Here is a 44,899-nt window from a genome sequence, read left to right as displayed (position 1 = left end):
CCCCGAATTCAATAAACGTCTGCCCGAATTCAATAAACGACACCCCGAATTCAATAAACGTCTGCCCGAATTCAATAAACGACACCCCGAATTCAATGAACATACCTTTGACATTTGGGCTTCTGCCTTAACTTGACACCAATGGCGTCTCGCCCGTCTGGTGCGGGCTAGAAGCCCACACTACAAGAAAATTTATTGCAACATTTTAGCTGTGTCACGCCACTAGTATTAATTAAAACGCTGACAGTGGTCTAAAAGCTTTTATCAATATAAGCACTCAAAAACACCAGTTGGTTTACCATCTCCTCAGCCGAACAAGTAGCAACCAATTTGAGCAACCCTTGTAACTTTTGTCCTACTGAATAGCGTTGTTGCTGCAATAAGATAATGCCGGCATGATTTCTCTCTGTGGCTAAAAACTCGTTATGTAAGCAGCAGAAGTCTCTTCGTTGTAGCTATAGATGGTACGCCCTTGCTCTGTTGCCCAAATTAACTGCTCGTTATCAGAATAGCTCTGCCTGCTCACATCGACCACTGTCACAACATCCAAGTTTGCATTACAGAAAGCTTTGATTAAGGACTTCTCAACGCTGTCTTCATCTAAATACAAACGAATTTGGCTCACTGTCTCTTCGCGGTATATTCAGCTTCCAAACGGTCGTATTCTTCAATTTCTGCGGCAATCTCCGTGTCAATTACTTCTTTGTTAGCATAGTAGTAAGCTAGCGCTGGATAAACTTGTGCCAACATTAGCTGTGGTCTTTGGACAACTATCTCTTCCGGTTTCATGCCTGCGTTGAAGTCGATCGCAATGTTGTGTACCGTAATCCGGTGTCCCACAATCTGAGGGCGACCACCACAGGTTCCCGGTGTGCTGACAATTAGCGTGCCAATGTCGGTAATGGTTTGCATAGCTTGGTTACTAAATTTTGCTCCCATAAGCAAGTGAGCAATTTAAAACTTCTTCTAATCTAGAAATATAAATGTCCAGTTATTTATTTAGCTGCCCACAGCAAATAAAACATTTATCCCTAATAATTAGGAGTCTAGCACTAATCCAAGAATATCAAACATCCTGCCTAGATTTGAGACGATAGACTTTTTATAAGAGTAATTTTTGCAAAAACTCGAATTTCCCAACAATTCAAAGCAGGTATGGGGCAATGGTGCGATTAAAACTGTGGCAGTGGGCAGTCTTAGCAATCCCGATCGCGTTTATCATCATTTTCTTACTGGTGTCCGCCGGTTTACAAATTCATGCGTGGGGTATTAATTGGATTTGGGGTGTATTCACCGTTTTATTTGTTGGTTGGCGTTGGCTGCTAGTCAAATGGACTCAACCAGCTGTTAACCAAGTAGAAGCTGTATTAACTCAAGTCCGTGAAGAACTGGAATCGACAGCAGAGGATACAGTAGGGCTACCTGTGGGAAGTGACACCACAAAACTTGCAGAAGCCGCCCTTCAAGAAATTCTCCAAGCAGCACAAAGCGATCGCCCGATTTGGGAAGACTGGCAAACTTTTTGGACGCGATGCCAGGATTTAGTGGTGGCGATCGCTCATATCTACAATCCTCAAATTCAATATCCTCTGCTGAATATTTACGTCCCCCAAGCTTACGGGCTGATTCGCGGAACGGTGGATGATATGGATCAGTGGATGCAAAAGTTATCCCCGATCCTCAATCAAGTAACGGTTGGACAAGCATACCAAGGATATGAGGTCTATCGGAAGTTGGAACCATCGGCTCGGAAATTCTGGAAAGTTTGGAACTGGGCACAGTGGATCTTAAATCCGGTGGCGGCGGTGGCAAAACAAGCCAGTCAGGGTTTCAGTAACCAAGCAACTCAGCAATTATTGGGGAATTTGAGCCAGTTATTCCGGGAAGCTGCCCTGAGAAACTTATGCCGACAAGCGATCGCACTTTACGGACGTAGCCCAGTTCCAGCAACTGTAGTATCTACACCAACTTTACCCAAGGCAAAAACCCAAACACTCCGAGAAATCTTGACTCAAGCTGAACCAGCCGAGGCAGTTGAGCAAAAACCCGTGAATATTCTGCTGGTAGGGCGCACGGGATCGGGAAAAAGTAGCCTGATTAACACGCTATTTCAGGCGGATCTCGCAGCCGTTGATGTTTTACCCAGTACCGATCGCATTCAGAATTATCAATGGCAGACTCAAACTGGGGAAACCCTAACGCTTTTGGACACACCTGGTTACGAACAAGTCAACCGTGCCGAGCTACGAAATTTGGTGCTTGATTATGCTAATAATGCAGATTTACTACTGTTAGCTACCCCTGCCCTCGATCCTGCCTTGCAAATGGATGTGGACTTTTTGCAAGACATCAAAGCAGAAGTTGCAGATTTACCCGCAATCGCGATTGTCACCCAGGTAGATCGGCTGCGTCCGATCCGCGAATGGCAACCACCTTATGATTGGGAATGGGGCGATCGCGCCAAAGAAATTGCGATTCGCGAAGCCACTGAATATCGTGCTAAACTGCTAGGAAACTTCTGTAATCTAGTTTTACCCGTGGTTACAGGTGACAGCAAAACGGGTCGAGTTGCCTGGGGAGTGGAGGCGCTATCTTTGGGATTAGTGGATGCGATCGCACCTACCAAGCAACTCCGTCTCGCCCGCTTTTTGCGTAATCTAGAAGCCCGCATCGTCGCTGCTGCCAAAATCATCGACCACTATACCTTCCAGATGACGACAACACAAGGATTAACGGCATTGCTCAAAAGTCCCGTCCTCCAGTTTGTTTCTACGCTTTCAACCGGATCTCCAGCTTTAGCATATATGCTGGCGGAGCAAATTCCCGTGGAACAGTTGCCGATTGTGATTGGCAAACTGCAAATGGGATATGAGCTTTTCTCGCTCTTGAACCCCAACTCGCTCAACTTTGAATTGCTATCCCTTTGGCCGCTATTGCTGGAAAACTCTGCTGCACCCGATCGCAACGCTTGGGCATTTGGTCACGCCCTAGTGGAGTACTGGACTCAAAATCTAACGGTTAAACAACTCGGGCAGCGATTTGAGTATTATCTGTCGATCGCCAAATAATTTGCCTGCGATCGGCAATGTTTACGAAAGATTGTGACCATAAAGAAAAAGGTACAAGCTCCTAAATTTATTTATGGAAAAAGAAAAAATGTATTTTGAGACGCATAGCGCAAGAAATACTACGTCTATACTTCAAGCCCCTAAATTTATTTTGGTGGTTCTTACTTTTGACTTTTGACTTTTGACTTCCCCAAAGGGGCTGACGCATCTTCGATTCTCTTGCAAATACTACGTCTAAATAAGGAGTTTAAGCTGCTACGTAATTCACGTAGATTAAACACTAAAAGTTTGCATTAGTAAATCAAAGTAAATTACGAATATTTACTTACCACTTTTCAAGAATTTCATACTATATAAGGAATAGTAAAAATGCAGTAACAGATTGTAATCTCAATATCAAAGTTAAGATTACGATTAAGAATAGGTGTCTGCTGAACCTACCCGCTTTAGCTAAGTTTTTATACAGATATCCTTATGTTCGGAGTTCTTTATGAAAAATATACTACAAACCTCCATCTCTCAAGAACAGAATTTAGATCAAAGCGATAGCATTTCGTCTTACAACAGGGTGCTTTCGGTCGTGAAGGATTTGGCTTGTGTACGGACTATTGAGGAAATTATTGAGATTGTGCGTTTGGCTGCTCGCGATCTCACAAATGCTGATGGAGTAACTTTTGTATTGCGGGATGGTGAATGTTGCCACTATGTCGATGAAAACGCCATCGGGCCACTTTGGAAAGGTATGCGTTTTCCGCTCAAGTCTTGCATCTCCGGTTGGGCAATGCTCAATAAAAAAGCAGCCGTAATTGAGGATATTTACCAAGATGCACGAATTCCTATTGATGCATACAAGGTGACTTTTGTCAAAAGTTTAGTCATGGTTCCGATTCGGGTTTCCGATCCATTGGGTGCGATCGGAGCTTACTGGAGTACACACCACCTAGCCACACCCCAAGAGATCGGAATGCTAGAGATTTTGACCGATACTACAGCAGTTGCGATCGCTAACGTGCAACTTTTTCAGAAACTGACGAACCAAAACGCCCTGAAAGACAAATTTATTGCCATGCTGGCTCACGAACTGAGGAATCCTGTTGCCCCCATCTCCAACGGCGTTCAGCTACTCAAGTTGAAGCTAGGCGAGACAGGCGCAGTTGGGGAAACAGTTTTAATGATGCAACACCAGATTAAGCACCTCTCGAAATTGATCGATGAGTTACTTGACGTATCGTCCATCACTTATGGAAAGATTTCATTAAACCTTGAGAAGGTTAATCTGGTGGAATTGGTTCGCCAAAGTCTCAACGATCATGTACAAGCAACAAAGAGATGGAATCTTAACGTAGTACAAGACCTGCCAAACACGCCTGTATGGGCTTATGTTGACTCCACTCGCTTCTTCCAAATCTTTGGAAACCTTCTTGATAACGCCTTAAAATTTTCCCAGCCAGATGGGACAATCTGGGTGGATTTCTCAGTTATTCCAGGTGAAAATGGCTCAGGCAGTGTAGCGGTCTTATCTGTAAGAGACTTAGGCATCGGCATAGACCCGACAATATTACCAGAACTTTTCGAGCCGTTTACCCAGGCCGATCGCAGTTTAGATCGTTCGAGAGGCGGGCTAGGTTTGGGACTTTCGGTAGTAAAAAGTCTTGTGGAACTTCATGGTGGTAATGTTGAAGCCTCAAGTAGAGGGATTAATTTGGGAGCAGAATTCAAAGTTACTCTCCCTATATGCGAAGAGATTACAACCTTGGACAACGACCTAGAAATTACAGAGGCGGCGAAAAAATCGTTGAAGATTTTAGTCATCGAAGATAACGAGGATTCAGCCTTATCATTACAAGCAGTACTTGAGCACTTTGGGCATGAAGTTTCCATTGCCAACAATGGAATTTTAGGGGTAGAAACTGCAAATAAGCTTGAGCCTCAAGTGATTATTTGTGACATCGGACTTCCCGAAATGGATGGATTCGCCGTTGCACAGGAACTAAGTAAAGACTCCAAATTTACTCGCTCAATTATGATTGCGCTTACCGGCTACGGTAGTCAGGAGGATCGGCAGCTTGCGCTTAAGTCTGGTTTTAAATGCCACTTGACTAAGCCAGTAGACTTTGAAATACTTACGGCAGAAATTGATCGATACTTTGATGGAGTATTATCAAGCTGACAAATTTGGCTACTTGTGAATTTTGATTGAGGAGTGTCAATTCATTAAATCATCTGTGGTAAACTCACCTGGATAAAAGCAGAGCGCTCAGAATTACCTCAAAAAGATATAAACATTGGTTGGGAAAAGTTGAAAGTGGCAAATTTGTCTCACCTGATGCTAAATTCCTAGCATTTTCATGATGATTCCTGGAGTGCTTCTTCAAGGTAAGGCTTCAGGCTAGGATTTTCGTTCAGCAACTTGAGATGTTAGCTTTTGATATTACTAATAAATTGACACTCAACATGATGTTAATTTAGCTAAAATTCTTGAAAAGCTTTAAGAAACCTTTTTGAAAGCTAGCCAATTATTGTATTTTCTGATTTTGGATCTTTAGAGGATGTTCAAATGCCAGAAAATAAAGTTGGAGATATTAGCATTTATTACGAGGTTAAAGGCAGTGGTTATCCCCTACTCATGATTATGGGTTTAAGCTTCAGCCTTTTGGACTGGGGGGATGTATTTCTTGATGAACTAGCAAAACATTACCAAGTCATTGTGTTTGATAACCGCGATTCTGGACGTACAAAAAGTCAGTCAATAGACAACTACACGACTGCTGATATGGCAAATGATGTAGCAGGATTGCTTAATGCTCTAGGAATAGCATAAGCTCATGTTCTTGGAGGCAGCATGGGTGGTATGATTGCTCAACAGTTTGCCTTGAGACATCCTACCAAGCTCAATAAATTGATATTGTCCTATACAATGGCAGGTGGAGATTGCAGCATTTTTGACCCAAATAATCAAGGAGATTTATTGGATCTACTTTTCCCAGTATCATACTTAGCTATCCCTAATAACCGGGAAAAAGCAGAAGATTTTTTTAAAAAAACCTCACTTTATCATAGCCAGCAAGATGGTATTATGAGATTATTACAGGCGCACAATACTCACGATAACTGTAATTTACTGCAAGGTATTAAAGCGCCTACCTTAATCATTACTGGAGATAGCGATTACGTAATTACTTCTGAAAATAGTATTATTTTGAATAACAGAATTCCTGGTTCAGAAATCAAAATCATTAAACAAGGCGGACATGGAATTCTTTATAGCCATACTGCTGAATTTGCAAAAATTTTGATTGATTTTTTATTGTAATTCAATTATCAATAGAATTCTCCTTTACTCTCACAATGATTATCATTCTTCTTCGGTAAAACTTAATTTTTTTAAAGTCCCATCTGATATAGCGTTTCCTAAGCAACTGAGGTACACCGAGATATTTCCAAATATTTTTTAACAAGCTTAGTAGCTTTGAAAACGTACCTCACCAGGTCGGGAACCGCTATAAAGTGTTGGAAAATTCTATCTTGATCGTTAATCTTCAATATTTAGATGCGTTTGTCCTGGTAAATTGGGTATTTTCTCTTAAGTTTACACACATAAAAGATATGTGCTTCGACTGTTAATTCTGTTTTGCTAAAAAGCTTGAAATCTAATAGCTAAAAAGTCACTACACTGCGAATTGATTCACCTTTATGCATCAACTCAAAAGCATCATTAATTTGCTCAATGGGCATCACATGGGTAATCAAATCATCAATATTTATTTTACCTTCCATATACCAATCAACAATTTTTGGCACATCTGTACGGCCTCTAGCGCCACCGAATGCTGAACCTTTCCAAACGCGCCCAGTTACTAGTTGAAAAGGACGAGTACTGATTTCCTGTCCAGCACCAGCAACACCAATAATCACGCTGACACCCCAACCTTTGTGGCAGCATTCTAATGCTTGACGCATAACTTTGACATTACCAATACATTCAAAGCTGTAATCAGCACCGCCTTTTGTTAAATCAACTAGATAGGGAACTAAATCACCCTCTACTTCTTGAGGATTAACAAAGTGTGTCATGCCAAACTTTTGTGCCAAGGCGCGTTTGTTGGGATTAATATCCACCCCGACAATCATATTTGCCCCTACCATCCGCGCCCCTTGGATGACATTTAAGCCTATACCACCCAAACCAAAAACCACAACATTTGCTCCAGGTTCCACCTTAGCAGTATTGATGACTGCACCAATACCAGTAGTCACACCGCAGCCAATGTAACAAACCTTATCAAAGGGGGCGTCTTCCCGAATTTTTGCCAAAGCGATTTCCGGCAGTACTGTATAGTTGGCAAAAGTGGATGTACCCATATAATGATGAATCATCTGTCCATCGATACTAAAGCGACTGGTGCCATCGGGCATAACACCGCGTCCTTGAGTTAGGCGAATGGCTTGACAGAGATTAGTTTTGAAACTCAAACAATATTCGCACTGACGACATTCGGGAGTGTAGAGGGGAATTACACGATCCCCTGGTTTGAGACTGGTGACACCAGCGCCTACTTCTACTACCACACCAGCACCTTCATGTCCCAAAATAGCCGGAAATAAACCTTCGGGATCATCACCAGATAAGGTAAAAGCGTCGGTATGACAAACTCCGCTTGCTTTCACCTCAACTAACACTTCGCCGACTTGTGGCCCCGATAGTTGAACGGTTTCAATCGTCAACGGCTTACCTGCGCTGTAAGCGACTGCTGCTTTAACTTCCAATGTCAGCGCTCCTGTATAGTTTTGTCATTTGTCATTTGTCATTTGTCATTTGTCATTGGGCATAGAGAAGAGATGAGGGAGACAAGGAAGAGGGGGGAGATAAGGGAGAGATTTATTCAATAATTCCCCCATGTCTCCCTTATCCCCCTTATCCCCCTCATCTCCCTCATCTCCCCACTCCCCACTCCCCTCATAAATATTGAACGCATGATAAACTTTTGTATTACTTCATCATATTTACTAAGCACGATCGCCACTACAACGATAAATATCACTTTGTCAAAATATCATTCTCTAGCTAGATTGGTTAAAGGCGGCAACAGCTGTTTTGACAACGATGTAAACTGGATGTCAGCAGCAACCCCCAAATAATTTGTCCACCCCTCAATTAATACATTTTGTCACAGCTTATGAACCCTGCCCTAACTCAAATTGGCGCTCAAATGTCCAACCTGACTGGCGTCAGAGCAATCATGAAGGATATTATCGAGACGTTACGAGCGGGTGCAGGGCAGCAGTTTATTAATTTGAGTGCTGGTAATCCGTTGATTTTGCCAGAAGTAGAGCAATTATGGCGAGATTGTACTGCACAACTTTTAGCTAGCCCAGAATATGGCGAGGTAGTTTGTCGTTATGGCTCAAGTCAGGGCTATGCACCATTTGTTGAAGCGATCGCCAACGACTTCAACAAACGCTATGGGTTAAAATTAACCGAACGCAATATCCTGATTACCCCCGGTAGTCAAACCCTCTACTTCTACGCTGCTAATACTTTCGGTGGCTACACCCCTAGCGGCGAGTTAAAACAAATCGTTTTACCCCTTAGCCCTGACTATACAGGTTACGGCGGTATCTGCTTAGTTCCAAAAGCCCTAATCGCCTACAAACCAACTCTTGATATTGATGCAACTGCCCACCGATTTAAATATCGCCCTGACTTCAGCCAACTGTCGATTACAGAAAATACTGGTTGTATCCTCTTCTCTCGCCCCTGTAATCCTACTGGTAACGTCCTCAGCGATGATGAGGTGAAAAAGATTGCCGCCTTGGCTGCGCCTTACAATCTACCCGTGTTAATTGACTCAGCTTATGCGCCTCCTTTCCCAGCATTAAACTTTACCGAAATGACACCAGTGTTTGGTGATAATATTCTCCACTGTATGAGTTTATCGAAAGCCGGATTACCAGGAGAAAGAATTGGTATTGCTATTGGAGATGAAAAGTGGATTGAAGTGCTGGAGTGTTTTCAGGCAAATATGAGTCTCCATTCTTCACGTTACGGCCAAGCGATCGCAGCTCTTGCAATTAATTCTGGCGCTTTAGTGGAAATTTCTTATACTGTCATCCGTCCCTTTTATCAAAATAAGTTTACCGTTTTAGAAACCAGCTTAGAACAAGCGATGCCCAAGAATTTACCTTGGTTCTTGCATCGCGGTGAAGGAGCAATTTTTGCTTGGTTATGGTTACAGGATTTACCCATCAGTGATTGGGAATTTTATCAGCAAGTTAAGCAAGTAGGTGTGATTATTGTCCCTGGAAGCACTTTCTTTCCCGGTTTAGACCAAGAGTGGGCGCACAAGCACCAATGTTTCCGTATCAGCCTCACCGGCAGCGATGAGGAGATTGCCACTGCTATGCAACGTTTAGCAAAAGTGGCTGAAGAAGTTTATAAGCGTGCGGCTGTGACTGCGTGATTAGGGAAAGTTAGGAGTTATAAGTTAGGAGTTATAAGTTAGGAGTTAAAAGTTAGGAGTTAAGAGTTAGGAGTTATAAGAATTTTTTCTCCAATGACAAATAACAAATGACAAATGACAAATCAGATAATTGGCTAGAAATCGGTAAAATTGTTGCCCCTCAAGGATTGTCTGGAGAATTACGGGTTTATCCTGTATCAGACTTTCCCGAAAGATTTGAAGTGCCGGGAAAACGTTGGTTGTTGCGTCCTGGTGATATGGAACCACAACCAATCGAATTATTAACAGGACGTTATATCAGTAACAAAAACTTGTATGCGATCAAATTAGCTGGTGTGGAAAATTGCAATCAAGCAGAGGCGCTGCGCGGTTGTAAGTTAATGGTGCCAGCAAGCGCTCGCCCCCAATTAGGCGAAGATGAATATCATGTCCTCGATTTGATTGGCTTGGAAGTTTTCATGCAAGCATCTGGTGAACTCGTGGGTACGGTGGTAGATATCATCCCCGCCGGCAATGATTTGTTAGAAGTCAAGTTGCATGAATCCTTTGCGAATGACAAAGGACAAATGACAAATGACAAAAAACAAAAGACTGTTTTGATTCCATTTGTGAAAGCGATCGCACCAGTAGTAGACTTGAAATCTAATCGCATTGAAATTACACCGCCGCCTGGGTTATTGGAAATTAATAATTAGGTTATTAATTGAATGGGAATTTTTAATTTTTAATTCAAAGCGTTCGTGTAGCGTCTCGTAGAGAAGCGACCTGACTCAAGCTTTACCAAAAATCTTAATAAGGTAAAGTTTAGACATACTTACAAAAATCTTTCAATGATGATTTCGTCTATATATGTCCTGTTGATTTTCGCCTGTCTTTTGGCTGTACCAATAATGTAAAAGCCTTGGTTGAGGTAAGTAGCTAGCGCTGCCATATTATCTGCACGGATAAAAGTGAATAGTTTCTCATATCCTCGGTGACGGGCAACCTCAAACGTAGCATTAAATAAACTTGTAGCAACTTTTTGTCGTCGATGTGACAGAGCTACATAAGTTCCTAGCACTCCCACATGATCAAAAGCATGGGTGTAAGTAGCAAATGGTTCCATACTTTGAAATCCCACAATCTTTTGCTCATAACCGCAGATAGCTACGTGGAATACCCCACGCGCTGGAAAGTGTAAAATGTATTCGCGTTCAGCTTCTACAGTGAATGGAGTATCAAATACTGTATATACTCCAGCTTCAATGATTGGGTTCAAAATGCTGACAATAGCTTCAGCATCGTTAAGTTCAACTTCCCGAACCGATAAATCCACGTTCGATTACCTCTTAACACTAAGGAATATTTTATCTTTAGCTTCTTCATCATTCAAAATTTAAAATTCCAAATTCCAAAGCGATTAAATGTTGGTTTTTTGTCGATTTTCAATAGTAGTTTTATTTACCCCGTGCTGTACTAGATAATTATGATCGAGCAAATGCAGATTTATAATGTTAATCAATAGTGTAGGTAAGCTTGTAGTAGACATCACTTTCCATTTTGTGCCAAGAAAAAAGGAATTTAGTCACAAAGGCTGAAAAAATTCATCATGGGTTAGATGGCCATCATCAGGAAAACAAGTACAATCACTTACTGGTGAATCCGTCCAAATCCTTTTGTAATGGAGTGTCGAAATGACATTAGCCAGTCCTCCACAAACAAAGCCTTTAACAGATGAAGAATTACATAAGATAAACGCTTACTGGCGTGCAGCTAACTATCTTTCGGTTGGGCAGATATATTTACTCGACAATCCGCTACTAAGAGAACCGCTAAGGCTGGAACACATCAAACCCAGGCTTTTGGGTCACTGGGGAACTACACCAGGGCTAAACTTTATCTATGTTCACCTGAATCGGGTCATTAAAAAATATGACCTAAACACGATCTATATTGCTGGGCCTGGTCATGGAGGCCCTGGACTGGTAGCCAACACCTATTTAGAAGGCACTTATACTGAGTACTACCATAACATCTCCCAGGATGCTGAGGGAATCCAGAAACTCTTCAAACAGTTCTCTTTCCCCGGTGGTATTCCCAGCCACGTTGCACCGGAAACTCCTGGTTCGATCCACGAAGGCGGGGAATTAGGTTATGCCCTCGTCCACGCTTATGGTGCTGCTTTTGATAACCCTGATTTGATTGTTGCTGCTGTTGTCGGTGATGGCGAAGCTGAAACAGGTGCTTTAGCGACTAGCTGGCATTCCAACAAGTTTCTCAACCCCGTGCATGATGGGGCTGTACTGCCGATCCTGCACTTGAATGGATATAAAATTGCTAATCCAACAGTACTGGCACGGATCAGCCGTGAGGAATTAGAAAGCTTATTTGTAGGTTACGGCTACAAGCCATACTTTGTTGAAGGTGACGATCCCGCAGATGTCCACCAGCAGATGGCGGCGACTCTAGATATAGCGATCGCCGAAATTCAAAGCATCCAAAGGGAAGCCCGCGTACATGGTTTCACTGAACGCCCTCAGTGGCCGATGATTGTGATGAGAACCCCCAAAGGTTGGACAGGGCCCAAGGAAGTTGATGGTAAAAAAACCGAAGGTTATTGGCGATCGCACCAAGTTCCTTTTGGGAACATAGCCAAACAGCCAGAACACCTGAAACTCCTAGAAGATTGGATGAAGAGTTACAAACCAGAAGAACTCTTCGACAGCAACGGTAAGCTGATTTCCGAACTAAGAGAACTGGCTCCTAAAGGGCATCGACGTATGGGTGACAATCCCCACGCTAACGGCGGTATCTTACTGTGCGACCTGAAGATGCCCAACTTTCAAGACTATGCCGTAGATGTTCTCAAACCAGGGCAAGCGATCGCTGAAGCTACCCAAGTTGCCGGAACTTTTCTCCGGGATATCATGCAACTTAACCAAGAAAGGCGCAACTTCCGCATCCTCGGCCCAGACGAAACAGTATCGAATCGCTTAAGCTCTGTGTTAGAAGTCACAGACCGGGATTGGGTAGCCCAGATCCTCCCCGAAGATGACCACCTTTCCCCCGACGGTCGGGTGATGGAAATTCTCAGTGAAACTTGTTGTCAAGGATGGTTAGAAGGCTACCTCCTCACTGGACGCCACGGGTTTTTCTCTTGCTACGAGGCTTTCATCCACATCATTGACTCAATGTTCAATCAGCACGCCAAATGGCTGAAAACGACCAGACATATACCCTGGCGTAAACCAATTGCTTCCCTCAATTACTTACTCACCTCTCACGTTTGGCGGCAAGACCACAACGGCTTCTCCCACCAAGACCCTGGTTTTATTGACCATGTAGTTAATAAAAAAGCAGAAATTGTTCGCGTGTATTTGCCGCCTGATGCCAACACTTTGCTATCAGTAACCGATCACTGCCTGAGAAGCCGCAACTATGTCAACGTCATCGTTGCTGGAAAGCAACCAGCATTGCAATACCTCGATATGGATGCTGCTATCAAGCACTGTAGCAAAGGCATCGGCATTTGGGAATGGGCAAGCAACGACCAAGACGGCAACCCAGATGTAGTAATGGCTTGTGCTGGGGATATTCCTACCTTAGAAACCTTGGCGGCTGTGGATATTCTGCGCCAGCACTTCCCAGATTTAAAGGTGCGGGTGGTGAACGTAGTCGATTTAATGACACTACAGCCAAAAAGCGAACATCCCCACGGTTTGAGCGAAAAAGACTTTGACACGATTTTCACCACCGATAAACACATTATCTTTGCCTTTCATGGCTATCCCTGGTTGATTCATCGCTTAACCTATCGCCACACTAACCACGATCAGCTGCATGTGCGTGGCTACAAAGAAGAGGGAACTACCACCACCCCCTTTGATATGGTTGTTCTTAACGAACTTGATCGCTTCCATTTAGTGATGGACGTAATTGAGCGCGTACCAAAACTAGGATATAGGGCAGCTTATGTCAAGCAGCATTTGCAAGATAAGCTGATCGAACACAAGCAATATATTGATAAGTACGGCGACGATATGCCGGAAATTCGCGATTGGAAGTGGCCCTATTAATAAGAGGACTTACGCAAACAATAACCGAAACCCTTATTTTCAGGTGGTAGCGTGTCAAGGTTAAAATAGTGCAATAGAAAATGTTCGTAGTTGCGCTTTAGCGCTAAACAAAGCTAAAATCTATCGCAACATTTAAGACTTGCCACGCCAGTAGGGGCAATTCATGAATTGCACCTACAATGTGTAGTTTTGCGTAAGTCCTAAAAAAGAGGCAGAGAAGAAACTCTTCTGCCTGCTTTTTCCTTTTTTAGGACTTACGAGACTACCAAAAAAGTAAACGACCAGAAAAAATAAATTATGTAAGCGATCGCTTAAACAAGAGGAACATTTTCTTCTGTGCGTCTTTGTGGCAATACAAAAGTGTATTATTATACTAACTTTTTTAAATTAAGCAACAAATCCAAACCCAGAAACCTAGATGACATCTGAGTTTCTTAATTCCGTAGCTTGCTTCTCGCAAAGCGAGTATTTCGAGTTGGTATTACATCATCAACCAGCCAGAAAAACATGAGATAATTTCTCAATAAACTTGAGAATAAACTTAATTAACTAAAATAAAATGGCAAAAGTTTATACAAATGCCCAATGGTCTGAAATCTACGAAGAAGGCTTACAAACTGGAAAGATTGCCTACCATTCTGATGAGATTGAAAGCGTTGAGATTTGGCAGCATCCACTCATAAAAGGTCAATTTAGTAACACTCCACTTTGTCTGGGACTGCGAGCAGAAATTTCTAACTTGGAGTTACCAAAGACTTTTGGTTGGGATTTTGTGGATGGTGATACCTACGTGACTCTGGTTTTTCGTAGTGCAGGGGTACTCAAAGAGGAAATTGAAGATATTTGCGAACAACCTGGAGAAAGCTATTTATTCTACAGCTTAGGAGAAGTCAGAGAGATTGAAAAATTGATGGCAGGACAAAATGTCGATGTTAGAGTCCGTTTGGAACCGCATCTGCTGAGATTATTGAGTATGGGTCAGGAAGCATATTTACCCTCCCGACTCAAACCATTCTTAGAAACAGATACACCCCCTTCTTTTCATCAATCACTTGGCAAAATGACCCCGGCAATGCAATTAGCATTACATCAACTGCTTCATTGTCCGTTTCAAGGAATCATGCGACGTACTTATTTAGAAGTTAAGACACTGGAACTGATCACCTTACAATTTGCTCAACTGTTTAATGATGGTACACCCTCCTACCAGTTGGTTAATTTGAAGAGAAACGATGTTGAGCGCATCTATCAAGCCAGAGATATTTTGATCAAAGATATTACCAACCCACCCTCATTAATTGAGTTAGCAAAACAAGTGGAATTAAGCGATCGCAAACTCAAGCAAGGATTTCGTCAAATTTTCGGTACGACAGTGTTTGGATATCTGCATGATTATCGTTTAGAAAAAGCTTGTCAATTCCTTATGGAAGGACGGATGAATGTAGCTCAGGTGTCTTACGCTGTGGGATTTGCCAATAGAGGTTACTTTGCTGCTGCATTCCGTAAAAAGTTTGGTATAAATCCCAGCGATTATCAAGCACAGTGGCGAAAACAATCCGGCTAGCGATCGCTTTTGACCCTGTAGAGATCACCTGAAATCAGAAAATGCCCTATTGTACCTAAAAGTTATTGAAATTTAGTTGCAACTGTTCTGGGAGTGCTGCGATCGTGGTGTGTGGAGCAATGGGTCAAAAATCTTATATTCTTTTCGTAGTGGGTGTAATCTCAATTTTGACGATGCAACCTGCTCAAGCAGATTCAGAAATTTCTCGCCTTCAGGATGTTATTCATCCTCTTAGAAGTGCTGCACTGCTGGCTCAAGACTCTAGTGTAACGGTAGTACAGGTGACGGGAGTAAAAGCCAATCCCACGAATCAAGGCGTGGAGATAATTTTACAGACAATTCTTGGGCAACAGTTGCAAGTTATAAATCGCAGTGCTGGTAATAGCTTTGTTGCTGATATTCCTAATGCTCAACTGCGTTTACCGTCGGGTGAAGCCTTTACATTCCGCTCTACTAAACCAATTGCAGGTATTACTGAAATAACAGTCACTAACTTTGATGCCAATACTATTCGGGTGACAGTTATCGGTGGAGGAAGTGTACCAACAGTTGAGTTATCTGACAGTCCAGACGAGGGTTTGATCTTCTCAGTTGCAAGTGCTGCATCTAGAGCGCAAAATCCCACCCCGCCTGCACCAGGGTCACAACAAACCCAGCCAGAGCAACCAACAGCCCAGGATGATCAGTCGATTGAATTGGTAGTTACGGGTGAGCAGGACACAGGATATAATGCACCAGATGCGTCAACTGCTACCAAAACAGATGCGCCCCTCCGGGACATTCCCGCTTCAATTCAGGTAATTCCCCAAGAGGTGATCCGCGATCAGGGTGCAATTAGCGTCAGAGAAGCAGTGCGTAATGTCAGCGGTGTTACTTATGCCAGTTCATCTGGCAATCGTGGAGAAGGTTTTACTGTTCGGGGATTTAGTGCCGAAACCTTCCTGAATGGATTTCGCGGTGAGGGCTTCTCGCGAACTCAAGAGGAGAGTGCAAACATTGATCGCATCGAAATCTTGAAGGGCCCTGCATCCATTCTGTATGGACGGGTAGACCCATCGGGAATCATCAATCGGGTTACTAAGAAACCGCTATTTGATCCTTTCTACGAATTGAATTTTACAGCCGGAAGCTATAGTTTCTACCGTCCAACCTTAGACTTTGCCGGTCCACTCAACGACGAGAAAACATTAGCGTATCGCTTGAACATTGCCTACGAGGACGCAGGGAGTTTTCGCGATCGCGTGCAGACTGAGCGATTCTTCTTTGCACCATCTTTTACCTATCGGCTAGGCGAAAATACGACTTTAAACTTAGATGTGTCCTATCTGCGGGACGCACGACCGATTGATCGGGGACTGGTGGTACTGAGTGACAATAAAGTTCCCAATATTCCACTGGGTCGCTATCTGGGCGACCCGACCAGGCAGGAAAAATTCACCCAAACCCTAGCAGCCCTCTACCTCGACCATCGTTTTAATTCCAATCTCTCGCTCCGGTCTTTGTTTCGCTATACCGCAAGTACGGAAAGTGGCCCCGGTGCAACTCTACAAATCTTCGGTGATACAAAAGACGATCGCACCTTTGAACTGGGTAATTCTATTGGCGATCAATACTATGAAACCTACTCTTGGCAAAATGACCTGACTGCCAAAGTCAAAACGGGATCAATTCAGCATACGGTATTGTTGGGCTTTGAACTTACACGACAGAAGAACTTATTCTCTGCTAGAGATCGCTCGGCTGGATTCATTGATGTTTTTAACCCTAGCTACAACTTTACTTTTGGTGAGTTTGATCCCTTGAGAACTGGTAATTATGTCACCGAGACTTTTGGTATCTACCTGCAAGATCAAATTACCTTGCTGGATAACCTCAAACTGCTGGTAGGTGGAAGATTTGATACCTATCGCTATGAATCCACGAGTAACGATGTTCCAGATCCGCCCGACAACGCAGAGGCATTTACCCCACGTGTAGGCATTGTATATCAACCGATTCAAGAAGTGTCACTTTACACCAGCTACAGCCAGTCTTTTACCCCTAACAGCGGTAGAAGTCGGAGCGATCAACCCTTTGATCCCCAACGTGGCACAGGCTATGAAGTTGGAGTCAAAACAGAATTGCTCAATGGTCGGTTATCTTCAACGCTAGCGTACTACAATACGACGCTGAAAAATGTCCTCACCGACGATCTAGGTAATCCTCCTGGCTATTCGCTTCAAGTCGGTGAACAGCGCAGCCGAGGTATAGAGTTTGATATTGCGGGTGAAATTCTTTCGGGTTGGAAGGTGATTGCATCCTACGCTAACACCGATGCAAAAGTTACCGAAGACAACATATTGCAGGTCGGCAATCGGCTCAATAATGTGCCGCGCAATAGTGGCAGTTTATGGACAACCTACACCTTGCAAACAGGCAGTTTTAAAGGATTAGGCGTTGGGTTTGGGGCATTTTTTGTCGGTGAGCGGGCAGGAGATTTAGCTAATTCCTTTGTGGTTCCCGGCTATACTCGCCTGGATGCAGCGCTGTACTACCAAAAAGAGAATTTCCGAATTGGACTCAATTTCAAGAACCTCTCGGATATTCGCTATTTTGAGGGATCACAAGGTAGAAATCAGGTTATTCCAGGCGCACCCTTTATTGTACAAGGTACGATTTCATATTCATTTTGATTGGTACAGTAGGAGTATTGACTATGACATCTAAAACGGTATACAAAGTTATCTTTGGTTTACATCGCTACATCGGGTTAGCTGTCGGACTGATTGCGATTATTGTTGGTTTAACTGGTAGCTTGTTAGTTTATCATGCAGAAATCAGTGATTTTCAACGACATCACCAGATTGGAACGATTACGCCTCAAGGGCAAATGCTGCCGATAGAGGTCGTTCTGAATACGGTAAAAAACAGCTATGCCAGCCAGCCTGATGCCAAGCTCAAGCGAGTTTATGTGCCGACAAAACCAGATGCACCATTTAATGTCATCTATGCAACTAAGGAAAATGATTGGATTGAAAATTACGTTCATCCTTATACAGGAGCAGTTCTCGGTAATAATCTCAATCCCAGCCCTTTAGAGCACTTTTACAAGGTTATTTATGAACTCCACTACAGTCTGTTAGTTGGCGACATTGGATACAAAATTGTTGGCACTGTTGGTTTACTGGTGTGCATTCTGACGATGACAGGAATATTTCTCTGGCCTGGTTGGAGGAAGTTACTGACAGGCTTCAAAATTAAGTGGAATGCTCATCCTAAGCGAGTGAACTTTGATATTCACAAAGTTGCTGGTGCGATCGCAGCGGTGTTTCTTGTTTTCACATTTTTCACAGGTTTTTGCTGGAATTTTAATGAGTTTAGTGAGCCTCTGATTCGGGCAATCACCTTTAGTTTCAAGCAAGAAGCTGTTTCTCAACCTATCTCCGGTCAGTCTCCACTGAAGCTTGCCGAGCAACTGAAGACGGCTCAAGCTCAATTACCCAGTGCAGAACTCAGAAGCGTTTATTTTCCTGAAAAACCAGACAGCGCTTTGATGATTCGCTACAAGGAACCTCAAGAAATAGATGACTTTGGAAGCAGCTATGTCTACCTCGACCAGTATAGCGGCAAGGTCTTGCGGGTGGATAATGCACTGAAGCCATCGTTAGGCGATCGCATCCTCAACTCCTTCACTCCTCTACACTACGGCACATTTGGCGGCTTGCCTACTCGCATTCTCTATGTGTTTGTAGGACTTGCACCGTTAATTTTATTTATTACTGGCTTCGTAATGTGGCAGTATCGCAAAAAACCTACGATTAATTTACCTACAAAAGCGATGCCTACAATAATCCCAAGTGGGAAGATCCTAAAGTAGAAACGCTCCCACTAGACATTTTTGAAAATTAACTCCTAACTGCCCACTCCCTACTCTCTCCTAGCAATTTTGAATTAGTCGAGTACTAGTAGTCTGGCAAGGTAACTTTGCATGGTGTAACAGGTTTTTGGTAAGCTAATTGAAGTATGGCTGCGGTTAGCATTATGGCAAAAAAATATACAGTAAGTTTGAGTAATGAAGAAGTAGAAAAACTGCGATCGCTAATCAAAACAGGCTTGAGTAAAGCAAGGAGTTTGACTCGCGCCCATATACTGTTGATGGCATGGGAGGGAGAAATTGACAAAGCGATCGCAGAATGTCTAAGAGTACACGTTTCAACCGTAGAGCGTACCCGTGCCAGATACGTAGAGGGAGGAATTGAATTAGCTGTACAAGACCGCCCTCATCCACCAAAAGAACGGAAATTAGACGGACAACAAGAAGCATTTCTGATTGCGACAGCTTGTTCTACTGCACCAGAAGGAAGAAATCGTTGGACGATGAAACTATTAGCAGAGCGGATGGTGAGTTTAAACATCGTAGATTCAGTTTCTAAAGAAACTGTTCGCTCCTATTTAAAAAAAACGAAATTAAACCTTGGTTAAAAGAACAATGGTGCATTCCCAAGGTAGATGCCGAGTATGTTTTACGGATGGAAGATTTATTAGATTTATACGAGCGTTCCATATGACCCAAAATATCCAGTAATTTGTTTCGATGAACGTCCATATCCTTTGTTAGAGGATGTTAGAGAACCATTACCACCAGAACCAGAGCAACCTCTTCGTTATGACTATGAGTACAAACGTAATGGAAGTGTCAATTTATTTGCAATTTTTGAACCTCATAAAAGTTGGCGACATATTGAGGTTACACAACAGAGAACGAAAAAAGATTTTGCTTTACAAATGAAGAACTTAGTAGACATTCATTGCTCACAAGCCGAGTTGATTCGTCTGGTAGTTGATAATCTCAACACACATAATCCATCTGCTTTGTACGAAGTATTTCCACCAGAAGAAGCACGTCGGATTGTCCAAAAATTAGAATTCCACTACACTCCCAAACATGCTTCTTGGCTCAACCAAGTTGAGATTGAGTTATCAGTTTTATCTCGTCAATGTTTAGAAAGACGAATTGCTGACGTTCAAAAATTATCTGAAGAAATTGCTTCTTGGCAGAGCGATCGCAATTCTAGTAAGGCAAGTGTAAATTGGCACTTTAAAATTACGTATGTACGTAATAAAATGGGACGGTTATATCCGGATGTCTCACCAAGCAAAGTTGACTTGCCAGACCACTAGTTTCATCTGATGCATGTTTTTGCTAGTTTTTCGGCTAACCATGTATCGCCTTCGGCAGCTGCGCGATCGCTAAGTGCAGATAAAAATGGCACAGAGCCAGATTCCGCCAACTGAAACCCCGCAAGGATGTTGGGGCGGGTTTTAGAATCACGAATTTGAGCAGCAGAGTAATAGGCAAAGACACTTGAACCAGCTAGATGCAGAAGGTTAGTCAAGAAGTTCATCAGAAATTCCCGCTGACAATTGGAAGGTTACAATTCTTATAGGACTTACGCAAAACATAACGAAAGTAGCGGTAATTCATGAATTACCGCTACGCAATAATCAGGTTTTCAGGCACATCTTGCGTAAGTCCTGTCTTATACTAATCCGTATTTTCTATTCAGTTGCCAGGAGGTAGGGGGCAGGGGGCAGGGGGGAATTTTGGAAGTTGTTAAATAATTTCGCTTTCTCTGCAACGCCCCATTGTGGATTTTGAATTGCCTGTGGCAGTATGTCAACGATTAACAAATATATCTTTGCATTTTGCTAATATCATCCCACAGAGGTAATGCAGGTAAGTTTGGATGGATAAATTAACTAAACCAGTGCGATTTTGGCTTTGTGCAACTATCATAATTTTGGGTTTGATGGGCTGCGATCGCTTTATCGGTAATTCTGGAGAACCAGTTGAGCGAGTTAGTGATGGCGATACTTTAGTAGTAAAAGATACCGCCGGCAAAAATTTTACTGTGCGCTTTGCTTGTGTAGATGCGCCAGAAATAGCTCATACTAACAAAGAAAAACAGAGTAGACGCATTAGCGATCGCAATCAATTTACTTGGGGTGTGAAAGCCCAAGAACGGGTACAACAACTGGTGCAACAAGGAGGCGATCGCGTGACTTTGAATATCACTGATAGCGATCGCTACGGGCGTAAAATTGCCGAAGTCCGTTTAAAAAATGGCACTTTTGTACAACAGGTATTGTTGCAAGAAGGTTTAGCAAAAGTATATCGTCCCTATTTAAATAAGTGTCCTAGTAAAAACTTAGTTCAACAAGCCGAAACTGAGGCGAAGGAACAACGGCTCGGTGTTTGGAGCGATACTAAATTTGTAAATCCTTGGGAATATCGCAGCCTATATAAGAAGTAAAAACTCTAGCTCTTTCTAATTCAATACACAACATTTTTTGGCATTGCATACTTGCGGTATAATTTGGCAACTTCCAAAATTCCCCCCCTGCTTCCCCTGCTTCCCCTGCTTCCCCTGCTTCCCCTGCTCTCTACTCCTCTCCCCAAGTTTGCAGTTGCAAATAAACTAGTACCAACGTTGCTGCTAGTAACACAGTCGCTCCTGCTGCTGCATAACCAAAATCAAACTGACCAAAAGCCTCTTGGTAAATGTAGTAAACTAGCAAATTAGTCGAATTCAGTGGGCCACCGCCAGTCATCACATAAGATTGCTCAAAACTCCGCAATGTAAAAATTGCAGTAGTGATGATTGCAAATATGACAGTCGGGCGCAATCCGGGCAAAGTAATATACCAAAATTGTTGCCAAGCATTTGCTCCATCTAAGTCTGCTGCTTCATAACGACTGGGAGGAATTGCTTGCAACCCTGCTAAAAAAACTACTATATTGAAACCGAGTTGTTTCCAAATACTCATTAAAATAATTACCAGCATTGCCCAAAATGTGTCTCCTAGCCAGGGTATTTCTGAAATGCCAAAAAAATCTAAAAGTCCGTTAACTGGCCCTGATGTTTGAAACAGCCAGCGAAATCCCAAACCAGCTGCCACAAGTGAGATAATTGAAGGCAAAAAATAGGCACTCCGCAGGATGCCCCGCAAAGGAATAGAACGGTTTAATAGTACTGCCAATCCCAAGGAGATAACTAAACTGGGAATAATGGTGGCGATCGTAAAATAAAAGGTGTTACCCAGCACTTGCCAAAAGTCGGGGTTGAGTAGCAAGCGCCAATAGTTTTTTAAGCCTATCCAATAAATACCTTTTAAGGTAAAACTACCAGCAGTGAAACTGAGATAGAACAAATAGGCAATCGGCCAAATGATAAAAACACCCAGTAAAATTAATGCTGGTGCGAGAAAAATCCACGCGGCTACTGTATCATTATCCAACCACGATTTAGTATATATTTTTGGCATCTATAATTAACCCTCCTAGCTGTTATGAGCCTTTGCCCTGATTCTACCGTTAGCTTGGTTTCTCCTAGCATTAGCGATCGCTTGGGCAAGCTTTTGGTTCATAATTATCTCTAGTTGGAATCTTTACTTAAACATCGCTATTTTTCTGCAAACTCAAACCAATCCCAAATGCAATTTCAACGCTGCATCAATTAGTACCATCATCTCTTCGTTTAAACTACCTAATACTTCACCAGTAATTCGTTGCTTAGAAATTGTTCGGACTTGCTGCGCCTGTACTTTGGAAGGTTTTGTTAAACCACTAATCTCTGGATTAAGCAAAACTTCAAAGGGATAAACACGGTTCACATTAGAAGTAAGCGGTAAAATTGTCACAGTGGTAGCAGCACTATTACTTATATCATTACTAACAATCAGAACTGGACGACGTTTACCCATTTCTGAACCCATCACCGGACTAAGATTTGCATAATAAATATCACCCTTACGGGTTCGGCAGTCGCTACAACGGGGGGAACCCCCGCAACGCGCTGCCTCACCACGTTTCATCTGTTAAACCATCTGCCACTGTCACATCCCAATCGTTATCAGCTTCAGCAGATGCTTCTCGGTAAGCCACCTCTAATTCTCGGTTTCGCAGCAATTCTAGTGCTTCTTCAATTACTTGAGAACGAGATTTACAGCCTTTATTTTGCTTGTAATTTTCGACAGTTGATTTTGCAACAGTAACAGCAAATTCTTTGAAAGTTTCAAGCGTTTTTACATCCATCATTATGGAAATAGTTTGAGGGAAATAAGAGCGAAGTTGAGAGAGGATCTTAAATCCATCAGTATCCAAATCGCCCCAGTAGAAGATAGGACAATATGCCAGCCAGTTTATAGATTTCAACATTTGAATAGCGTATCCCCTGCCAAATAGCGCAAAGCTGTTTTCTAGAGCAGGTAGGGTTAGAAAATTCATTAAGTTTTCAGCAATAAAGAAGCGATGCGTCTTGAAATTAAGTTGGCTAAACTCGGAAATAGGGGTACTTATGTCAAAAAGCGGAAAGTCATACTTAGCTTTTAATGGTTGATCTAAAATCCTCAACCTAATGAGAGGCTCACGATACCTAAGAGAAAATCGCTTTTCAAAAGTATATTCTTTTTCATTTTCCACTGACGAAAGCAGTTCATTAGGTAGGATAGCTTCTAAAAGATTGCTAAGGATACCCTTATTCTGCTCGATAAATTTAGTGTGAATCTGAATAGGTAATTCTCGAATATAAAGATGAGGTTTTGGATTACATTGAAAATACCGACAAACCTTTAGTAAATCACTCCAGCGATCGCTATATTCAATTACTTTCAGAGGGTTTTGATAAAGCCAGGAATTCAGTTCAGGAACTTTTGAGCAAATTAATTCTATATCTGACTTAAATTGTAAGAATTCTTTCTCCTTTTTTAGCAGTTTTAAATAGTCCTGTTCTGTCTCAATGCTAATGCGTTGAGGCAAAGACTGCTGTCCAAGCTTATGAAGATTACGAGTCTCTAATTCAAGTATGTAGCCATAGCCTAAATGCTGTTTGGACTTGCTGATTAACTGAGTAATAGCTTCTCGTAAAGTGAGATAATCTTTAGGGCGAGAACCAATTGGTAAATTATCGATGGGAAAAAATTTATCTCCTCTAATAACAGAACTTAGAAAATAAGGATAAAGTCGTTCAGCTTTGTGTATGATTTCAGAAGGAGTAATCATAAATATTTCAGGTTCTCAATGATCCTTTTACCTTTTCTCGAACTTCTTCTATTCCAGTTCCCGAAATAATACCAGAATAGCTACCCTCAGTGTTGTTATGTATGAGATGGAAACTAGAGATATAGTGTTCAACTACATGAATTTTATCCATAGGAGTAACTACTAATAACTGTAAATTTAAGTTCTTAAATAATTCCATTGCATAACGAGCATTTTTATCATCTGATTTACTAAATGCTTCATCAATGACAACAAACCGGAAGGATTTATTTTTTGTAGTGTCTTGATTTAAGCCAAACTGATAAGCGATCGCTGATGCCAGAATAGTGTATGCTAATTTAACTTTCTGCCCACCAGACTTTCCTGATGAGTCGGTGTGATGTTCTTTTTCGATATTGTCTGAACGATAGCGTTCAATTACTGAAAAATCTAGCCAATTTCGGACATCTGTTACTAAGTTTGTCCAACGCTGCTCCTGTGATTGGAACCTTTCAATGAGACGAGTTCGAATATTGTGAAAACGTTGCTCGTTGTCTTCAGCAGTTTGGTGAGCAACATCACCCAAGCAAATGTTTAAATCTTGCTTAAAATCTCGAATTTCCCGATTACGGCTTGGTTCATAACACAACTCAATGTAGGTATAATCTGTGTAATCAACTTGTCGTAAAGATTTATTTAACTCATCAATATTTTCCTGTATTTCTTCTTCTTGTTTCTCCAATTGGCCTTTAAATCCTACAATTGCTTCAATAACTTTCCCAGTCATTAAACGCTTAAACCGTTCTTCGTGACGAGGTAAATCATCATGCTCAATTTGAGTTTTTAGCTTCAGATATTCGTCTAAAAAATCAAGCGTTGTTCCCAGTTCTACTGTTATTTCAGAAAAAGCATTCTTAAAGTTGAGCATTCGCATCTGCAAAGCGCTACGGGAGTCATTCTGTTGTTGCTCTTTTTGGCGAAGTTCTTTATCAAGGTGTTTTTGCAATTCTGACTCATCTTGAGCGATCGCATCTAGTGTCATCTTGTACTGCCTAAGTTTTGCCGCCATACGCGTCGCAAATTCCTCAATAGCTGAAGCAGCAACAGATTGAAGTTTATTTTCACAATGGCTTTGCTCAGTTTGGGCGTAGCGTTGTCGATCTTCAAGAGTCCGAATTTCTCCTATTAAACTTTCGTCTCGTTTTTTGGCTTGGACAATTTCTTCCTTAGTTGACTCAAGTTGCGCTTTTAACTGCTTGAGATGGTCAGAACTGGCTTCTAGCTGCTGCTTTTGTTTCTGTAGGTTCTGGCATTCCAGTTGAGTTGATCGCCAATCAATTTCATTGAAGTTGCCATAATTCATCAAATTTTGCAGCCAGGATGTTTGCTCAAGCCGCTGATTATGCTGACGCTTCAACGATTGAACTTGTTTGTCAATCTGAGCAAGTTCTTGATTAACTAGACTCAATTTAGCCTCAAAGTCTTTAATCTTGCTGGCATTATTCCAACCTAGAATGTAGTGGCTGCGATCGCTAATCCGAAATCGGTCGTCTTTCTCGTGGCGTTCTTTGCCATGTTTCATCAGCCCAGTGCGAGTTATTGCGCGTATTTCATGCTGGAACTGTTCTTCATCGCAACAAACATAATTGAACTGGCGCACTAACTCATCGCGTAACCAATAGGAGAATCTGCCATTATCTTGCTTGATTTCTAACTTGTGGGGAACGTGATGGTGTTTGAGGTCGCGTTGTGTTGGATTGGGAGTTGAAGCAGTAACGTGATAGTAAACTAAACGTCCCTTCAAATCGGTCTGATTTACATAAGCATTGACTGCTTGATAGTGTGCTTCAGGAACAAGAACAGATAAACCAAACCCTGAGAGTAGTCGCTCGATCGCACCTTCCCATTCCTGTGCTTCTTTGCGGATTTGCAAGAGTTCTCCGACAAATGGCAGATCGGTATCATTTAAGTTTAAGTCGCGGACAAGGCGATCGCGGATATCTAGACTCCTTTTAGGAATCTGGCTCTTGCGGCTGCGAAGCGATTCTAGCTCATCGTTGAGTTTAGCGTGCTGTTTTTGCAAGTCACTGCGAAGCGTAATTTGTTGATCTCGTTGTGCTTCTAATTTTTGTAATGCTGTATCAATTTCGCGCTTAAGTTCCTCTCCTTGGATTCTGTTAGCATAGAAGATGGTGCTATCAGTGTACTGAGTAAGGTTCAGGAGTTGGGCGAGGCGATCGTAATTCTGTGCCTGAGTGCGTTTGCGGTTCACCTCATCCTGGCATTGCTTGATTTCCCGCGTTAGTTCCTGTAAGCGTTGCCCATCACTATCTTTATCTATGGCGGAGTATAACTGTTTCTCTTGATCGCGCAGTTCTGATAAGCGGCGATCGCTTTCGACTCGTTGATGTTGCAACTGAGTCAAATGTTGTTCAATTTTTTGCAATTCTTGAGTTAACAAATCAAGTTTCTTACTAGCAAAGAAGGCAGGGGCAACGTCTTTAGATTCCTGATACTTTGCAACTTCTTTTTTCAGTTTTGTATATTTTTCTGCTTCTGCTGTCAGGGGCAAAAGTGCCTCTAACTGTTTTCGTGCATTCTGAATTGCAGTATGGGAAATAGTTAAATTCTCATAACTTTCTTGCAACTCACGGATTTTTGTTTGCACATCCGCTTTCTCTAACATGTGATTGCGAACAAAATCATTCAATCCACCAATCTCTTTGATACTGACTGTTTGATTGAATAAATCTAATGCTTTTTCAGATTCCAAACCAAAGCGTTTGCGAAACTGCTGACTATAGTCCACAAATTTATCAAACGTTTCTGCGCCCAGCGCTTTGAGTTGTTTTTTTAAGTCTGCAATCCGAGTAAATTGGGTGAAATGGGAGGCGATTGTTAACTCGGCATCCGCAACAACAAAGAACTTTTTCACTGAGCCGTCTTCCATCCATAGCACCTGTGCCAGCGTCACATCTTGTTTGCTCAGGCGATCGCTAAAATAGCCAAGTAACACCGAAGGCTTTCCTTTGTCTCGCAGTACTTTGGATTTTGAACGATGAAATTCTTCATCACGAGTGTGACTGTAAGCCCCCTGAACATAGCTTTTCTCATGCCGCTCTTTTTTGCCAGTCATGCTGGAAGCTTGGTTATAATTGCGGCGTTGATTTGCAACAAGTAATGTCAGCAATCCATCCACCAACGTGGATTTTCCTGAGCCGTTTGCTCCAGTTAGCAAAGCAATATTTCCCTGCAAATCTAGTACCCAAGGGCGTTGGTCAAAGGTTCCCCAATTCAGCACTTCAAAGCGTTGGAGGCAAAAACCTGCCAGCGCTTTGTCATTAAAATCATCCATTTGTTCAATCGGCAGGACGAGTTGCATAAGCCGCTAACTTTTGTTTCAGGAGTTCGAGGGTATCAGCATCAACTTTGGCTTTGAGGATGGGACGCACTTCGTAATTTTCATCTTGTCCAGACAGGCGTTTTAGGAATCCTAATTCCATCGCCTGCTTCGCCAGTCCATCCACCTCGCGCCGAAATCTTTCCTCATTATTCCCTTCAGGTAGGTAGGGTTGTAACAAATCTCGGATTTTTTCTATACTAAGAACCAATCGTCCTGTAGCGTCGCTGGCATCGAATTGTCGCAGTTGCTCACGCAGCAATACGCATAAAACGGTGATTTTAAAACCCAATGGATGGCGGGCGGTTAGTCGGGGAAGGGCTTCATTCTGGTCTTCCGGATCGGGGTCAGGTTGTTCCAGGTAGGCAAATCCTTCAGTTTCGTAATGTCGGACTTGCAGACCAATCTTGCCAAAATATTCTTTAACTGGAGTTAAATAACTTTGCAATTGCTCCCAATGTGAATCATCACTGTAAATAGCTCCCCGCAAAAGTTTGAGAATGACGTGTGCATAGGGTAGAGGCGGTTGAGGTTGCATTGTTTGGGCAGTTAACGGTGAAAGATAACTTGTGGTAAGGTCAGCTGGAACTGCTTTTCTGGCTCCAGGCTTGTAATTACGATCGCTTCAATTGTACTGGTATTAATTAAATGGCGATCGGATTGAGTGGCGATCGCCAGATACGCAACAATCTCTGGTAATCCCTGTGTAACTGGATAGAGTTGGAGTAGTTCTGTCAGCAATATTTCTGTTCGCTGTTCGAGTGTTCGTTCAATGCGTTGTACCAACGTCTCCTCGTCCACATAAAACTGTTGATAAAGTGCAGTAATTTCCTCATCCAGCATCACTTCTGGTAAATCACTGAAATCCATTGAGAATGTCGGCATTTCTGATTCCTCCAGGGGATGCAAAGGACGTGCCATCACCAGATTTACGGTTGGTTCGCCTTCTAATACCCAAAAATCTGGCTCTGGTGGCGCAAGAGTTGCAACTTGTAAAGCAAGGCGTTGCACTTCAGTAATCAGTTCAGCCACACGTCGATTTTCCATGAGATTGCGTTCATCCAACATCTGACGTAGTTTTTCTGCCAGTCGATGATTGGATTGCACGATGTATTCTCCTCTATCAATCAAAATGCGCTCAATCCGACGCAGTAGCCCATACTCCTGAGTTAATGGCTGCAATTCTTCTAGGGTATAAATCTTTTGAATCAGAGATTTTAGTTCCTGTCGGTTGCTGGTTGACATGAGGAAATTCCAGAATGCATAGAAACTGCGCCCTTGCTCAGAATCTTTCAATTCCTGATCTGCATCCAGCACTCGACTGATTACTGTTCTTTTGCGAGTATCTTGCTGAAGTTGCGCTTCTTGTACGGTACGAGTTAAATTGCGAAATTTTTGCTCAACTGCACTAAAATCTGCGATTAACTGGGTGGTGACTTGGTTTGCCAGACGAAAACGTTCTTGCAGTTGTGTCGGGTTGTAGGGATCAACCATTCCTGTCTGACGAATCTGGTCAATCTCTTGCTGAATGCGATCGCGATCCTGTTCTAGTTGAGTAATTCGCGTCTCAATGTCCGTTGTACTGCGATCGCGAATTTCCTTTAATAGTGAGAAAATCTGCAAGAAGCGAGATTCAGTTCCCACAAACTCTTCTCGCTGCTTCAGGTCTTCTAACCACGCGATCGCTTTCTCAGCAGCCGGAGTTAGTGTAAATACTGGATCATCACTGCTGTTAAACGTTTTCCTCAAAAGCTGGTCATCACACCATTGGCTGAGATATTGTTTAGGCGATCGAGGATCAAAATCTGGATAAACGTCTTGCAGAAACTCCAGATAGTTACCCAGTTTAGTTTCTAACTCTTCTTGAGTAATAGAAATGCGTTGAGTTACCTTAAACTGGTTGTAAAAAAAACTCAGAATTAGAGCGGCGTTATCACTTCGTAAAAGCTTCAAGGTAGCGGAGTTTTTCAATTCATACTTAATTTGCTCATATTCCATAGTAGTTGTTCATCATAAAGTAAAGCAGAGTTAAGAAAAGGCAATGCAACCAACTATAGTCGTAATTTCTCAACACAGCTAATTTTTAAGTTTAATTTTTAGTTTTTATCTTGCCCATTGCTGCAAGATGTAAGCATAAAAAGCCTCTTTATCTACCTTATCCATTGCATAAATTTTCCGACCACCAGGAACTACTTTAGTACGCCCTTGACTAAGACCAGTGGTGATAATTTCTGTTTCCCATTCGCGCAATTGATAAAATTCTGGATGTCCTAGATAAGCTGTTGCCAACACATCCCAAAAATAATAATCTTGGGGAATAACTAGTGCATAACATTGTCCAGCTAAATCAGAGATGGGATAGTGGCGTTGTCGTGCCATTTTGTATACTAACTCCGATGTAACTGGGACATTGTTAGTTAAATCTAAAGGACACATAATAATTTCAATTTGGGTTTGCCATACCCGCGCTGCTGAAACAGCATCCCAATAAACATTCCATTCGGCGGAACCATCTTGTCCTGCTTCCAGACTTTTTTCCACATTACCGCCAACATTCAACGCACCCCCCATCCACACAATCTTTTGAATCTTGGCTTCAATATCTGGTGCTTTGTCCAAAGCCACTGCAACCGTCGTTAACGGGCCAGTTACCATCAACGTTACGGGGTCTGATGCGTCACGTAACACCTGTATCATGAAATCTTGACCTGTTTCGGCAACTAATGGCGTAGTGATAGTTTCGCTTTGATTGAGAATGGGGAGATGATCAACGATAAACGAATCACGGCGATAGAGAGTAGGAAATGGATTGATCCCGCGCACAGTGCTTTCTGCCACCGGGATATGAGAAAATCCCATCAAATCTATAATTTTACGTGTGGCGCTAACAGCCGGTTGAACGTAGCAATCTGCTGGAGTGACGACAACACCAAGGAGTTCAATATGCTCCATTGTCAACAGCAGCATAGTTGCTAAATAATCATCTACACCGCCATCATGATCCATTAATACAAGTTGTTTTGACATATTTAAGGAGAAAAAAATGGATGAATTTATGCAGGCTGCAATTCAAGAGGCAAAACAAGGCAGACAAGAAGGTGGAATTCCTATCGGTTCTGTTCTCGTCAAGGATGGCAAAATTCTCGGCAGAGGACACAATAAACGCGTACAAGACGGAGATCCTGTTACCCACGCCGAAATCGATTGTCTCCGCAATGCTGGAAGAGTTGGCAGTTATAGAGGTACAACACTCTATTCAACTTTAATGCCGTGTTACCTGTGCGCTGGGGCAGTGGTACAATTTGGCATTAAAAAAGTCATTGCTGGAGAATCCAGAACTTTTCCTGGTGCTAAAGACTTTATGGTATCCCACGGTGTAGAAGTAATTGATCTTAATCTTGACGAATGCGAACAAATGATGAGTGAGTTTATTGAAACTAACCCCGAACTTTGGAATGAAGATATTGGTAAATAGTCATTGGTCATTTGTCATTGGTCATTTGTCATTAATTATCCTTCCCTGCTCCCCTGCTTCCACTACCTGCTCCCCACTACCCATCTTTTAAGGATAGGTATTTTAAAATCAGCCAGTAGATAGAGTAATGTGATGCCAGGAAAAGTTAGTGCGTTTACTGTCTTTAAATAGACATTTAATCCCAGAACGTATGGAATAGCTTTTGAGAAAGAAACCCTAGAGAAGAATGAGCAAAACTATTATGTCCGCATAATTAGTTATGATTTAGATAGTCATTGCACCCCTAACATCATAACGATCGCAATATCTAGTTGAAGTCCAGCAGATTAGGAAAATATTGATAATACTTAAGAAAGAAGCAGCAAATTATTTTATATTAGACAATCATTTTAGTGACTGTAACTAGCTAAAATTTAAAAGTGTGAAAATGGCAAATTTAACTGAATTTATATTATTTGCTCCTCGCAACAAAGGAGCAGCTTTAATTGGGTCTTTTTCAGATTGGAAAGAAATTCCCATGTCCAAAGGTGAAGATGGTTATTTTCGCACGAAAATTCAGCTGGAAGACGGCGTTTATCAATATAAATTTCGCATCCAAACTAAAAGCCCAAATTTTGCACCTGATGAATGGATAGATATCATTGATCCCAAAGCAACAGATGTTAATGAAACAGAAAAATACGGCATAGTACGTATTCAAGATGGACAACGCATTGTTGATACTTACATTTGGCAACACGATGAAATGCCATTGCCTGATAACCGGGAACTAGTTATATATGAAATGCACGTTGCCGATTTTACTGGTGATGAAGTTGACTCTAACGAGCGAGGCAAATATTTAGGGATAATTGCTAAGTTAGATTATCTTTGCGAATTGGGAATTAATGCAATTGAATTAATGCCAGTTAATGAGTACCCTGGTGATTATAACTGGGGCTATAAAGTTCGCCACTTCTTTGCTACAGAATCTAGTTACGGTTCAACAGCAGATTTAAAGCGGTTGATTGACGAGTGTCATGGTAGAGGCATTCGCGTCTTTATGGATGGAATTTATAATCACACAGATGAAGAATGCCCTTTAATACTAATTGATCGAAATTACTGGTATTACGAACACAAGCATTATCCTGAAGACCCAGATAATTACTGGGGGCCAGAGTTTAACTATGATAATTACGACAAAAACTTAAATATTAAACCTGCATGGGAATACATCGGCGATGTGGTAAAATTTTGGATTCAGGAGTATCACATTGATGGAATTCGCTTTGATGCAGTGCGGCAATTGGCTAACTTTGAATTTCTCAACTGGCTGACTAAGGAAGCGAAAAACCATGCTACACCCAAACAGTTTTACAACATTGCTGAACACATTCCCGATACAAAGACTGTAGTCAAGCCAGATGGCCCATTAGATGCTTGTTGGCATGAGAGTTTTCGCTACTTTATAATTCCATATATTTGTGGGAAATCATTTGAATTAGAACAACTCAAACAGATTTTAGATCCCAAACAGCAGGGTTATGCGATCGCAACCAATGTAATTAATTATTTGGCAACCCACGATCGCGAACGTGTATTACGAGAATTAGGCAATTGCAGCATCTTTGACGCAGCTGCATTTGAACGAGCCAAATTAGCAGCTGCTCTGTTAATCACAGCGATGGGTGTACCGATGCTGTGGATGGGAGAAGAGTTTGGCGAATACCAGCAAAAAAGCGAAGATGTGACTAAGCCGCGCAAGATTAATTGGTCTTTATTGTCAAGCGACCAAAATCATGATTTATTTGAGTATTATCAAAAGCTGATTGCTCTACGCCAGCAAACTCCAGCTTTGCAAAGTGACAATATTAAGTTTTTCTACGAAAATGCAGCCGAGAAAGTGCTGGCTTACACCCGTTGGGATGAGCAGAATTCTCATGTCGTCGTCGTGGTAAATTTCTCCGACCAAAATCTAAATCAATATAAAATTTCAGGTTTCCCAACTGCTGAGTATTGGCGAGATTGGGTTAGCAATCAAGAAGTGAAATCTGGAGAGGATAGTTTAGTCACTGACTTGCCAAGCTATACAGTTAAGATATTTGTTTCAGATTGACAGTAATGTAGTCTGTGGGTCGTAGGTGTCAAAAGTTTGTAAATACATTGTTGAGGTAGTGCGATCGCTCGTAAAACAAACTGCTTGCGTCGCAACAAAGTAATACCAATTCAAAATTCACGCATTCAAAATTCAAAATTAAGAAAGCCAGATATTACAAGGGTTTAGGCGTGTGTATCTGTCGCATTTTTTTCTCAAATTGGTATAACAAGAGTGGTTGTGGGAGCAACAGCAAATAAAATAATATCATGTCCAATCGAATAAGCCCAAAACCCAGATTGTAGAGACGCGATTTATCGCGTCTTTCAAAACCAATCATCTACACCAATAACCCTTAACCCAAGCGTATTGTGACATAACACCATCTGCGAACAAGGCGTTAGGCAGTAATTAACAGGAGGCTTTATGGTAATTGTTGACAATTTGCGCTTCCCTTTGACGCTTTTCACAGCACTAGGCTGTGGGCTGGTGGCTGGCGTCTTCTTTGCCTTCTCGACTTTTGTGATGAATGCCCTTGCACGACTCCAGCCAAAGGAGGGCATTATCGCCATGCAATCCATTAATATCACCGCGATCAATCCGTTGTTCATGTTGGCACTCTTCGGAACGGCTGTGGCTTGCATCTTTCTAGCGGTTTCCTCGGTGTTAAAGTGGCATCAACCTGGTGCTGCCTACTTGCTTATCGGTAGCTTGCTCTATCTCATTGGCACCGTTCTAGTGACGATCGCATTCAATGTGCCACTGAATGATGCCTTAGCGATCGCCAAACCGGATAGCATTGAAGGCGCGAACCTATGGGCTAAATACCTGACTAATTGGACGTTCTGGAACCATGTTCGGACAATAGCGGCACTTGCGGCAGCGTTGACGATTGCACTGTGCGATCGCACGATGAGATAAGAATGATTTTTCAAGGCTTTAGAGTCGAGCGAGAAATTTCATTGCCCAAAGGCAGGGTGACGCTGAATGTTGTGCCAACATTGATTTCGCTGTTGACTGTAATAGCTCCGCCATGTCGCTCAACTGCCTGTTTAACAATCATCAGCCCCAATCCAGTTCCAGGAATTCTGCCGACGTTACTAGCACGATAAAAGGATTCAAACAGTCGTTCTTGATCTTCTGGAGGAATGCCGATGCCTTCATCCTGCACTTGAAATATCACGGCTTCAGATTGACATTGCAGCCTCACTTGAATGGTACTATCGGGTGCAGAGTATTTGATAGCATTAGATAATAAATTAATCAAAACGTGCCGCAGTAAGGCTTCGTCCATATCAACCGTGACACATTCATCCTCGCAATTGAAATCAATCGTGTGATTAGTGCTTGTGCTGAACTTGATTTCTTCGATCAGTTTGCGACAGAAAGGCTCAAGTGCAAGTTCAACGGAATGAGATGCCAGACTACTCGCTTCAGATTTTCCCAAAATCAAAACGTCATCCAGTAAGGCAACCATACGACTAACAGCGGCAAGTATGCGTTGAGAAAAGTCATCTCGCTGTTCTTTAGGAAAGTTGCGCTGTTGTAGCACACGAATGAAACCATTAATGATATTTAATGGGTTGCGAAATTCATGAGAAACTATTGAGATAAAACGCGATTTTTGTTCTTTGAGTTGGCGTTCTTGCTCTAGCGCTGTCTGAAGCTGTAGTGAGAGCAACCGCGATCGCAATAGCATTTCTACTCGTGCATGCAACTCTAGCTTTTCAAGCGGTTTTGTAATTAGCTCATCGATAGTTTGCCACAAATGCCGTGTCAATAGTTTCACGTCAGCACGGATTGTAATCAACAAAAAGGGCAAAAAAACAGGTTGTTCTTGGTGTTTTCTTGCTTGCACCCATTCCCAGAGGTGATCCAGTGCTGGGCCGTCGAGAATGCATAAGTCAAACGGCTCATCTAAAAGCGGTACGGCTTTTCCTGCATGCACAACTGAGTCAGCGATCGTCACCTCGTAATATATACTCAGCCACTCTGATAACAGGCGACGATTCTCAGATTGCTCTATAACAATTAAAATTCGACTCATTGCTCATTCTCTTGCTCACCGTCAATGCCGCCGTAAAGGTTTTTCACTAGCTCTGGCTAAATCAACATAGGTACACTATCACAATTCATCCGCAAGCATTTTAGGCAATTACGAATTACGTAGCTTGCTTCTCGCCGAAGGCGAGTATTACGAATTATCTAAGGTACACTATCATAATTCATCTGCAAGCATTTCAGGCACTCCAGTCAACACACCTCGCAGCTGGGTGAGTGGCTTGCCGACTTTAATTCCGTAGCGACTAATTTCAAATTCGCGCAGGGTTTTCTCAAAATCAGTCATCCGCTTCTTGAGAACGCCAATCGTTCGCCGCAGTTCGCCTTGCATTTCTAAGTAGCGCAGAAATATAATCGTGTCTGCTAAATAGCTAATTCCAATTTCTGTAACTCGGAATTCTCCTGTAATCGTTTCAATCTCGTTGATTAGCACCACAGCAACACCCATATTTTGCAAATACTTACACAGTGCATGAAGGTGGCTAATTAAGTCTTTTCCCCGCACCGAAAGCCGATAGCCGGATACACTATCAATCATCACAATCCGCGCCTGTTGTTGCTGTACTTCCTCACGCACGAGATTAGCAAATTCATCGGGTGTATAATATAGCGGCTCTACTTGCACGACTGAAAGTGTCCCCTTATTTTGCATCGCCCCAACCGCAATGTTAATACCTTCAGCACGGTGCAGCAACGTTTCCTTTCTTTCCTCAAAGGTGTAAATCACCGAACGTTCGCCCCGTCCGGCGGCTTCTTTCATAAACTGAAGTCCCAATGTGCTTTTACCAACGCCGCTAGGGCCGCTGATAATAGTAATCGTGCTGCGCTCAATCCCACCGTGCAGCAACTCGTCGATTTCGGGGATGCCAGAGGAAACTACTTCAGTATTAAAATCTTGTCCATAATCTTGGAGTACTAACCGAGGGAACAGCTGCATTCCCGTTCTGGTTAAGCGGATTGCATGATGTCCATCTTGAAAGTCACTCCCCCGAAACTTAGAAATACAGAGTGTGCGCTCATTATTGCTAAAGTCCAGATTGATTACTCCATCACTCATGAACTGTAAATCATCATCGGGCGCTTCTTGACTGCTTTCTGAGGTAAATAGAACAGTTGTACTTTGCTCTACTAAAAATCTCAGAAATGACAACACTTGTTTGCGAAACTGAAACGTATCACTCGCCAGGTAACGAAACTGCGTCATCGAATCAATAAAAATGCGTTGTGGTTTGAGAACTTCTACTTGCTCTACAATGCGGCGGGTTGTAGGTTCGCGTTCCACCTCTGCTGGTGAGAAAATATCGTAAGTCTGAACTTGGGCGAAAAATTCGGGTGTGGGGCTAAGGTCAAGAAAAGTGACACCTTCAAGATTAAATCCTAGTTCTTCGGCAGTTCGCTTCAGTTGTCTGACGGTTTCTGTTAGCGTAATGAACAAGACCTGTTCGCCATTTGCCGCCCCTGTTGTTAAGAAATGCATTCCCAGTGTTGTTTTACCAGCTCCCGGCCCACCCCGGATTAAGTAGGCGCGACCCGAAACATAACCGCCATAGAGAATTTCGTCTAAACCTGAAATTCCCGAAGACAAACGATTTTCAGACATTTGCGAACAGTCTTCCTTTACCTATTGACTCAACTCAATTCCAGCATGGCGTGCTTTTTTTGCTCCATAGGTTTTAAGCACAAATCAGAAGTCAGAAAATTCGGGCTTGTATTTGAGCGCAAAGTATAACCCTTGTGCAGCATATTTTTTAAGCAATCAGGAGCTAGAAAGTTTCAGCTTGCATTTACCGAGAAGTAGGATAATATCAACCTAGCACTGGTTAGACGCAAAACTTTGAAAGATTCTTGACATCCTCCCCGCTCTAAAGAGACGGGGATTCCAAAGATCGCTCCTTGGGTTTCCTCTTTCTGCGACTCGGCTTATTTAGAGGGATTTCTCCACCCAAACAGAGGTCGATGTCTCCAGAGGCGATTGACGTTCCCGTGTGCCCCACGGTACGGAGTCCTATCTCAAGTATGTTTCTTGCAGCGTTATGGTCACGGTCTTGGGTATGTCCGCAATGATGGCAAATATGAGTTCTGTTGCTAAGAGATTTTTTGACAACCTCACCACAATTAGAGCAATTTTGGCTAGTTCCATGAGGTGGTACGGCAACTGTGGCAACCCCAAAAACCTTGCCAAAATATTCAACCCATTGTCTAAACTGCGTCCAAGCTGCTTCATGTATCGACTTAGCAAGGTGTCTATTCCTTACCATGTTTCGCACCTTCAAATCCTCATAGGCTACCAAGTCGTTAGATTGGACTACGTACCTCGCCAATTTCACGGCGAAGTCTTTACGTTGCCTACTTACTTTGAGGTGGAGACTCGCAAGCTTGTTTCTAAACTTGGCTCTATTCTTAGAACCTTTTTTAGTCTTGGAAAAACGACGTTGCAACCGCTTCAAAGACTTCTCGCTTTTACGGAGATGGCGTGGATTCTCAACTTGATTACCTTCGCTATCAGTCAAAAAGTAGTTCAATCCAACATCCAAGCCAATAGTTTTACCCGTTGGTTCTCGTCTTTCTATTCGCTCTTGGTCAATACAAAACTGTGCATAGTACCCATCGGCACGACGCACAACTCGGACTCTTTTGAACTGCTTGAGTTGGTAAAAATGCAAGTCACGGGTTCCCCAGAGCTTGAAAGTTCCTGCTTTGAATCCATCGCTAAAAGTGATGTAGCGACGGTCAGTAGAAAGCTTCCACAATTTCTTCTCACTGGGTTGAAAGCTTCACATCAATGTAGTGCCATTCTGGAAACACCCAATTAATTGGGTTAGTCTCCTTGGACACCTGACTGTATACTTTCTCCAACTGTGCCGCCGCTGCACCGTTATGCAGCGGTCAAAATAGATAAGTGATGGAAGATGGGCGACTAATTATGGAATTTCCAAAACAGGTAGAGAAAATTTCTGTCAGCGCTGACAATACTTTAACATTAGAATTCTCGAAAAAGATTCATCAGTCATTAATACAGCGAGATGCTCAGTTTATTGAATTACTGATGCCTGTATGGGAATGGTTTTACCGTTATTACTTTCAAGTAAAAACTGATGGATGGCATCACATACCAACAACAGGGAAAGTACTACTGGTTGGCTCTCATAATGGGGGAATGGCTTCTCCAGATTTAATAATGATGATGTACGATTGGTTTTCTAGATTTGGAACCGAGCGTTTAGTGTATGGTCTAATGCACCCTTTTGCTTGGAAAGTGAGTCCAGAAATAGCAGGATTAGCCCAGAAAGTCGGAGCAATTGTTGCACATCCCAAAATGGCTAGTGCAGCTTTTGATCGAGGTGCTAGCGTTCTGGTATATCCTGGAGGACAATATGATATGTTTCGTCCTCATAGCCAACGCCATAAAATTCATTTTGCCGGTCATCAGGGCTTTGTCAAGCTGGCTTTAAAACAAGAAGTTCCGATTATTCCTGTAATCTCGGTAGGCGCTCATGATAGCTTGATAGTTTTATGTGATTGCTATGATTTAGTCAAACAATTGCATCAGTGGGGATTGCCGTGGTTATATCAAATAGACCCTGGTGTTTTCCCAATTTACTTAGGTTTGCCTTGGGGCTTGTCTATTGGCCCTCTGCCAAATATTCCTCTACCTGTGCAGATTCACACTCGTGTCTGTCAGCCAATTACTTTTGAAAGATATGGTCAAGATGCAGCTAGAGATCGTAACTATGTGAATACTTGTTATGAAATAGTTCAAAATCAAATGCAGGAAGAGTTAAATAATTTGGTTAGAGATACTCAAAAATCTAGCTAAAACGCGAATATTAGTGACGAAGTGATGAATCTCCCAGTATTTCCAAAAGCGATCGCTCCATAACTTCACTGACAAATTTATTACCTTGCAAGTTGAGGTGAATGTGATCGTGAAACAAACCTTGCGGGTTGGTAGTTGAGTTGAAATTCGGTAAAAAATCTATATAGTGAATTTGCTGTGCTTTGGTAAAATCGCTCAAGCGCTGACGTGCTTTAATTTCGTAATCGCGGGGGCCTGGTTTACCAATTTCTCGTAGTAAGGGAGTCATCACCAGCAGAAATTTGCTGTTGGATTGGCGAGTCAAGGCTTGAATTTTAGCGATCGCCTCCAGATTAATCCCCACGCGATCGCCTGGTTCATTTTGTACGGCTTGTAGTTCTGGAATTGGCTTTTGCTTGACGATATAACGCTGCCACACTTCCACTAATGCCAGGGGAGGTTTACGATCGGGATAATTGCGATCGCGCCCTACTGGTAAAGAAGTAGGAGGAGTTGCAAACAAATCATCGGTATTAATTAATAACACCACTGCTTGCGCGTTAAAAGTGCCAAACTTCTCTAAATAAGCTAATTCATTCCTTGGCCCCCAAGAATTTGCTGAAGCATTTAACACTTCTACTTCTTGATAATTACTAGTAGTAGATAATGGTAGAGAACGCATCATCAAACTAGATATTGTATTAGTCTGATCAGTCCACCAGCCACCATTAGCAATAGAATCACCTAAAAGGAGAATTCGCAGCCCAGTAGGTACAGGTAGCTTTTTGATCGGACTACCTCGCATAGAATATTCATTAATTTCAATACGATTCCCAAAACGACGGGTACGCTGGTTCGGAGCTAACAAATAACCAATTTGCTCATCGCCAATATAAATCAGGGGATTACCAAAACCAAACAGCGATCGCAGTCCGATCTCGATTACCACAAACAATCCCACAACCACCGCCAAAACTACGCTCAGTGCTATTTTCACCTACTCACACCCTCTTATACTGAGTTGCTTTTCAATGATAGTAGGGAGTGGGGAGTAGGAAGTGGGGAGTGGGGAGCAAGGGAGCAGGGGAGAGTTCTTGTACAAGTTCTTTACCCTCTGCCCCTCTGTCCCTCTGCCCCTCTGCCCTACTCCCCACTCCCCACTCCCCACTCTTCACTTCTAAATTTTTAAAGTGAATTTAACATCATCCGCAAAGAGAAGGACTACAATCAAAACGGACAAATATTTCATGCCCCAAAAAGAGAGGATTACAAAGCTGTGTCCGACTTAAATCGCGGAATTATGAAATTTAAGGGAGCAGATTCCCCAAAAGTAGTCACTATCTCTACCGTGTTGCTTCTGGGATCGATCGCTGCTCTCGTCATCTGGGCCCTACAAGCTGCCTATGCGCTAAACTAAAACCATTAGTAGTCTAGAAGGACACTTGTCTTAAACGGTTTCCGTCTTAGCCAAGTGTCCATTTAGCAACTAATAATTAAAGAAGAATCCAGAATCCAGAATCCAGAATTTAGAATGCTTTTCCTTGGGGGATTCAAACCACTAGCTAATTGTAGACTTCTAAAATCTATAATTTGGATTGTTTTTAAACTCCCGTATTCATCCCCTAGCCATCATTCTGACTCCTGACTCCTGACTCCTGAATTCTTTTTATTAAAAGCCCCCTTATAACCATCAAAAATTTCAGCAAAACTTTAGATTTTAGATTTGAGGTTTTAGATGGAAAATTTAAATCTAAAATCCAAATTCCAGAATGTTTGAACCTTGGGGTGTTTTCGTTATTTTAATTATCTGCCCCCTTTTGGGCGGATTACCCCTGATTTCATGGATAACTTACGCATTGAAGCGGAAGCAGTTATCACAAGTTGGTACAGGAAACATTAGTGTATCAGCTGCCTTTTATCATGGCGGTAAAATTGTCGGAATTCTGGCAGTGTTGTCAGAAGCTTTTAAAGGTGTTGCGGCAGTCTTACTCACCCGCATTTTCTTCCCAGATGGATCGTTTTGGGAATTGGTTGCCCTGATCGCTCTGGTAATTGGTAGATACTGGATAGGCAGAGGAGCAGGTACGACAAATGTTGTCTGGGGATTTGTCGTACACGATCCATTAGTAGCGATATTTGTATCTTTCTTTGCAGGTATTAGTTTTACAATTCTGCAATCAAGAAAGGTAGTCAAATTTGGGGTTTTACTGCTTTTTCCTTTGTTTGTGGCACTTCTGCACCTGAGCGATATTCCCAGAATATTTGCTGCTGTGGCCTTAGCTGGTTTAATGGGTTGGATTTACACCAAAATTCCTGATGATCTGAAACTGCCAGCCCAAGAGGCACAAACAGAATCGCAAGCGATGTTGGAATTTTTACGCGGCGATGTCTACGACGGGCTACGCCAACGCGCTATGGTTTCTCTAGATGAAGAGTTGAATGCTGCCATAGTCGGAGAAAAGGCGGCAACATTATCTCAAATTAAGCGCTGGGGCTATCCAGTGCCGAAGGGATGGGTACTAGCCCCCATCGACGATCCTGAACTGTTAACAGAATTTCTCCAGCCATCAGAATTATCCCCCTTGGTGGTACGTTCCTCCGCTATTGGAGAAGATTCAGAATACGCTTCTGCGGCAGGACAGTATGAAACAGTTGTCAATGTTACTAGTCCAGAGGCATTACAGTCAGCGATCGCCCAAGTTCAAGCTTCCTACAATCATCCTTACGCTGTCCAATATCGGCGCGATCGCGGTTTAAATGATACAGCAATGGCTGTATTAATTCAACAACAAGTCCAGAGTGTATATTCTGGCGTTGCTTTTAGCCGCGATCCCATTACCCAACAAGGCGATGCGATCATCATTGAAGCCCTTCCAGGTAGCCCGACGCAAGTCGTTTCGGGAAAAGTCACACCAGAACAATATCGCGCTTTTGTTGTTGAAACAGAAAATTCTTACTCTGTACAATTAGAAGGTCAAGGACGAGTACCACAATCATTAATCAAACAAGTTGCTTACTTAGCTTACCGACTCGAAAAACGTTATCATGGCACTCCTCAAGATATCGAGTGGAGTTATGATGGTCAAACGCTTTGGGTATTGCAATCTCGACCAATCACCACTTTACTACCCATCTGGACACGCAAAATCGCTGCTGAAGTAATTCCCGGAGTAATTCACCCCTTAACATGGTCAATTAATCGTCCCTTAACTTGTGGAGTTTGGGGAGAATTTTTTACTATAGTTTTAGGCGATCGCACTTTGGGGTTAGATTTCACAAAAACAGCAACTCTGCACTATTCCAGAGCTTACTTTAATGCTTCCCTCTTAGGAGATATTTTTATCCGTATGGGACTGCCGCCGGAAAGTCTGGAATTTTTAACTAGAGGAGCTAAATTAAGTAAACCATCCTTGCAGTCAACTTGGGAAAATTTGCCAGGACTAGGAAAGTTGCTGAAGCGGGAATTAAGTTTAGAAAAGGACTTCAAGCAGGATTATCACAAACGGTTCATTCCTGGGTTGTCGCAGTTGGCGCAGGAAGATATAGATAACTTGGAAGCACCCCAGTTGTTGGCAAGAATTGATTTTATTCTGGAGTTGCTGCGTCATGGAACGTATTACAGCATTTTAGCTCCCTTGAGTGCTGCCCTAAGACAGGCGATTTTTCGGGTAAAAGATGGACAAATTGATCATAGCGTCACCCCAGAGGTAGCGGCATTGCGATCGCTCAGTGCAATCGCTACAGATGCCAAACAGGTATTAGTTGAATTTGAGCCACAGCAAGTATTTGAACAATTAAAGCAAACCCCCGAAGGAGAGAAGATCCTCCAAGAATTTAACGAATTACTTCAAGATTACGGCTACTTAAGTGAGGTGGGAACCGATATCTCCGTTCCCACTTGGCGGGAAAATCCCCAGATGATTAAGCAGATGTTTGTCCAGTTAATGCAGGGGAACGAACCACAAGCAGGTGCTAAAGACGCGATTAATAGTATCTTTGCCAGTAAGCGCAAACGCTCTTTTGTCCAACGGCGCGTGGATATCAAAGGACGAGTCACCGAAGTTTATTCCCGGCTTTTAGCTGAATTGCGTTGGAGTTTTGTAGCTTTAGAGAAGATTTGGTTAAAGTCTGGCTTACTCAGGCAAACAGGCGATATCTTTTTTCTCAACTTTGATGAAGTGCGGCGTCTAATTGGCGATGAAGATTCCAGCTTAATAGAGCAGTTAGATAAGTTAGTGGAATTTAGGCGATCGCAATTCCTCCAAGATAGCGAGATTATTCAAATACCTGTTTTAGTCTACGGCAATACACCTCCTCACCCCTTAGCTCCCTCTGAACTCTACTCTGACCAAATTTTACAAGGTATTGGAGCCAGTCATGGGCAAGCCGAAGGTAGAGTGAAGGTGTTGCGAAATTTACAAGACATTCCAGACATCGATCGAGATACGATCCTGGTAGTACCTTATACAGACTCCGGCTGGGCCCCTTTGTTATTAAAGGCTGGAGGATTAATTGCCGAAGCTGGTGGAAGGCTTTCTCACGGTGCGATCGTTGCTCGTGAGTATGGAATTCCCGCAGTGATGGATGTTCGGGGTGCTACATGGCTCTTGCAAGATGGTCAACGAGTCAGGATTGATGGGTCTAGGGGTATTGTGGAATTATCTAACGATTTAAGACCCGAATGATTACCACTTCCCTTAAAGACTTGCCTGAAGAATCGGTTTCTCACAATGCCGAAATCAAGAAAAAGGTGATGTTACGCTTCGGCGATTTACCTCACCTAACTAACTTTTCTCAAGCACGTTTTGCTCCTGGACAAACCGCACCAGCACATGCGCATCAAGATATGTGCGAGGTATTCTTTGTAGAAGCTGGTTCGGGAATAATTCATATTGATGGTACAGAATACCCCCTGCTTCCGGGAAACTGCGTAGCCATCGAACCGGGAGAAATACACGAAGTTGTCAATAATGGCTCAACCGAACTAGTTTTGACATACTTTGGTTTGCGAGTCGAAAAATCGAGCTAATCATCAGTTAGGAGCATTAACTAGCAACTTAAGTTAGTTTGATTTTGAATCAAACACGCAGTCAGGGCATAACAATCTTATGTCCTTAGAAAAGTAAAAGTTTGCGGATGTTGTTTATAAACCAATACAGTTAATATAAACCCAAAACCCTGATGTAGAGACGCGATTTATCGCGTCTAATGTAGAGACGCGATTTATCGCGTCTAATATAGAGACGCGATTTATCGCGTCTAATATACCAAAGGTGTCGCCCCGCGCATCTGACGTAAAGAATTTATACAAGCAGGACAATCACAGCCAAATAAGTCGATTGCCACATTGCTTTCTTCATCATTGAACTCCAGCATGGGAGCATCTTCTTGAGAAAACTCTATTTCACGCTGATAGTTAGGAATTTGAGCTAATACAGAAGCCCTAGCACATACTAAACCCACTTTATGTTTATTGCGTATACAAGATAGACGGTCTGTGGTTTTGGCTCCTGGTTCTGGTTCCATAGCTTGTGCGTGATTTAGCATTACTCCCATAGAGAGAAGAGAGCTAATCAGCACAGGAGAAGAAAGCAAACTCAGTATGAATTTGTTCATTGGTTTTTTTGAAAAACAATCTCGATTGCTCAGATTATCCGATTAAATCTTACAGTGCAAGTAAATGTGTATCAGGAATAGCCCAAAATCCAGATGTAGAGATGCAATTTATCGCGTCTTGATTTATCGTGTCTTGAACGACTAATTATCTACACCAATAATCCTTAACCCAAGCGTATTGTCAAAGCAGAAGTTGCTACAGGCTGCGCAAAACACGGAAACGCGAAGGCAGAAGCTCTTACAGAGAAGACGGAAGTTGCTACAGACTGCGCAAAACACGGAAACGCGAAGGCAGAAGCTCTTACAG

The 44,899-nt window shown here is 42.5% G+C and carries 32 protein-coding genes and 4 pseudogenes; 18 read left to right on the top strand and 18 right to left on the bottom strand.

Translation table 11 applies throughout. The features are described from left to right. Positions 1-412 precede the first annotated feature (412 nt). Positions 413-625: a DUF5615 family PIN-like protein gene (locus RMY63_RS32485; RefSeq protein ID WP_322732648.1), complete on the bottom strand. Its 213-nt coding sequence runs from the start codon at positions 623-625 to the stop codon at positions 413-415. Then, positions 622-912: a DUF433 domain-containing protein gene (locus RMY63_RS32480; RefSeq protein WP_322732647.1), complete on the bottom strand. Its 291-nt coding sequence runs from the start codon at positions 910-912 to the stop codon at positions 622-624. The genes RMY63_RS32485 and RMY63_RS32480 overlap by 4 nt, the downstream gene beginning before the upstream one ends. 251 nt (positions 913-1,163) lie before the next feature. Here RMY63_RS32480 and RMY63_RS32475 point away from each other — a divergent pair, with 251 nt between their 5' ends. Beyond that, a complete protein-coding gene (locus RMY63_RS32475; RefSeq protein WP_322732646.1) occupies positions 1,164-3,068 on the top strand; it encodes a GTPase family protein in 1,905 nt (634 codons plus the stop codon). 490 nt (positions 3,069-3,558) lie between these two features. Next, positions 3,559-5,238, top strand: coding sequence for an ATP-binding protein (locus tag RMY63_RS32470; protein ID WP_322732645.1), 1,680 nt, complete (start codon positions 3,559-3,561; stop codon positions 5,236-5,238). 64 nt (positions 5,239-5,302) lie between these two features. Here RMY63_RS32470 and RMY63_RS41960 read toward each other — a convergent pair whose 3' ends face one another. Next, a complete protein-coding gene (locus RMY63_RS41960) occupies positions 5,303-5,443 on the bottom strand; it encodes a DUF29 family protein (RefSeq protein WP_416212566.1) in 141 nt (46 codons plus the stop codon). A 182-nt stretch (positions 5,444-5,625) separates the two neighbouring features. Here RMY63_RS41960 and RMY63_RS32465 point away from each other — a divergent pair, with 182 nt between their 5' ends. Together RMY63_RS32465 and RMY63_RS32460 are read left to right on the top strand one after the other, a co-directional pair. Beyond that, positions 5,626-5,889: an alpha/beta fold hydrolase gene (locus tag RMY63_RS32465; protein ID WP_322732644.1), complete on the top strand. Its 264-nt coding sequence runs from the start codon at positions 5,626-5,628 to the stop codon at positions 5,887-5,889. Positions 5,890-5,907: 18 nt separating this feature from the next. After that, positions 5,908-6,381 (top strand): annotated as a pseudogene (locus RMY63_RS32460) (alpha/beta fold hydrolase); the annotation flags it as partial. A gap of 344 nt (positions 6,382-6,725) precedes the next feature. On the opposite strand, the gene RMY63_RS32455 reads toward RMY63_RS32460, so the two are convergent. After that, positions 6,726-7,835 carry an S-(hydroxymethyl)glutathione dehydrogenase/class III alcohol dehydrogenase gene (locus RMY63_RS32455; protein ID WP_322732643.1) on the bottom strand — a complete coding sequence of 370 codons (1,110 nt, stop codon included), beginning with the start codon at positions 7,833-7,835 and terminating at the stop codon, positions 6,726-6,728. Positions 7,836-8,245: 410 nt separating this feature from the next. Between RMY63_RS32455 and RMY63_RS32450 the strand changes: the two genes are divergently transcribed. Both RMY63_RS32450 and rimM read left to right on the top strand, forming a co-directional pair. Next, complete coding sequence (locus tag RMY63_RS32450) at positions 8,246-9,529, top strand: valine--pyruvate transaminase (RefSeq protein WP_322732642.1); 1,284 nt, start codon at positions 8,246-8,248, stop codon at positions 9,527-9,529. A 107-nt stretch (positions 9,530-9,636) separates the two neighbouring features. Then, positions 9,637-10,224 (top strand): ribosome maturation factor RimM, encoded by a 588-nt coding sequence (gene rimM / locus RMY63_RS32445; RefSeq protein ID WP_322732641.1) that lies wholly within the window; start codon positions 9,637-9,639, stop codon positions 10,222-10,224. A gap of 119 nt (positions 10,225-10,343) precedes the next feature. On the opposite strand, the gene RMY63_RS32440 is transcribed toward rimM, so the two are convergent. Continuing rightward, a complete protein-coding gene (locus RMY63_RS32440; RefSeq protein ID WP_322732640.1) occupies positions 10,344-10,844 on the bottom strand; it encodes a GNAT family N-acetyltransferase in 501 nt (166 codons plus the stop codon). Positions 10,845-11,202: 358 nt separating this feature from the next. On the opposite strand from RMY63_RS32440, the gene RMY63_RS32435 reads away from it, so the two are divergent. From RMY63_RS32435 to RMY63_RS32415, 5 genes and pseudogenes are all read left to right on the top strand, one after another. Next, entirely contained in the window at positions 11,203-13,584 is a 2,382-nt protein-coding gene (locus RMY63_RS32435; RefSeq protein ID WP_322732639.1) for a phosphoketolase family protein, read from the top strand. Between the two features lie 559 nt (positions 13,585-14,143). Next, a complete protein-coding gene (locus RMY63_RS32430) occupies positions 14,144-15,148 on the top strand; it encodes an AraC family transcriptional regulator (RefSeq protein ID WP_322732638.1) in 1,005 nt (334 codons plus the stop codon). Positions 15,149-15,213: 65 nt separating this feature from the next. Continuing rightward, entirely contained in the window at positions 15,214-17,820 is a 2,607-nt protein-coding gene (locus tag RMY63_RS32425; RefSeq protein ID WP_322732637.1) for a TonB-dependent siderophore receptor, read from the top strand. 23 nt (positions 17,821-17,843) lie between these two features. Continuing rightward, complete coding sequence (locus tag RMY63_RS32420; RefSeq protein WP_322732636.1) at positions 17,844-19,004, top strand: PepSY-associated TM helix domain-containing protein; 1,161 nt, start codon at positions 17,844-17,846, stop codon at positions 19,002-19,004. A 164-nt stretch (positions 19,005-19,168) separates the two neighbouring features. Then, positions 19,169-20,308 (top strand): annotated as a pseudogene (locus tag RMY63_RS32415) (IS630 family transposase). Here the strand turns inward: RMY63_RS32415 and RMY63_RS32410 are convergent. Further along, positions 20,307-20,532: pseudogene (locus RMY63_RS32410) on the bottom strand (ferritin-like domain-containing protein); the annotation flags it as partial. The pseudogenes RMY63_RS32415 and RMY63_RS32410 sit on opposite strands and share 2 nt — an antisense overlap. A 342-nt stretch (positions 20,533-20,874) precedes the next feature. Between RMY63_RS32410 and RMY63_RS32405 the strand changes: the two are divergent. After that, positions 20,875-21,441 (top strand): thermonuclease family protein, encoded by a 567-nt coding sequence (locus RMY63_RS32405; protein WP_322732635.1) that lies wholly within the window; start codon positions 20,875-20,877, stop codon positions 21,439-21,441. A gap of 130 nt (positions 21,442-21,571) precedes the next feature. Here RMY63_RS32405 and RMY63_RS32400 read toward each other — a convergent pair whose 3' ends face one another. The 7 genes from RMY63_RS32400 to RMY63_RS32370 all read right to left on the bottom strand — a co-directional run bounded on the left by RMY63_RS32400 (position 21,572) and on the right by RMY63_RS32370 (position 30,594). Continuing rightward, positions 21,572-22,453 (bottom strand): sugar ABC transporter permease, encoded by an 882-nt coding sequence (locus tag RMY63_RS32400; RefSeq protein ID WP_322732634.1) that lies wholly within the window; start codon positions 22,451-22,453, stop codon positions 21,572-21,574. A 153-nt stretch (positions 22,454-22,606) separates the two neighbouring features. Continuing rightward, positions 22,607-23,002: a type II toxin-antitoxin system PemK/MazF family toxin gene (locus RMY63_RS32395; protein WP_322732633.1), complete on the bottom strand. Its 396-nt coding sequence runs from the start codon at positions 23,000-23,002 to the stop codon at positions 22,607-22,609. Further along, positions 22,989-24,188 (bottom strand): DUF3322 domain-containing protein, encoded by a 1,200-nt coding sequence (locus tag RMY63_RS32390; RefSeq protein WP_322732632.1) that lies wholly within the window; start codon positions 24,186-24,188, stop codon positions 22,989-22,991. Before RMY63_RS32390 ends, RMY63_RS32395 begins: the two co-directional genes overlap by 14 nt. A 7-nt stretch (positions 24,189-24,195) precedes the next feature. Beyond that, positions 24,196-27,549, bottom strand: a complete 3,354-nt coding sequence (locus RMY63_RS32385) for an ATP-binding protein (protein WP_322732631.1) — start codon at positions 27,547-27,549, stop codon at positions 24,196-24,198. Continuing rightward, positions 27,527-28,105 (bottom strand): DUF4194 domain-containing protein, encoded by a 579-nt coding sequence (locus tag RMY63_RS32380; protein WP_322732630.1) that lies wholly within the window; start codon positions 28,103-28,105, stop codon positions 27,527-27,529. The genes RMY63_RS32385 and RMY63_RS32380 overlap by 23 nt, the downstream gene beginning before the upstream one ends. An 11-nt stretch (positions 28,106-28,116) precedes the next feature. After that, on the bottom strand, positions 28,117-29,565 hold the full coding sequence (locus RMY63_RS32375) for a DUF3375 domain-containing protein (protein WP_322732629.1): 1,449 nt from the start codon (positions 29,563-29,565) through the stop codon (positions 28,117-28,119). A 105-nt stretch (positions 29,566-29,670) separates the two neighbouring features. Then, positions 29,671-30,594 carry a nucleoside hydrolase gene (locus tag RMY63_RS32370; RefSeq protein ID WP_322732628.1) on the bottom strand — a complete coding sequence of 308 codons (924 nt, stop codon included), beginning with the start codon at positions 30,592-30,594 and terminating at the stop codon, positions 29,671-29,673. Positions 30,595-30,610: 16 nt separating this feature from the next. Between RMY63_RS32370 and RMY63_RS32365 the strand changes: the two genes are divergently transcribed. The 3 genes from RMY63_RS32365 to RMY63_RS32355 all read left to right on the top strand — a co-directional run bounded on the left by RMY63_RS32365 (position 30,611) and on the right by RMY63_RS32355 (position 34,040). Next, positions 30,611-31,042 carry a nucleoside deaminase gene (locus RMY63_RS32365; protein WP_322732627.1) on the top strand — a complete coding sequence of 144 codons (432 nt, stop codon included), beginning with the start codon at positions 30,611-30,613 and terminating at the stop codon, positions 31,040-31,042. 427 nt (positions 31,043-31,469) lie between these two features. Continuing rightward, entirely contained in the window at positions 31,470-33,140 is a 1,671-nt protein-coding gene (locus RMY63_RS32360) for an alpha-amylase family glycosyl hydrolase (protein ID WP_322732626.1), read from the top strand. Positions 33,141-33,689: 549 nt separating this feature from the next. Beyond that, a complete protein-coding gene (locus RMY63_RS32355) occupies positions 33,690-34,040 on the top strand; it encodes a DUF1772 domain-containing protein (protein ID WP_322732625.1) in 351 nt (116 codons plus the stop codon). Positions 34,041-34,050: 10 nt separating this feature from the next. Here RMY63_RS32355 and RMY63_RS32350 read toward each other — a convergent pair whose 3' ends face one another. The 3 genes and pseudogenes from RMY63_RS32350 to RMY63_RS32340 all read right to left on the bottom strand — a co-directional run. Further along, entirely contained in the window at positions 34,051-35,166 is a 1,116-nt protein-coding gene (locus tag RMY63_RS32350) for a HAMP domain-containing sensor histidine kinase (protein ID WP_322732624.1), read from the bottom strand. 171 nt (positions 35,167-35,337) lie between these two features. After that, complete coding sequence (locus RMY63_RS32345) at positions 35,338-36,780, bottom strand: ATPase domain-containing protein (protein ID WP_322732623.1); 1,443 nt, start codon at positions 36,778-36,780, stop codon at positions 35,338-35,340. Positions 36,781-37,042: 262 nt separating this feature from the next. After that, positions 37,043-37,927: pseudogene (locus RMY63_RS32340) on the bottom strand (RNA-guided endonuclease InsQ/TnpB family protein); the annotation flags it as partial. A gap of 176 nt (positions 37,928-38,103) precedes the next feature. Between RMY63_RS32340 and RMY63_RS32335 the strand changes: the two are divergent. Continuing rightward, positions 38,104-38,997 (top strand): lysophospholipid acyltransferase family protein, encoded by an 894-nt coding sequence (locus RMY63_RS32335; protein ID WP_322732622.1) that lies wholly within the window; start codon positions 38,104-38,106, stop codon positions 38,995-38,997. A gap of 10 nt (positions 38,998-39,007) precedes the next feature. On the opposite strand, the gene RMY63_RS32330 is transcribed toward RMY63_RS32335, so the two are convergent. After that, positions 39,008-39,973 carry an SGNH/GDSL hydrolase family protein gene (locus RMY63_RS32330; RefSeq protein ID WP_322732621.1) on the bottom strand — a complete coding sequence of 322 codons (966 nt, stop codon included), beginning with the start codon at positions 39,971-39,973 and terminating at the stop codon, positions 39,008-39,010. Between the two features lie 772 nt (positions 39,974-40,745). On the opposite strand from RMY63_RS32330, the gene RMY63_RS32325 reads away from it, so the two are divergent. Together RMY63_RS32325 and RMY63_RS32320 are read left to right on the top strand one after the other, a co-directional pair. Next, positions 40,746-43,661, top strand: a complete 2,916-nt coding sequence (locus RMY63_RS32325) for a glycerol-3-phosphate acyltransferase (RefSeq protein ID WP_322732620.1) — start codon at positions 40,746-40,748, stop codon at positions 43,659-43,661. Further along, positions 43,658-44,005 carry a cupin domain-containing protein gene (locus tag RMY63_RS32320; RefSeq protein WP_322732619.1) on the top strand — a complete coding sequence of 116 codons (348 nt, stop codon included), beginning with the start codon at positions 43,658-43,660 and terminating at the stop codon, positions 44,003-44,005. Before RMY63_RS32325 ends, RMY63_RS32320 begins: the two co-directional genes overlap by 4 nt. A 230-nt stretch (positions 44,006-44,235) precedes the next feature. On the opposite strand, the gene RMY63_RS32315 is transcribed toward RMY63_RS32320, so the two are convergent. Then, positions 44,236-44,592 (bottom strand): hypothetical protein, encoded by a 357-nt coding sequence (locus RMY63_RS32315; RefSeq protein ID WP_322732618.1) that lies wholly within the window; start codon positions 44,590-44,592, stop codon positions 44,236-44,238. Positions 44,593-44,899 lie beyond the last annotated feature (307 nt).

It is taken from the genome of Nostoc sp. ChiQUE01b (genome assembly GCF_034531255.1).
GTDB lineage: Bacteria > Cyanobacteriota > Cyanobacteriia > Cyanobacteriales > Nostocaceae > Nostoc.
The sequence above is the reverse complement of the archived record's forward strand: the minus strand, read 5'-3'. Positions and strand labels throughout refer to the sequence as shown.

Bases quoted from the DNA above. Each gene is read 5' to 3' on its own strand.
- RMY63_RS32480 (WP_322732647.1), bottom strand. From the start codon at position 912: ATGCAAACCATTACCGACATTGGCACGCTAATTGTCAGCACACCGGGA.
- RMY63_RS32475 (WP_322732646.1), top strand. From the start codon at position 1,164: ATGGTGCGATTAAAACTGTGGCAGTGGGCAGTCTTAGCAATCCCGATC.
- RMY63_RS32470 (WP_322732645.1), top strand. From the start codon at position 3,559: ATGAAAAATATACTACAAACCTCCATCTCTCAAGAACAGAATTTAGAT.
- RMY63_RS32465 (WP_322732644.1), top strand. From the start codon at position 5,626: ATGCCAGAAAATAAAGTTGGAGATATTAGCATTTATTACGAGGTTAAA.
- RMY63_RS32450 (WP_322732642.1), top strand. From the start codon at position 8,246: ATGAACCCTGCCCTAACTCAAATTGGCGCTCAAATGTCCAACCTGACT.
- rimM (WP_322732641.1), top strand. From the start codon at position 9,637: ATGACAAATGACAAATCAGATAATTGGCTAGAAATCGGTAAAATTGTT.
- RMY63_RS32435 (WP_322732639.1), top strand. From the start codon at position 11,203: ATGACATTAGCCAGTCCTCCACAAACAAAGCCTTTAACAGATGAAGAA.
- RMY63_RS32430 (WP_322732638.1), top strand. From the start codon at position 14,144: ATGGCAAAAGTTTATACAAATGCCCAATGGTCTGAAATCTACGAAGAA.
- RMY63_RS32420 (WP_322732636.1), top strand. From the start codon at position 17,844: ATGACATCTAAAACGGTATACAAAGTTATCTTTGGTTTACATCGCTAC.
- RMY63_RS32405 (WP_322732635.1), top strand. From the start codon at position 20,875: ATGGATAAATTAACTAAACCAGTGCGATTTTGGCTTTGTGCAACTATC.
- RMY63_RS32400 (WP_322732634.1), bottom strand. From the start codon at position 22,453: ATGCCAAAAATATATACTAAATCGTGGTTGGATAATGATACAGTAGCC.
- RMY63_RS32395 (WP_322732633.1), bottom strand. From the start codon at position 23,002: ATGAAACGTGGTGAGGCAGCGCGTTGCGGGGGTTCCCCCCGTTGTAGC.
- RMY63_RS32390 (WP_322732632.1), bottom strand. From the start codon at position 24,188: ATGATTACTCCTTCTGAAATCATACACAAAGCTGAACGACTTTATCCT.
- RMY63_RS32385 (WP_322732631.1), bottom strand. From the start codon at position 27,549: ATGCAACTCGTCCTGCCGATTGAACAAATGGATGATTTTAATGACAAA.
- RMY63_RS32380 (WP_322732630.1), bottom strand. From the start codon at position 28,105: ATGCAACCTCAACCGCCTCTACCCTATGCACACGTCATTCTCAAACTT.
- RMY63_RS32375 (WP_322732629.1), bottom strand. From the start codon at position 29,565: ATGGAATATGAGCAAATTAAGTATGAATTGAAAAACTCCGCTACCTTG.
- RMY63_RS32370 (WP_322732628.1), bottom strand. From the start codon at position 30,594: ATGTCAAAACAACTTGTATTAATGGATCATGATGGCGGTGTAGATGAT.
- RMY63_RS32365 (WP_322732627.1), top strand. From the start codon at position 30,611: ATGGATGAATTTATGCAGGCTGCAATTCAAGAGGCAAAACAAGGCAGA.
- RMY63_RS32360 (WP_322732626.1), top strand. From the start codon at position 31,470: ATGGCAAATTTAACTGAATTTATATTATTTGCTCCTCGCAACAAAGGA.
- RMY63_RS32355 (WP_322732625.1), top strand. From the start codon at position 33,690: ATGCAATCCATTAATATCACCGCGATCAATCCGTTGTTCATGTTGGCA.
- RMY63_RS32350 (WP_322732624.1), bottom strand. From the start codon at position 35,166: ATGAGTCGAATTTTAATTGTTATAGAGCAATCTGAGAATCGTCGCCTG.
- RMY63_RS32345 (WP_322732623.1), bottom strand. From the start codon at position 36,780: ATGTCTGAAAATCGTTTGTCTTCGGGAATTTCAGGTTTAGACGAAATT.
- RMY63_RS32335 (WP_322732622.1), top strand. From the start codon at position 38,104: ATGGAATTTCCAAAACAGGTAGAGAAAATTTCTGTCAGCGCTGACAAT.
- RMY63_RS32325 (WP_322732620.1), top strand. From the start codon at position 40,746: ATGTTTGAACCTTGGGGTGTTTTCGTTATTTTAATTATCTGCCCCCTT.
- RMY63_RS32320 (WP_322732619.1), top strand. From the start codon at position 43,658: ATGATTACCACTTCCCTTAAAGACTTGCCTGAAGAATCGGTTTCTCAC.
- RMY63_RS32315 (WP_322732618.1), bottom strand. From the start codon at position 44,592: ATGAACAAATTCATACTGAGTTTGCTTTCTTCTCCTGTGCTGATTAGC.